Source organism: Pseudomonas sp. 9_2_1 (genome assembly GCF_059295275.1).
In genome coordinates this window covers 6079832-6135923 of record NZ_CM181239.1, presented here as the reverse complement: position 1 = coordinate 6135923, position 56092 = coordinate 6079832, and the positions used below count along the sequence as shown (strand labels likewise).

General features: G+C 61.2%; 54 protein-coding genes (2 of these 54 cut by a window edge). 27 read left to right on the top strand and 27 right to left on the bottom strand.

Annotated features, from left to right (window positions below):
- From AC5O5I_RS27840 to AC5O5I_RS27830, 3 genes are all read right to left on the bottom strand, one after another.
- Positions 1-737: the 5' portion of an MBL fold metallo-hydrolase gene (locus AC5O5I_RS27840; protein WP_494511876.1), read on the bottom strand. It extends 172 nt beyond the left edge of the window; the window shows 737 of its 909 coding nt (coding positions 1-737); it begins with the start codon at positions 735-737; its stop codon lies off the left edge, out of view.
- A gap of 403 nt (positions 738-1140) precedes the next feature.
- Positions 1141-1461, bottom strand: coding sequence for an AzlD family protein (locus tag AC5O5I_RS27835; RefSeq protein WP_494511875.1), 321 nt, complete (start codon positions 1459-1461; stop codon positions 1141-1143).
- A complete protein-coding gene (locus AC5O5I_RS27830; RefSeq protein ID WP_172227326.1) occupies positions 1458-2171 on the bottom strand; it encodes an AzlC family ABC transporter permease in 714 nt (237 codons plus the stop codon). Before AC5O5I_RS27830 ends, AC5O5I_RS27835 begins: the two co-directional genes overlap by 4 nt.
- A gap of 126 nt (positions 2172-2297) precedes the next feature.
- On the opposite strand from AC5O5I_RS27830, the gene AC5O5I_RS27825 reads away from it, so the two are divergent.
- Entirely contained in the window at positions 2298-3170 is an 873-nt protein-coding gene (locus AC5O5I_RS27825; RefSeq protein WP_494511874.1) for a LysR family transcriptional regulator, read from the top strand.
- 204 nt (positions 3171-3374) lie between these two features.
- On the opposite strand, the gene AC5O5I_RS27820 is transcribed toward AC5O5I_RS27825, so the two are convergent.
- Complete coding sequence (locus AC5O5I_RS27820) at positions 3375-3833, bottom strand: anti-virulence regulator CigR family protein (RefSeq protein ID WP_494511873.1); 459 nt, start codon at positions 3831-3833, stop codon at positions 3375-3377.
- Positions 3834-4191: 358 nt separating this feature from the next.
- Positions 4192-5592, bottom strand: coding sequence for a dihydrolipoyl dehydrogenase (lpdA, locus tag AC5O5I_RS27815; RefSeq protein WP_494511872.1), 1401 nt, complete (start codon positions 5590-5592; stop codon positions 4192-4194).
- Positions 5593-5798: 206 nt separating this feature from the next.
- Here lpdA and cfaB point away from each other — a divergent pair, with 206 nt between their 5' ends.
- Positions 5799-6983, top strand: coding sequence for a C17 cyclopropane fatty acid synthase CfaB (gene cfaB / locus AC5O5I_RS27810; protein WP_494511871.1), 1185 nt, complete (start codon positions 5799-5801; stop codon positions 6981-6983).
- Between the two features lie 78 nt (positions 6984-7061).
- Here cfaB and cls read toward each other — a convergent pair whose 3' ends face one another.
- Positions 7062-8501, bottom strand: coding sequence for a cardiolipin synthase (cls, locus tag AC5O5I_RS27805; RefSeq protein WP_172224812.1), 1440 nt, complete (start codon positions 8499-8501; stop codon positions 7062-7064).
- 133 nt (positions 8502-8634) lie between these two features.
- On the opposite strand from cls, the gene AC5O5I_RS27800 reads away from it, so the two are divergent.
- A complete protein-coding gene (locus AC5O5I_RS27800; protein ID WP_172224815.1) occupies positions 8635-9162 on the top strand; it encodes a DUF3617 domain-containing protein in 528 nt (175 codons plus the stop codon).
- Here the strand turns inward: AC5O5I_RS27800 and folE2 are convergent.
- Both folE2 and AC5O5I_RS27790 read right to left on the bottom strand, forming a co-directional pair.
- Entirely contained in the window at positions 9146-10051 is a 906-nt protein-coding gene (folE2, locus tag AC5O5I_RS27795) for a GTP cyclohydrolase FolE2 (protein ID WP_494511870.1), read from the bottom strand. The genes AC5O5I_RS27800 and folE2 overlap by 17 nt on opposite strands.
- A gap of 25 nt (positions 10052-10076) precedes the next feature.
- The gene (locus AC5O5I_RS27790; RefSeq protein WP_172224821.1) at positions 10077-10457 is read right to left on the bottom strand and encodes a glutamine synthetase; all 381 of its coding nucleotides are present in this window, start codon (positions 10455-10457) and stop codon (positions 10077-10079) included.
- A 115-nt stretch (positions 10458-10572) separates the two neighbouring features.
- Here AC5O5I_RS27790 and zigA point away from each other — a divergent pair, with 115 nt between their 5' ends.
- Genes zigA through AC5O5I_RS27775 form a run of 3 tightly spaced genes read left to right on the top strand, consistent with a single transcriptional unit; the run spans position 10573 to position 13414 of the window.
- Complete coding sequence (gene zigA / locus AC5O5I_RS27785; protein WP_172287761.1) at positions 10573-11781, top strand: zinc metallochaperone GTPase ZigA; 1209 nt, start codon at positions 10573-10575, stop codon at positions 11779-11781.
- Positions 11778-12404, top strand: a complete 627-nt coding sequence (locus tag AC5O5I_RS27780; protein WP_494511869.1) for a DUF1826 domain-containing protein — start codon at positions 11778-11780, stop codon at positions 12402-12404. The genes zigA and AC5O5I_RS27780 overlap by 4 nt, the downstream gene beginning before the upstream one ends.
- Before the next feature lie 38 nt (positions 12405-12442).
- The gene (locus AC5O5I_RS27775) at positions 12443-13414 is read left to right on the top strand and encodes a CobW family GTP-binding protein (protein ID WP_494511868.1); all 972 of its coding nucleotides are present in this window, start codon (positions 12443-12445) and stop codon (positions 13412-13414) included.
- Here the strand turns inward: AC5O5I_RS27775 and AC5O5I_RS27770 are convergent, their stop codons facing one another.
- On the bottom strand, positions 13415-13807 hold the full coding sequence (locus AC5O5I_RS27770; protein ID WP_172224830.1) for a DUF3301 domain-containing protein: 393 nt from the start codon (positions 13805-13807) through the stop codon (positions 13415-13417).
- Positions 13808-13926: 119 nt separating this feature from the next.
- Between AC5O5I_RS27770 and pdxY the strand changes: the two genes are divergently transcribed.
- The gene (gene pdxY / locus AC5O5I_RS27765; protein WP_494511867.1) at positions 13927-14799 is read left to right on the top strand and encodes a pyridoxal kinase PdxY; all 873 of its coding nucleotides are present in this window, start codon (positions 13927-13929) and stop codon (positions 14797-14799) included.
- Here the strand turns inward: pdxY and AC5O5I_RS27760 are convergent.
- Positions 14796-15281 (bottom strand): acyl-CoA thioesterase, encoded by a 486-nt coding sequence (locus tag AC5O5I_RS27760; protein WP_218583495.1) that lies wholly within the window; start codon positions 15279-15281, stop codon positions 14796-14798. The genes pdxY and AC5O5I_RS27760 overlap by 4 nt on opposite strands.
- A gap of 340 nt (positions 15282-15621) precedes the next feature.
- Here AC5O5I_RS27760 and AC5O5I_RS27755 point away from each other — a divergent pair, with 340 nt between their 5' ends.
- The gene (locus AC5O5I_RS27755; protein WP_172224839.1) at positions 15622-17382 is read left to right on the top strand and encodes a cation:proton antiporter; all 1761 of its coding nucleotides are present in this window, start codon (positions 15622-15624) and stop codon (positions 17380-17382) included.
- An 86-nt stretch (positions 17383-17468) separates the two neighbouring features.
- On the opposite strand, the gene AC5O5I_RS27750 is transcribed toward AC5O5I_RS27755, so the two are convergent.
- The 5 genes from AC5O5I_RS27750 to zwf form a co-directional block, all read right to left on the bottom strand.
- Positions 17469-17876, bottom strand: a complete 408-nt coding sequence (locus AC5O5I_RS27750) for an SMI1/KNR4 family protein (RefSeq protein ID WP_172224841.1) — start codon at positions 17874-17876, stop codon at positions 17469-17471.
- 114 nt (positions 17877-17990) lie between these two features.
- Positions 17991-18845, bottom strand: a complete 855-nt coding sequence (locus AC5O5I_RS27745) for a Tim44 domain-containing protein (protein WP_172224851.1) — start codon at positions 18843-18845, stop codon at positions 17991-17993.
- Positions 18846-18955: 110 nt separating this feature from the next.
- Positions 18956-21142, bottom strand: coding sequence for a DNA helicase II (gene uvrD, locus AC5O5I_RS27740; RefSeq protein WP_494511866.1), 2187 nt, complete (start codon positions 21140-21142; stop codon positions 18956-18958).
- A 197-nt stretch (positions 21143-21339) separates the two neighbouring features.
- Positions 21340-21657 (bottom strand): hypothetical protein, encoded by a 318-nt coding sequence (locus AC5O5I_RS27735; RefSeq protein ID WP_494511865.1) that lies wholly within the window; start codon positions 21655-21657, stop codon positions 21340-21342.
- A gap of 87 nt (positions 21658-21744) precedes the next feature.
- Positions 21745-23187 carry a glucose-6-phosphate dehydrogenase gene (gene zwf, locus AC5O5I_RS27730; RefSeq protein WP_172224857.1) on the bottom strand — a complete coding sequence of 481 codons (1443 nt, stop codon included), beginning with the start codon at positions 23185-23187 and terminating at the stop codon, positions 21745-21747.
- Positions 23188-23290: 103 nt separating this feature from the next.
- Here zwf and hexR point away from each other — a divergent pair, with 103 nt between their 5' ends.
- Positions 23291-24157, top strand: coding sequence for a transcriptional regulator HexR (hexR, locus tag AC5O5I_RS27725; RefSeq protein WP_494511864.1), 867 nt, complete (start codon positions 23291-23293; stop codon positions 24155-24157).
- 108 nt (positions 24158-24265) lie between these two features.
- Positions 24266-24484, top strand: a complete 219-nt coding sequence (locus AC5O5I_RS27720; RefSeq protein WP_172225978.1) for a PA3496 family putative envelope integrity protein — start codon at positions 24266-24268, stop codon at positions 24482-24484.
- Here AC5O5I_RS27720 and AC5O5I_RS27715 read toward each other — a convergent pair.
- On the bottom strand, positions 24426-25388 hold the full coding sequence (locus AC5O5I_RS27715) for a LysR family transcriptional regulator (protein WP_172225981.1): 963 nt from the start codon (positions 25386-25388) through the stop codon (positions 24426-24428). The genes AC5O5I_RS27720 and AC5O5I_RS27715 overlap by 59 nt on opposite strands.
- A 189-nt stretch (positions 25389-25577) precedes the next feature.
- On the opposite strand from AC5O5I_RS27715, the gene AC5O5I_RS27710 reads away from it, so the two are divergent.
- The 3 genes from AC5O5I_RS27710 (at position 25578) to AC5O5I_RS27700 (ending at position 29296) form a co-directional block, all read left to right on the top strand.
- The gene (locus AC5O5I_RS27710; RefSeq protein WP_172225984.1) at positions 25578-26993 is read left to right on the top strand and encodes an acetyl-CoA carboxylase biotin carboxylase subunit; all 1416 of its coding nucleotides are present in this window, start codon (positions 25578-25580) and stop codon (positions 26991-26993) included.
- An 11-nt stretch (positions 26994-27004) separates the two neighbouring features.
- A complete protein-coding gene (gene oadA, locus AC5O5I_RS27705) occupies positions 27005-28813 on the top strand; it encodes a sodium-extruding oxaloacetate decarboxylase subunit alpha (RefSeq protein WP_172225986.1) in 1809 nt (602 codons plus the stop codon).
- A 204-nt stretch (positions 28814-29017) separates the two neighbouring features.
- On the top strand, positions 29018-29296 hold the full coding sequence (locus AC5O5I_RS27700; protein WP_172226018.1) for a helix-turn-helix transcriptional regulator: 279 nt from the start codon (positions 29018-29020) through the stop codon (positions 29294-29296).
- A gap of 49 nt (positions 29297-29345) precedes the next feature.
- On the opposite strand, the gene AC5O5I_RS27695 is transcribed toward AC5O5I_RS27700, so the two are convergent.
- Genes AC5O5I_RS27695 through AC5O5I_RS27685 form a run of 3 tightly spaced genes read right to left on the bottom strand, consistent with a single transcriptional unit; the run spans position 29346 to position 31113 of the window.
- A complete protein-coding gene (locus tag AC5O5I_RS27695) occupies positions 29346-30017 on the bottom strand; it encodes a GNAT family N-acetyltransferase (protein ID WP_494511863.1) in 672 nt (223 codons plus the stop codon).
- A gap of 7 nt (positions 30018-30024) precedes the next feature.
- On the bottom strand, positions 30025-30471 hold the full coding sequence (locus AC5O5I_RS27690; protein WP_172225992.1) for a GNAT family N-acetyltransferase: 447 nt from the start codon (positions 30469-30471) through the stop codon (positions 30025-30027).
- A gap of 12 nt (positions 30472-30483) precedes the next feature.
- The gene (locus tag AC5O5I_RS27685) at positions 30484-31113 is read right to left on the bottom strand and encodes an FMN-binding negative transcriptional regulator (RefSeq protein ID WP_172225995.1); all 630 of its coding nucleotides are present in this window, start codon (positions 31111-31113) and stop codon (positions 30484-30486) included.
- 91 nt (positions 31114-31204) lie between these two features.
- Here AC5O5I_RS27685 and pdxR point away from each other — a divergent pair, with 91 nt between their 5' ends.
- Positions 31205-32743 (top strand): MocR-like pyridoxine biosynthesis transcription factor PdxR, encoded by a 1539-nt coding sequence (gene pdxR, locus AC5O5I_RS27680; protein WP_494511862.1) that lies wholly within the window; start codon positions 31205-31207, stop codon positions 32741-32743.
- Between the two features lie 79 nt (positions 32744-32822).
- On the opposite strand, the gene AC5O5I_RS27675 is transcribed toward pdxR, so the two are convergent.
- The 4 genes from AC5O5I_RS27675 to aspA form a co-directional block, all read right to left on the bottom strand.
- Positions 32823-33926, bottom strand: a complete 1104-nt coding sequence (locus tag AC5O5I_RS27675) for a polyamine ABC transporter substrate-binding protein (protein WP_172287352.1) — start codon at positions 33924-33926, stop codon at positions 32823-32825.
- Positions 33926-34969, bottom strand: coding sequence for a histone deacetylase family protein (locus AC5O5I_RS27670; protein ID WP_172226003.1), 1044 nt, complete (start codon positions 34967-34969; stop codon positions 33926-33928). The genes AC5O5I_RS27675 and AC5O5I_RS27670 overlap by 1 nt, the downstream gene beginning before the upstream one ends.
- 231 nt (positions 34970-35200) lie before the next feature.
- Positions 35201-36193, bottom strand: a complete 993-nt coding sequence (locus AC5O5I_RS27665; protein ID WP_172226006.1) for an AraC family transcriptional regulator — start codon at positions 36191-36193, stop codon at positions 35201-35203.
- A gap of 178 nt (positions 36194-36371) precedes the next feature.
- Complete coding sequence (aspA, locus tag AC5O5I_RS27660) at positions 36372-37796, bottom strand: aspartate ammonia-lyase (RefSeq protein WP_172226009.1); 1425 nt, start codon at positions 37794-37796, stop codon at positions 36372-36374.
- A 182-nt stretch (positions 37797-37978) separates the two neighbouring features.
- Here aspA and AC5O5I_RS27655 point away from each other — a divergent pair, with 182 nt between their 5' ends.
- The 5 genes from AC5O5I_RS27655 (at position 37979) to AC5O5I_RS27635 (ending at position 41647) form a co-directional block, all read left to right on the top strand.
- Positions 37979-38896 carry a LysR substrate-binding domain-containing protein gene (locus AC5O5I_RS27655; protein ID WP_172226012.1) on the top strand — a complete coding sequence of 306 codons (918 nt, stop codon included), beginning with the start codon at positions 37979-37981 and terminating at the stop codon, positions 38894-38896.
- Positions 38897-39138: 242 nt separating this feature from the next.
- The gene (gene purE / locus AC5O5I_RS27650) at positions 39139-39630 is read left to right on the top strand and encodes a 5-(carboxyamino)imidazole ribonucleotide mutase (RefSeq protein WP_016489856.1); all 492 of its coding nucleotides are present in this window, start codon (positions 39139-39141) and stop codon (positions 39628-39630) included.
- A 10-nt stretch (positions 39631-39640) separates the two neighbouring features.
- A complete protein-coding gene (locus tag AC5O5I_RS27645; RefSeq protein WP_172233169.1) occupies positions 39641-40723 on the top strand; it encodes a 5-(carboxyamino)imidazole ribonucleotide synthase in 1083 nt (360 codons plus the stop codon).
- A gap of 96 nt (positions 40724-40819) precedes the next feature.
- On the top strand, positions 40820-41065 hold the full coding sequence (locus AC5O5I_RS27640) for a GlsB/YeaQ/YmgE family stress response membrane protein (RefSeq protein WP_172233172.1): 246 nt from the start codon (positions 40820-40822) through the stop codon (positions 41063-41065).
- A 48-nt stretch (positions 41066-41113) separates the two neighbouring features.
- Positions 41114-41647 carry a DUF3299 domain-containing protein gene (locus AC5O5I_RS27635; protein WP_172287642.1) on the top strand — a complete coding sequence of 178 codons (534 nt, stop codon included), beginning with the start codon at positions 41114-41116 and terminating at the stop codon, positions 41645-41647.
- A gap of 93 nt (positions 41648-41740) precedes the next feature.
- Here the strand turns inward: AC5O5I_RS27635 and AC5O5I_RS27630 are convergent, their stop codons facing one another.
- Together AC5O5I_RS27630 and AC5O5I_RS27625 are read right to left on the bottom strand one after the other, a co-directional pair.
- Complete coding sequence (locus AC5O5I_RS27630; RefSeq protein WP_494511861.1) at positions 41741-42637, bottom strand: D-hexose-6-phosphate mutarotase; 897 nt, start codon at positions 42635-42637, stop codon at positions 41741-41743.
- Between the two features lie 71 nt (positions 42638-42708).
- Entirely contained in the window at positions 42709-43107 is a 399-nt protein-coding gene (locus tag AC5O5I_RS27625) for an acyl-CoA thioesterase (RefSeq protein ID WP_003253317.1), read from the bottom strand.
- Positions 43108-43468: 361 nt separating this feature from the next.
- On the opposite strand from AC5O5I_RS27625, the gene AC5O5I_RS27620 reads away from it, so the two are divergent.
- The 8 genes from AC5O5I_RS27620 to AC5O5I_RS27585 all read left to right on the top strand — a co-directional run bounded on the left by AC5O5I_RS27620 (position 43469) and on the right by AC5O5I_RS27585 (position 53944).
- Positions 43469-44758: an MFS transporter gene (locus tag AC5O5I_RS27620; RefSeq protein ID WP_172229198.1), complete on the top strand. Its 1290-nt coding sequence runs from the start codon at positions 43469-43471 to the stop codon at positions 44756-44758.
- A gap of 141 nt (positions 44759-44899) precedes the next feature.
- Positions 44900-45898, top strand: coding sequence for a phosphate ABC transporter substrate-binding protein PstS (locus tag AC5O5I_RS27615; RefSeq protein WP_172229196.1), 999 nt, complete (start codon positions 44900-44902; stop codon positions 45896-45898).
- 140 nt (positions 45899-46038) lie between these two features.
- Complete coding sequence (locus AC5O5I_RS27610; protein WP_494511860.1) at positions 46039-48327, top strand: ABC transporter permease subunit; 2289 nt, start codon at positions 46039-46041, stop codon at positions 48325-48327.
- Positions 48328-48398: 71 nt separating this feature from the next.
- A complete protein-coding gene (gene pstA, locus AC5O5I_RS27605) occupies positions 48399-50015 on the top strand; it encodes a phosphate ABC transporter permease PstA (protein WP_494512793.1) in 1617 nt (538 codons plus the stop codon).
- A gap of 72 nt (positions 50016-50087) precedes the next feature.
- The gene (gene pstB / locus AC5O5I_RS27600; protein ID WP_172233661.1) at positions 50088-50921 is read left to right on the top strand and encodes a phosphate ABC transporter ATP-binding protein PstB; all 834 of its coding nucleotides are present in this window, start codon (positions 50088-50090) and stop codon (positions 50919-50921) included.
- A gap of 57 nt (positions 50922-50978) precedes the next feature.
- Positions 50979-51749 carry a phosphate signaling complex protein PhoU gene (gene phoU / locus AC5O5I_RS27595; protein WP_172285897.1) on the top strand — a complete coding sequence of 257 codons (771 nt, stop codon included), beginning with the start codon at positions 50979-50981 and terminating at the stop codon, positions 51747-51749.
- Positions 51750-51913: 164 nt separating this feature from the next.
- The gene (locus tag AC5O5I_RS27590; protein WP_172228664.1) at positions 51914-52807 is read left to right on the top strand and encodes a response regulator; all 894 of its coding nucleotides are present in this window, start codon (positions 51914-51916) and stop codon (positions 52805-52807) included.
- A gap of 240 nt (positions 52808-53047) precedes the next feature.
- The gene (locus AC5O5I_RS27585; protein ID WP_494511859.1) at positions 53048-53944 is read left to right on the top strand and encodes a M23 family metallopeptidase; all 897 of its coding nucleotides are present in this window, start codon (positions 53048-53050) and stop codon (positions 53942-53944) included.
- 12 nt (positions 53945-53956) lie between these two features.
- Here the strand turns inward: AC5O5I_RS27585 and AC5O5I_RS27580 are convergent, their stop codons facing one another.
- Both AC5O5I_RS27580 and phoR read right to left on the bottom strand, forming a co-directional pair.
- Positions 53957-55297, bottom strand: coding sequence for a hemolysin family protein (locus AC5O5I_RS27580; RefSeq protein WP_172228667.1), 1341 nt, complete (start codon positions 55295-55297; stop codon positions 53957-53959).
- 172 nt (positions 55298-55469) lie between these two features.
- Positions 55470-56092 carry the final stretch of a phosphate regulon sensor histidine kinase PhoR gene (gene phoR / locus AC5O5I_RS27575; protein WP_494511858.1) on the bottom strand. The gene runs 685 nt beyond the window's last position, so the window shows 623 of its 1308 coding nt (coding positions 686-1308); its start codon lies beyond the right edge, outside the window; the stop codon is at positions 55470-55472.

Sequence of the window (56092 nt, the reverse complement as noted above, 5' to 3'; positions counted from 1 at the left end):
GCATAGGTCATGGCTGGCACCTTGGATGGATCCTCATCAGCATGGGCGCCATAGATAGCTGTCTGTGGATTGATGACCTTCAACGTGGCATTCAGTGACGAGACATAATCCTTGAGGTTCCCGGCCAATAGCCAAGAAGGATAGAGGTGATCACCGGCCAGCAGGATGTTATGCGCTTCATCGTAGAGAGCCACTTCGTCCTGAGTATGCCCCGGTACGCTGAGTAAGCGGACCTGCAAGCCACCTAAGTCGATAATCTCCTGTGGTTTCACTAATCTTGTCACTTTAAAAGGAGGAACTACCATGTGGTCGAAATTACCGAGATAAACCGGTTCCGGTACTTGGTAGAGGTCATCTTTCACCTTGAACTTGCGGGTGAAAGGGGTATCGACCAGATACACGCTCTGAAAATTGTGCAGACCGCCCAGGTGATCGAAATGGAGGTGCGATGGCAAGACTGAGAGTGGTTTATCTGTGATTTTCTTAGCCACCTCCGTAATGTTCTCCTTCTGGTTCGCCCCGGCGTCGAACATCAGGGCCTTTCTCTCACCTACGATGAGGTAGGAGTAGTTTTTCTGGTAGTAGCTCGGTTCTCCGATGGCATATAGGAAATCAGTCAACCTATGAACGACGAAGGGTGGACCATCTGTCTTGCTTGCCTCGTCAGCATGAGCAACGGACGGGGTGGAAAGCACGGCGATGGACATCAGGGATAGGGCTTTTATGAGCTTGCGCATGGGGCGCGGACCTCTTCTTATAATTACTGAAAAGGCAGAGCATCGTCTGCAGTGAAATCTAACCGTTAGCGGTGTCGGAATTCAATCCAGCCTTTTTGAGCAGACAAAATTCAGTTGAGCTAAAGCGTCAGACACATGCAAAAAAGCTGGCGCGCATCAGTGGATTGGCCCTTGCCAAGACAGGCCGAAGTGGTTTGTCTCACGCGCACAGTCAGTGAGCTCCAGAAAGCGGGTGTTGCCGCGTTAATCCTGCAAGACACTCACCCGCCAGCCAGACTCGAAGAGCAATCGCCGGTGCTAATTAGAGGGGAGAGGCGGCGGCCAAGATCTATGCTGTTCAATTTTCACGTTGAGTTGGATTCATGGAGAGGCAGATTGAACCGGCGTGAAGATTCAATACAGACTAAATGAAAACGTGGAACTGCCTGAACAGCGCCGCCATCAATAACCCTGCGGTGATTGCGGGAAGTGGCTTGCGCAGCGCGAGCATCACGATCGCGGTCGTCAACAAGGCAACACGTGCCCCGTTATCCCCCGTGACCGCCAGCGGTGTCAGCACCGCTACCAACACTGAGCCCGACATGGCATTTATGAATTGCTGCACCCTGTAGTTGATTGGGACGAACGACATCACGAACACCCCACCCCAGCGGGTCACAAGAGTGACCACAGCCATGATCAGAATGATGTACAGCGTGCCGAATCCCGAGATATCAATGCTCATGCTTTTTTCTCCGTCCAAACGGCGCCGAGCAGGCCACCAGCCAAGGCTCCGGTGACGACGTGGCTGTTTTCAGGCAGATATGTATACGCGATTAACGATGCAGCGGCTGCCACACTCCAGATGATCAGCATGCGTGGGTTCTTCTGGCCGCCGAGCACCATTGCCAGCAGGAAACAGCCCATGACCATGTCCAGGCCCAGGCTGACCGGGTCCTGGATGACCGTGCCAAATTTCAGCCCCAGCCAACTACCAAGCGTCCAGGCCGACCAAAGCGCAAGGCCGCCACCGAACAGCAGACCCATGCCGGCCTTGCCGTTACTGAACGCCTGCATCGACATCGCCCAGTTGGCGTCCGAAACCACCATCATCACCCCATAGCGCTTGGCGCGTGGCAGCTCGCGCAACCACGGATACAGCGTCGCGCCCATCAACAGGTGCCGGGCATTGATCGCGAACACCGTTACGATCAATGGCACCACCGGAACATGCTGCCCCCACAGGTCGAGTACGGCAAATTGCGCAGCGCCGGCGAAAACCAAACTGCTCATCAGCAGTGTTGATGCTTCGCTCAGGCCTGTTTGCGCGGCGGCTAGGCCGAAGGCGATGGCAAACACCATCACGAACATGGAGATGGGCAGCAGTTGTTTGAAGCCGTTCCATATCTTGTTTCTATTCAGCTCCACCGAGCTTGCATCGACACTCAACACCATTACACCTCATCACCACCGCAGGTTTGTACCACTGTTCAGGCGCCATTCTGAGGACTCCCTCCCGCTCAAGAAAAGCGAATAAGTGTTATAAAGGCCATTCGATTGTCGAATGGCTTGAGATTGGCTATGCACTCCAAGGATCTGCAAATTGACTGGCTGCGGACTTTTGTCGCAGTGGTCGATACTGGTTCGATGACTGCGGCGGCGCGGCAGGTATCGCGCTCGCAATCAGCCGTCAGCATGCAGCTGAAGAAACTTGAGGACAGCATCGGTCGCCCGCTGCTCAACCGCGAGCCTCGGCAACTGTCCTTGACGCCAGCGGGCTTCGACCTGTTGGGCCACGCGCGCAAGTTATTGGCATCCCACTCAACGCTGGTGCTGGCGATGCATGGCGGGGCACTTTCCGGTCGAGTGACGTTCGGCGTTCCAGATGACTACGCCGTGCCCTATCTGGTGCCGGTGCTCAGGCACTTTGCTACGCGTTTCAGCGAGGTCGAAGTCACGTTGGTGTGCGAGGAGTCTACCGCGCTGCTGGCAAAGGTTGATCGAGGTGAGATCGACCTGGCGCTGGTCACGCGTGATGCACCTTCGCGGGGAGAACTGTTGTTCAAGGAGGCACTGGTTTGGGGGGCGGCCGAGCAGCACGAAATCTGGAAGTGCAGTCCCCTGCCTATTGCTGTGCATGAACTGGGCGGACGCCTGCGTAGCGAGATCCTGGCAGCGCTTGACGCTCAGCAGCGTGAGTACCGTGTCGTCTATAACAGCCCGAATGTCTGTGGTCAGATCGCTGCCGCGCAAAGCGGCATGGCGATTGCGGTACTAACCCGGTGCAGCCTTCCACCGAGCTTGAAGATGGTGGATACCCGGCAAGGGTTGCCTGAGCTGCCGGTGATTCAAGTTGTGTTGATGCGTAGCCGGGATTCAAAGGGCTCTCGAGCTGTGGATGCGATGTACGATGAGGTCATGCGGGCTTTGCGCGATCCACTTTGTATCGAATAGAGACTCAAAAGCGCAGCGCCCCGCCGGTACTTAGGCCGACCAGCTGCTGCCAGCATTAGGGCACAGGACGTGACAGCAGCGAGACTCGTGGCTTGCCTAAGGGGCTTATATCGCATGGTTTAAACTGGCCCACCGGCTCACAGTTCAAGTCTGGGAACGGGGCGAAGCCATGTTCCCACAATGGGAAATCAATCTGATTTACAGCTAATCAAACGCACCATTCAGCACTTCATAAATAATCCCGGTCGCCAGCGCCATCAGGATCAAATCCGTCCCAACTTGCTGCCACTCGTACCCGTCATAGTGTGGCAACCTGCCCACCAGTCGACCATCGAGCTTCTTGGCGATACCAGGCGGAAGCGGCTTGCCGCGAGCGAGGTTCTTCTGAATCCCTGGCGGCAACGCAGGCCCCGGGCTCCAGTAATCCCGGTAACCATCGACAATCCCCAGGACGCTCGCATGATTGATACTCGGGCCACCGTGCCAATCACCCTCACCTGACTTTTTGCCTTTGCCGCCATGATCCTGGTTATGCGACTGGTTCCCTTTGGCATTTCCCTGGCCCTTGCCATTGCCATTACCGGGATCAGCCATTGCAGGCAGAGAGCCACAGATCAGGGCGAGACAGGTAACGCCGACGGTGATTGAGCGGAAAATGAACATGGGAGCGTTCCTTCGTGTGGGGGTACATTGTCCAATCTAGACGATTGCTCAATGTCCAGTGCAAACGCCGAAGGCCTCAGCGCTGGTTGGGCATGCAAGCGCGTCGTTTCTGGGGGCGACAGTCAATTCTCAAGAGCATGGCGCAAATGGTTTTTTGGGGAGGTTGCGACAGTTTTGCGGTTTATCCAAAGGAGGCTCAAGGCCAGGGAGTCCGGAGGCGAGTTGCGACGGTTTTAATTCTTTAAATCCATTGCCCCCGTGCCCACACAAGGCCGTGCCTGCAAGCGAAAGTGATTTGCGTGCAGGCGCGGCCTTGTGTCGTGTCAAGGGCTGGAACCCAGCGCATGACAGATCCGATTCAGATCTGCATCGCCATCCCGTCTACATTCATCGCTGCCTGGCGCAACGCCTCGGAGCGAGTAGGGTGGGGGTGGCAGGTAAGGGCGATGTCTTCCGCTGAAGCCGAGAACTCCATGGCTACGCAGAACTCACCAATCATCTCGCTGACACTTGGGCCCACCAGGTGAACACCCAGCACTTCATCGGTTTCGGCATCGGCCAGGACCTTGGCGAAGCCTTCGGTCTCGTGGTTGATCTTGGCCCGGCTGTTGGCAGTGAACGGGAACTTGCCCACCTTGTAGGCACGCCCTTCGGCCTTGAGCTGTTCTTCGGTCTTGCCCACGGTTGCCAGCTCGGGGCGGGTGTAGATCACGCCGGGGATGAGGTTGTAGTTGACCTCGTGAGGCTTGCCGGCAATGCGTTCGATGCAGGCCACTGCTTCGTCTTCCGCCTTGTGCGCGAGCATCGGGCCGGAAGTGACGTCGCCGATCACCCAGACACCCGGCACTGCAGTGCGGTGGTGCTGGTTGTCGAGCATGCCGCGCTTGTCGGTTGCCAGGCCCACGCTTTCAAGGTTGAGGCCCTGGGTGTAGGGGCGACGGCCGATCGCCACCAGCACGTAGTCGGCCTGCAGTGTTTCTGCGCTGCCGCCCGCGGCCGGTTCCAGGGTCAGGCTTACGCCCTCGGCGCTGGTGCTGGCCTGGGTTACCTTGCTGCCCAGCCTGAACACCATGCCTTGCTTGGCCAATGCCTTCTGCAGGGTTTTTGCGGTTTCTGCGTCGGTGCCCGGGCAAATGCGGTCGAGGTACTCGATGACCGTGACCTGGCTACCCAGACGACGCCACACGGAACCCAGCTCAAGGCCGATCACACCCGCACCGATGACGATCAGGTGCTTGGGCACCTGTGGCAGGGACAACGCACCGGTCGAGTCGATGATGCGCTGGTTGTCGATGGTCACCCCGGGCAGCGGGGTGGGCTCGGAGCCGGTGGCAATAACGATGTCTTTGGCCTGCAGCACGTTTTCGCTACCGTCGTCTGCCTTCACCACGACCTTGCCGACGCCGTCCAGGCGGCCCCAGCCCTTGATCCAGTCGACCTTGTTCTTGCGAAAAAGGTACTCGATGCCCTTGGTCAGGCCAGTCACGCTCTCGTCCTTCTGCTTCATCATCTGGGCGAGGTTGAGGTTGGGCTTTACTTCGATACCGAGGTGCGCGAACTCGTCACCGCTGGCGGCCTCGTACAGCTCGGAAGCATGCAACAGTGCCTTGGACGGCATGCAGCCCACGTTCAAGCAGGTGCCGCCCAGCGTCGAGCGGCCTTCCACGCAGGCTACGCTCAGGCCCAGCTGGCCAGCGCGGATGGCTGCGTTGTAGCCGCCAGGGCCACCGCCGATGATCACCACGTCATAGGATTTCATGGGTTCAACTCCAGGATGTAGAAGCGCGAGAGGGGCATAAGGTTAAGCTGAGATGCTGAAATTGTATACAATCTGCTGCGCGTATAAGATCAGTTGGTTCTAGACCATGGTCTGGTTTAGAGGAAACATCCCACGAATGAACTACTCTGATCCGGCGACGTTCGAAATATCAGGCGTCGTGGCCAATTGCGGATAGGAGGGTCGTTATGCTTGGGCAACTTCCACCGGCACTGCAGCGCTTGCATCTGCCGCTTCGCCTGAAACTGTGGGACGGTAACCACTTTGATCTAGGGCCCAGCCCGCAGGTGACGATTCTGGTCAGAGAGCCTCAGCTGATCAGCCAGTTGACGCACCCCAGCCTCGACCAGCTGGGCGCGGCATTCGTCGAAGGCAAACTGGACCTTGAAGGCGATATCGGTGAGGCCATCCGCGTGTGCGATGAGCTGAGCGAAGCGTTGCTGACAGATGAAGCCGAAGCGCTGCCGCAGCGGGTGTCTCACGACAAGAGCACAGACGCCGAAGCCATCTCCTATCACTATGACGTTTCCAATGCGTTCTACCAGTTGTGGCTGGACCAGGACATGGCGTATTCGTGTGCCTACTTCCGCGAGCCCGACAATACCCTCGATCAGGCGCAACAGGACAAGTTTGACCACCTGTGTCGGAAACTGCGCCTGGACGCAGGTGATTACCTGCTCGACGTGGGTTGTGGCTGGGGCGGGCTGTCGCGTTTTGCCGCCAGGGAGTATGGCGCCAAAGTGTTTGGTATCACCTTGAGCAAGGAGCAACTGAAGCTCGGTCGCCAGCGCGTCAAGGCCGAGGGCCTGAGCGATAAGGTTGACCTGCAGATTCTCGACTACCGCGACCTGCCGCAGGACGGGCGCTTCGACAAGGTGGTCAGTGTCGGCATGTTCGAACATGTCGGGCATGCCAACCTGGCGCTGTACTGCCAGAAACTGTTCGGGGCGGTGAGGGCAGGGGGGCTGGTGATGAACCACGGTATCACCGCCAAGCATGTCGACGGCCGACCTGTCGGCCGTGGTGCAGGAGAGTTCATCGACCGCTACGTGTTTCCCCACGGCGAGTTGCCTCACCTTTCGATGATCAGCGCCAGTATCTGTGAAGCGGGGCTGGAGGTCGTGGACGTGGAAAGCCTGCGTCTGCACTACGCAAAGACCCTGCACCACTGGAGCGAGAACCTGGAGAACCAGCTGCACAGGGCGGCGAAACTGGTGCCCGATCATACCTTGCGTATCTGGCGCCTGTACCTGGCTGGGTGTGCCTATGCGTTCCAGAAGGGCTGGATCAATCTCCACCAGATCCTGGCCGTGAAGCCATACGCAGATGGACACCATGACCTGCCTTGGACCCGCGAGGACCTCTATCGCTGAATCATGAAGCGAGCTGGCTCCCCTGCAGGAGTGGGTGAACCCGCTCTTGCAGCGCCGACCCCGGGGTGGATTTGCCCGTCACAGAATCGGCGAAATCAACCGGGCAATGCGCATCCCCAATTGCTGCAGCCGATGAGTGTCGAGACTGTCCTCCGCAGTAATTTCCCTGGCCTGTTCGAAGTCATTGACTAGCATGTGCTCGACCTGGTCAGCGAACCCGCGGTCGACTGTCAGCAGGGTGATCTCGAAGTTCAGGCGAAACGAACGGTTGTCCAGGTTGGCACTGCCGATTGCGCTGACATCATCATCCACCAGCACCACTTTCTGGTGCAGGAACCCCGGCTGGTAGCGGAACATGCGCACACCTGCACGCACTGCTTCGAAGGCGAACAGGCTGGAGGCGGCGTAGACGATGCGGTGATCTGGCCGCGACGGAATCAGCACGCGTACATCTACTCCACGCAGAACCGCCAGGCGCAGGGCGGCGAATACAGCCTCGTCCGGGATGAAGTAGGGGCTGGTTATCCATACCCTTCGAGTCGCGGAATGGATTGCTTCGAGGAAAAATAGCGCGCAGGTTTCCTGTGGGTCGGCTGGGCCGCTGGCCAGCACCTGGCACAGCACGCCATTGTCCGGGTAGGCATCGGGCAGTATCAGCGGTGGAAGCTGGCGCGCGGCCCAGTACCAGTCTTCGGCGAACGACTCCTGCAGGCAAGCCAGGACCGGCCCGCTGATCTGTACATGGGTATCACGCCAAGGCGAAAGCTGTGGGTGTTCGCCCAGGTATTCGTCACCCACATTGTGCCCGCCGAGGAAACCCAGCACGCCGTCCACCACCACGATCTTGCGATGGTTGCGGAAGTTCACCTGGAAGCGATTGAACCAGCCGCGACGGGTGGCGAAGGCATGGATCTGCACGCCACCTTCTCGCAATACCTGGCTGTAGCTTGCCGGCAAGGCATGGCTGCCCACCCGGTCGTAGAGCACGAACACCTGCACCCCTTCGGCCGCTTTGCGTAACAGCAGTTGCTGAAGTGCCTTGCCGAGGGTGTCGTCGTGGATGATGAAGAACTGCACCATCACCACCTCGCGGGCTTTCTCGATCGCCGCAAAGATCGCGTCGAAGGTGGCCTTGCCGTCGATCAGCAGCTTCACCTGATTGTTCGCCAGGCACGGCATGCGCCCCAGCTTGGGCATGGCGCGCAGGGCCGCGTAGCTCTCAGACTCACGGGCAGTAAGGGCTTCTTCCACCCAAGGTCGCCAGTTGAGGTTGGCCATAGCTACATGCATTTCCTGGTTGGCCTGGCGCCGCGCCTTGATGTAGGCATAGAAGGACCGGGCACCGAAGACCAGGTAGGGGATCAGGGTAAGGTAGGGAATGAAGAACAAAGGCATGGCCCAGGCAATCGCGCCTTGGGCAGTGCGCACGGTGAACAGCGCGTGCAGCGCGGCGACCATACCCAGCAGATGGATCAGGCCGAGTAGGTAACCGAGGAAGTAAGGGCTGTGGTAATCCATATGCATCCTGCTTGGCCGAGTACACTTGAGGTAACAGAACACGTTCCCCCGCCACCTTGCAACCCGCAGGTGGATTTAGCGTCTAAGCCTCAGCCCGGCGCACTTCGCCGGTTTTTTCCAGGAGCGTTCGTCCATGAAGATTCGTCTGCCACTGTTGGCGTTGGCCCTGGGCATGAGCAGCACGCTTGTGCATGCACAGATGCTGCAGCCAGGTTTGTGGGAGCTGACCACCAGCAACATGCAGGTCGATGGCAAACCGTTACCCGACATGGGGTTCATGCTGGGCCAGTTAAAAAATTTGCCGCCGGAGCAGCGTGCGATGATGGAGGGGGTGTTGGCAAAACAGGGGGTTACCGTCGGGGGTAACGGGGTGCGTTCGTGCCTTACCCCAGAGCAGGTGGCAACCAACGATATTCCGCTGCAGGACCCCAAGTCAGGTTGCACGCAAAAAATCACTGACCGTACCGGTAATGTCTGGAAGTTCGAGTTCAGCTGCCCCAAGGCTCAGGGCAGCGGCCAGGCCACCTTCCTCAGCGATCGGGAATTCACTACCCAGGTCAATGGCACGTTCAACGCGTCGGGTGTGCAGCAGCAAGGTAGCATGAACACCCGTGCGGTATGGCTGGGCAGCGACTGCGGTACGGTCAAGCCTCGCAGCTGACATCCCACTGCCACTGACTTGTGGCGACAGCGTCGTGGGCATGCAGGCTTTCTGCATGTTCCACACGCAACCTGAAAGCGGTGCTCCATTCCAGTTGCTTTACCGCATTGTGCAGGCGGCGTGCGGCATCTTCACAAAACATCAGGTTCTGGCCGTTGGCCAAGGCGAACGCTTGCTCGTCAGCGCGTTTCACCGCAGTTTGGACCGCGGTTCCCAGGCTCGCCTCCACGCAATCAATCAATTCGGTGATTGGCAGCACTGTCTGATTACTCCGCAATCGCACCTGAATTTTCGCAGTACTTCGCTGGCTATGGGGGGTAGCCAGGATGCCTTGGGCGCTGCCTAGCCACTCCAGTACCGAAGCTTTGTTGATCTGCTGCTGGCTGAAACTGGCTTGGAACTGTTGCTGAATCAGCTGTCGCGCAAGCGCCGCCGAGCACGGGCAGGTCGATGAATAAGGTACAGAAACCAATAGTTCCACGTGGAACATTTCATTTTGGATCCTCGCATCGACGGTTACGTCGTAACTTTTCCAGCCTGCAAGCGGGCTGACCAATGCAGGCCTTTTCAACAGATGCTCGAAGCTGAGGCGTAGATACGCGGCAGAAGACAGGCCCTCATGGCTGCTCATGAAGTCAGCCAGAAGTTGGCGGATTGCGAGGGGCGTCAGTGGCTGATTCGCCAATGACTCAAGAGCCAGGTACAGCCGCGACATGTGGATCCCACGTGAGCTGCCGTCTATCAGGTTTACGCCAGCATCGGCTTTGGCCGCCGTGCTGCGCCCATCGAATTGCACTGGCAGCGCTATGCCGCACATACCCACCCAGTGCAATGGCAGGGCGTGTTCTTGATGTTGTGCAGCGATGTCGGGGAGCTTGAGCTGGGTCATCGGGCTTTCCAAACGAAGTGAGGCATTAGCGGCAGCCGCCAATCAAACTGCAATGCAGGTTGTAGCGTTGCCCAGTGGAACTGGATACACGGTTGAGGGTGGTCCAGCCCACGCGACGGCTGTAACCCATCCAGGCCTCGCCATCGGTGGCAACGCCGGTGAAAAAGGTGAACGTGCCGAAGCGGTTGTTGGTTTGGGCCCAAAGGCGCCGGCTGTTTACGTCGTAGCCACGCAGGTAGAACGTGGTGCCTTCGGTGCGCACGCTGTAGTAGTTGCCCTTGCCATCCTGGCAGGCCAGCAGCGTGGCGCTGCGTGTACACAGCGCCAACGCGCTGCCCTGTGGCATGGCTAAAAGCGAAGTGGGCATGCTGAACAGCAGCAGCACCACGGCGCGCGACACATTCATTTGTCATCCCCTGTGAGCACTCGTCCGTCGCGAATGGCTTGGCGAAATTGTATTGTTACTTTATAACATTGTGCAATGCATCATTTCGAATGCGCCCGCCTGAAGAGGTTCCGCCATGCCCAACCGTCTCCCCGTCACTGTTCTGTCCGGCTTTCTTGGGGCCGGCAAGAGCACTCTGCTCAACCACGTACTGCGTAATCGCGACAACCTTAGGGTGGCTGTGATCGTTAACGACATGAGCGAAATCAACATCGACGCAAGCGAGGTGCAACGCAATGTCAGCCTCAATCGTGCAGAAGAGAAACTGGTGGAGATGAGCAATGGCTGTATCTGCTGCACGTTGCGTGAGGACTTGCTCGAAGAAGTAGCGAAGCTGGCCGAAGAAGGGCGTTTCGATTATCTGCTGATCGAGTCCACAGGTATCTCGGAGCCACTGCCCGTGGCTGAGACCTTCACCTTTCGTGACGATCAGGGTCGGAGCCTGTCCGACATGGCGCGGCTGGACACCATGGTCACCGTGGTCGATGGGCTCAATTTCATGCGCGACTACCAGGCGGCGGAAAGCCTGGCCAGCCATGGCGAAACATTGGGCGAAGAAGATGAGCGGTCGATCAGTGACCTGTTGATCGAGCAGGTGGAGTTCGCCGATGTGCTGCTGTTGAGCAAAATTGATCTGATCAGCCAGCATGACCGCGATGAGCTGGTCGCAATTTTGCGCAGCCTGAATTCCCGGGCACAGATCATACCCATGGTACTGGGCCAGGTGCCGCTGGCGCGGATCCTGGATACCGGTCTGTTCGATTTCGACCAGGCTGCGCAAGCGCCCGGCTGGCTGCAAGAATTGCGCGGTGAGCATGTGCCGGAAAGTGAAGAGTACGGCATCGCAGCAACAGCTTGGCAGGCCCGCCGACCGCTTCATCCACAACGCTTTTTTGATTTTATCCACAAGCCTTGGAGCAATGGCCGGCTACTGCGTTCCAAGGGGTTTTTCTGGCTGGCCAGCAAGTATCAGGAAGCCGGCAGCTGGTCACAGGCAGGAGGCATGATGCGCCACGGTCTGGCCGGCCGTTGGTGGCGATTCGTGCCGCGCGAACAGTGGCCTCAGGATGTGGATAACACTGCGTCGATCTTGAAACACTGGGTCGCCGAGACCGGTGACTGCCGCCAGGAGCTTGTGTTCATTGGGCAAAATATCGACTTCCAGAAATTATCCACAGCCCTTGATGCCTGCCTGTTGACGGATGAAGAAATGCGTTTGGGCCATATGGCTTGGCTGCGTCTGCCCGATCCATTCGGCCCATGGCACGAAGAGGCGGCAGCATGAAACCGCACAAGCAGCCTGTGGATATCTTTCAGGTGTTCGGTGATACCCCACAGGTGCTCACCGAAGTGCTCCAGGATGGCATCAACCTGGCGGTGTGGCGCCGGCGCCTGCCGCCGCAATTGGAGGACTTTGCCGCATTGTTGGTCAGCCTTGGTCATCCATTGGATGACCAACGCGTAATCGATGTAGACGAGCAGCGCGTGCCGGTAATGCCCGATTTGTTGCGTGAAGCGGCGGACCTGCACGGCTATGAAGCTTTTGTTGCCGATGTGACCTGGCTGGTCGCGGCATACACCTGCCTGGTGGGCGCGCAGCGGGTCGGCTTGCGCCTTCGGCTGCTGGCCGGCCCGATGTGCCCCCGTTTCCATGTGGATAACGTGCCGTTGCGGTTGCTCACCACTTACCTGGGCCCGGGCAGCGAATGGTTGCCTGAGCATGCGACCCCGCGTGGGAAGTTACACACAGAAGATGTGCCTGTGGATAACATCCAGCAGCTGGATGCTGGCGACGTGGCCGTGGTCAAGGGCGAGAAATGGCAGGGCAACGAGGGCTCGGGGCTGGTGCACCGTTCACCCCCGGGCCAGCAGGGGCGGCTGCTGCTCAGCCTTGACTGGCTTGCCTGACGGCGCATAGTGAAGCATCACTCCCTTGAAGCCACCCCATGCTGCAGAACATTCCCACCCATGTAATCGCCGGCCCCCTTGGGGCTGGCAAAACCACCCTTATCCGTCAACTGCTGGCCCAGCGTCCGGCCAATGAGCGTTGGGCGGTATTGATCAATGAGTTCGGCCAGATAGGCCTGGATGCAGCTCTGCTCAGCCGTGACGAGGACGGCATCACCCTGAGCGAGGTCGCGGGGGGCTGCCTGTGCTGCGTCAACGGTATGCCGTTCCAGGTGGGCCTTGGCCGGCTCTTGCGCAAATCCCGCCCTGATCGGCTGTTTATCGAGCCCTCAGGCCTGGGTCATCCAGTGCAATTACTCGCTCAGCTGAATAAAGCTCCATGGCTCGGAGTGCTGACAATTCAGCCGTTGTTAGTGGTTTTGGATGCCCGGTCCATAGTTCGAAGTGAACCGATTCCGCAACCGCAGCTGGAGGCTATTGCTGCGGCTGAAAGTATAGTTTTCAACAAGTCTGAGCTTGTGGATGAAACATCTAAGCTGTTGATAACTAATAATTTTTATACCAAGATCGTTCATTGGGTAGTGCAGGGGCGTCTCCCATTTGCGGCCCTTCCAGGGGTCTCTGCAAAGATTGTCGACACCCCTTCTGTGACTAATGGGATTGTCGACAATCTTGGAATAGTGCCCGCGGTGCTATGGACTGATCCCAGTCAGCCGATCTGTCTTGCCCAGCAGGGAGAGGGTGGATGGAGTATTGGTTGGCGCTGGCATCCGGCTCAGCAGTTTTATCCACAGCGGCTGCAGGCGTTCCTGGGCAATTGGCCGTGGATGCGCGCCAAAGGAGTTATCCACAGCGTGGACGGTTGGCAGTCGTTCAATGGCTTGGCGGGGGATATGCCAGCATGGCAACCCAGTGACTGGCGCAAGGACACTCGTATCGAGCTGATTTTTGCTCAGCCGCAATCGCAACCCGCATTACAAAAGGGGTTGAGCGATTGCCTCGTCAGCTGATCAATTGCGCCAGCGGTTGTGTTCCTGGCGCCACTGCTGCATCTCGATGACATTGTCGGTGCGCGGTGGAGTCTTGATTTCGAACGGGTAGGGTGCCAGTTCGATATGCACGCTATGGGCGCCAAACTGGGTCACGGTACCGGGGTGGCGTTGCTCGCCGGTGACGGTGAACTCGAAGGCGTAGATACGCGCCAGGCGCTTGCGGCCATTGGCATCACGCACTAAGCCGATGCGCTTGAGGGCGACGGCATCGTCGAGCAGTTCGAGGTCAAGCTTGGCGCAATGCTGTTTGACCCGCTCCAGGGCTTTTTCGCGCAACCCGTGGTTGTGCCATAACCAGGCGCCTGCCGACGCGACCAGCATCAGGACGAAGAGGTTCTCCAGGGTCAACATTTGCGTATGCTCCAAACAGGTAGATCCAGCTTAACTGCGTCCCTGGCCTGTCGTACAGGTGGCAATCGAGTTCATACTGCGTTGCGCACAATTCTTGAAACAGTTTTGGAAATCTCCGCATGAAACGTACCCCGCACCTGCTCGCCATTCAGTCCCATGTGGTGTTCGGCCACGCCGGCAACAGTGCCGCGGTGTTCCCCATGCAGCGTATCGGGGTCAATGTCTGGCCGCTCAATACCGTGCAGTTCTCCAACCACACTCAGTATGGCCAGTGGGCGGGCGAAGTGCTTGCCCCGGCGCAAATTCCTGCGTTGGTGCAAGGCATTTGCAACATCGGCGAGCTGGGCCACTGCGATGCGGTACTGTCCGGCTACCTGGGCAGTGCCGAGCAAGGACGGGCGATTCTGGCCGGCCTCGAACGGATAAAGGCGGTGAACCCGAAGGCGTTGTACATGTGCGACCCGGTCATGGGGCACCCTGAGAAGGGCTGCATCGTGCCGCCGGAGGTCAGCGAGTTCCTGCTTGATGAGGCCGTCGCGAGGGCGGACATCCTGTGCCCCAATCAGCTGGAGCTGGACAGCTTCTGTGGGCGCCGTGCGCAATCTCTGGAAGATTGCGTGAGCATGGCTCGCGGCCTGCTGCAGCGCGGGCCGCAGGTTGTGCTGGTGAAGCACCTGGCTTACCCAGGGCGTGCCGCAGACCACTTCGAGATGCTGCTGGTAACGGCCGAACACAGCTGGCATCTGCGCCGTCCGCTGCTGGCCTTCCCGCGGCAGCCGGTTGGGGTGGGGGACCTGACCTCAGGCCTGTTCCTGGCCCGTGTGCTGCTTGGCGATAGCTGGGTGCAGGCGTTTGAATTCACCGCCGCGGCCGTGCACGAGGTGCTGCTGGAAACCCAGGCCTGCGCCAGCTACGAATTGCAGCTGGTGCGGGCCCAGGACCGCATCGCGCACCCACGGGTGCGCTTCGAGGCGCAACCGCTGGCGCTTTAGATACCGTCGGTTTTCAAGTCCTGGTAGCGTTTTTCCAGCTCCTGGCGAATCTGCCGACGCTGCTGGCCTTGCAGGAACCGGCGCTTCTCCTCGCTGCTGTGCGGCTGGCGCGGGGGTACCGGCACCGGGCGACGGTTGTCATCAACCGCGACCATGGTGAAGAAGCAGCTATTGGAATGGCGCACCGAGCGCTCGCGGATGTTTTCGGTCACCACTTTGATGCCGACTTCCATCGATGTGTTGCCGGTGTAGTTGACCGACGCCAGGAAGGTCACCAGTTCGCCCACATGCACGGGTTCGCGGAAGATCACCTGGTCGACCGACAGCGTAACCACATAGCTGCCGGCATAGCGGCTGGCGCACGCATAAGCCACTTCGTCGAGGTACTTGAGCAGGGTGCCGCCATGTACGTTGCCAGAAAAGTTGGCCATGTCCGGGGTCATCAGGACGGTCATGCTCAGCTGGGCGTTTCCAGGTTCCATAGTGTGCTCACGGTCGGGTTGCGCTGAATCGGGCTTGTGGGGGTTGTACTCTGCAGACATTTCTTTCCCCTCTTTGAATTTGCCTTCCTGATACGGGACGTTGGCAGGCGCCGTGTCGTCACGCTGATGATGCCATCGGAGGCGCTTTAACGGCCGATCTGTTTCTGCATATTGCACCAGCTTTTTGCGGCGGGGTGCGATGTTAACCTGAGTACGCCCATGCAACATGGGCTTTCCCGCATTCAATACCGTGTGTACTTGCTGCTCGCTCGGGGTTGCCTTGGCAGAGGAGCGGTCTGCCCAGGCATCCAGACAAAGACGAGAAAAGGAGTATCACGCCATGCATGCCATCAGCTTTATCCAGGACCTGGCAGTCATCATGCTGGTCGCGGGCGTGGTGACCATCCTCTTTCACCGTCTCAAGCAGCCCGTGGTGCTGGGTTACATCGTCGCCGGCTTCATCATCGGCCCGCATACCCCTCCGTTTGGCCTGATTCACGACGAGGACACCATCAAGATCCTTGCTGAACTGGGGGTTATCTTCCTGATGTTCTGCCTCGGGCTGGAGTTCAGCCTGCGCAAGCTGTTCAAGGTGGGTGCAACGGCGTTTATCGCGGCTTTCCTGGAAATCGTGCTGATGATCTGGATCGGCTTCGAGATCGGCCGCTGGTTCGGCTGGAACACCATGGACTCGCTGTTCCTCGGCGCCATCCTGGCCATTTCCTCGACCACCATCATCGTCAAGGCGCTCAATGACCTGAAGATGAAGAACGAGCGCTTTGCCCAACTGATCTTTGGCGTGCTGATCGTCGAGGACATTCTTGGTATCGGCATCATCGCCCTGTTGTCGGGCATTGCCGTCAGCGGCACGGTCAGCTCCGGCGAGGTGTTCTCCACCGTCGGCAAGCTGTCGCTGTTCATGATCGTTGCGCTGGTCATCGGCATCCTGCTGATACCGCGGCTGCTGGCCTACGTGGCCAAGTTCGAAAGCAACGAGATGCTGCTGATTACCGTGCTGGGCCTGTGCTTTGGCTTCTGCCTGCTGGTGGTCAAGCTGGAATACAGCATGGTCCTGGGGGCGTTCCTGATCGGCGCCATCATGGCCGAATCGCGCCAGTTGCTGAAAATCGAGCGCCTTATCGAACCTGTGCGCGACCTGTTCAGCGCGATATTTTTCGTGGCGATCGGTCTGATGATCGACCCCCAGGTGCTGGTCGATTACGCCTGGCCGATCGTGGTCATCACCCTGGCCGTGGTACTGGGCAAGATGCTGTCCTGTGGCATGGGGGCGTTCATCGCCGGCAATGACGGGCGCACGTCGTTGCGCGTGGGCATGGGGCTTTCGCAAATCGGCGAGTTCTCCTTCATCATCGCCGCGCTGGGCATGACCTTGCAGGTGACCAGCGACTTCCTCTACCCGGTGGCCGTCGCCGTATCGGCCATCACCACGTTGTTGACGCCCTACCTGATCCGGGCAGCCGACCCGTTGTCGCAGAAGCTCGGTAGGGTGGTACCCGGCCGCCTGGCACGGGTGCTGTCGTTGTATGGCGAGTGGCTGCGCAACATCCAGCCGCAGGGCGAGAGCGCGATGCTGGCGGCGATGATCCGGCGCATCCTGTTGCAAGTGGGGGTGAACCTGGCGCTGGTCATCGCCATTTTCTTCAGCGGTGGTTACTTTGCAGGGCGTATCGGCAACTGGCTCAGTGAATGGGTCAGCGATGCCAGCCAGCAGAAAGCCGTGATATGGGGCGCTGCACTGTTGCTGTCGTTGCCATTTCTGATTGCCGCCTACCGCAAGCTCAAGGCGCTTTCGATGTTGCTGGCAGAGATGGGCGTAAAGCCGGAAATGGCCGGGCGACATACCCAGCGCGTGCGTCGGGTAATTGCCGAGGTGATCCCGCTGCTGTCGCTGCTGGTAATCTTCCTGCTGCTGTCTGCGTTGTCGGCGAGCATTCTGCCGACCAATGAGCTGCTGCTGGTGATTGCCGTGGTTGCTGCGGTGGTGGTGGCGTTGCTATGGCGCTGGTTTATCCGCGTGCATACGCGCATGCAGATTGCCTTGCTGGAGACGTTGGAGAACAGCCGCGAGAATACCCACTGAGGGTGAAAGCTCCAGTGCGGCCCTGTTGGTGGGTAAACCCCCCACACACAGGGCCGGCACCGGCTGCATCAATTCACAGGTGCTAATCAGCTTTCCAGCCAGACATCACGCGCCCAGTGCCACACCGATTCCCAGCTCTCCTCGCCGGCGATTTCCTCTTCGGCATCCCACAACACCACGGTGCCGTCTTCTTCGACGCAGTAGTAGTTGTCGCCGTCCTGGCACAGGGGAATAAGATCACGCGGCACCCCGGCATCCCAGGCGTTGGAGGCCACCTCTGGCAGGTAGGTGTGCGACTGCGGATCAGTGACGGTGACCGGCTCCAGGGAGCCGTAGACCACATCGCTGACGGTCAGCAGAAATTCTTTGAACACGAACGGAATGTTGATGAACAGCTGTTCTTCAATCTCTACCAACTGGTCCTCGTCGGGAAGCTCCAGGGGCACCGGCACCGGCTCATTGGCTTCACGGAGTTGTTCGATCACTTCTTCCACGGTTCACTTCCTCTGACCTAGATGACAACGCTGCGCGTTATACCCTAGTAGCCCACTTTGGCAAAAGCAAAAACCCCGGGCAAGGCCCGGGGTTTTTTGTGCAGCACGCAGCGGTTAGCCGTTCTGACGGATACCGGCAACCAGCCAAGGCTGGTTCTCGCCTTGGGCGCGAACCATGTGCCAGCTTTCGCTGAACACTTCGCCCTGGTCGAAGCGCGAGTTTTTCGACAGGCCACGGAAGGTGAGGGTGGCGTCGGTGCGGTCGGCGCGGTCGTCGAGACCGTCCAGTTGCACTTCGAGGTTGTCGATGTAGGTGGCCTGGAAGCCATCACCCAGCTCAGCGCGCTCGCGCTTGAGGAACTCGAGCATTTGCGGGGTGACGAACTCGGCGATCTTGTCCATTTCGTTGGCATCCCAGTGCTGCTGCAGCGACTGGAAGTGGTTGCGAGCGGCGGCCAGGAAGCTCTGCTCGTTGAACCAGGCCGGGGCGTTGATCACCGGCGCAGCTGCGGCAGCAGGTGCGGCCGAACCACCGAAGATCGACGGCTGGGCAGGCTGGCCGTGAGCCTCACGCTGCATCGGCGCATGGCCTGGCGCGGCCATTTGCGGCTGCTGCTGGCGACGGCGCGCGGCGATGAAGCGGAACACCAGGAAGGCGATGAGCGCCACGATCAGGAAGTCCATGATCTGGAAGCCTTCGAAACCGTCGCCCATGAACATGGACGCCAGCAGGCCACCGGCGGCGAGACCGGCCAATGGGCCCAGCCAGCGCGAAGCACCGCTGGCAGCAGCCGGTGCACGGCCAGGTGCGGTCGGTGCGGCGGCAGGCGTGGTTGGCGTAGCCTGGCGGGTCTGGTGGATAGGCGCGGAGCCCGAGCTCTTGCCACCGCCGAAGCGCTTGGCGTTGGCGTCCAGGCTCAGCGTCAGGCCGACGCAGAGCGCCAGTGCGATGCTAAGAAAACGTTGCATAAATGGGATATCCCCTGTTGTGGATTGCACGCGCGTCATGTTGCACAGGTTCCCGTGCACATGACCAGCGACATAATGTTTCGAGCTTTTGCCTAAGCTTTGCCCAAGTGTTACAAGGCCTCGAGCTTGGCATACCCCAACATCAGCCATTTGCTGCCTTCGGCAAAATTCACCTGGACCCGCGCCTGGGCGCCGGACCCCTCGAAGTTGAGGATCACACCTTCGCCAAACACCGCATGCTGCACACGCTGGCCAAGGCTGAATGCGGTCTGCGGGATGCTCGCATTGGCAAACAGGTTACTGTTGGTGGCCGTCTTCACCCCGCCGAACGGACGGCTGACGCTATTGGACAGGCGCACTTCCTGCACCAGCCCCGGCGGAATTTCGCGTACGAAACGCGACACCTTGTTGTAGGTTTCGCTGCCATACAGGCGACGAGTTTCAGCGTAGGTCATGACCAGCTGGCGCATGGCGCGGGTGATGCCCACGTAGGCCAGGCGGCGTTCCTCTTCCAGGCGGCCGGGTTCTTCCAGGCTCATCTTGTGCGGGAACAGGCCTTCTTCCATGCCCACCAGGAACACATACGGGAACTCCAGGCCCTTGGCGCTGTGCAAGGTCATCAGCTGGATGCTGTCTTCATGTTCGTCGGCCTGGGTATCGCCGGCTTCGAGCGAGGCATGGCCGAGGAAGGACGACAGTGGCGAAAGCTCGGCGTCTTCGTCGGTGGATTCGAAGTTGCGCGCCGCGCTCACCAGTTCCTCAAGGTTTTCTACCCGTGCCTGGCCCTTTTCACCCTTTTCTTCCTGGTGATAAGTGATCAGCCCCGACTGCTCGATGGTGGTCTGGGTCATGGTATGCAGCGGCATGTCCACGACCTTGGCTGCCAACCCTTCGATCAACTCGATGAACGCCCCCAGGGCACTGGCTGCGCGGCCTTTCAGGGCTTTGCCGGCGATCAGCTGGCACATCGCCTGCCACATCGACAGCTGGCTGTGGCGGGCGTGCTCGCGAATGGCTTCGACGGTTTTTTCGCCAATACCGCGCGGCGGTACGTTTATCACCCGCTCCAGGGCGGCATCGTTGCCTCGGCCTTCGATCAGCCGCAGGTACGCCATGGCGTTCTTGATCTCGGCGCGTTCGAAGAAGCGCTGGCCACCATAGATGCGGTACGGGATCCGTTCGCGCAGCAGGGCTTCTTCCAGTACCCGCGACTGGGCGTTGGAACGGTACAGGATGGCGATTTCGTTACGCGCATTGCCTTGCTTGACCAGGCTTTCGATGGTTTCCACCACGTAGCGCGCTTCGTCGTGCTCGTTGTAGGCCGCGTACAGGGTCAGCGGTTCGCCTTCGCCCATGTCGGTCCACAGCTCCTTGCCCAGGCGCCCGCTGTTGTTCGCGATCAGGGCGTTGGCCGCCTTGAGGATGCCACCGGTGGAGCGGTAGTTCTGCTCCAGGCGAATCATTTCGGCGTCCGGGAAATCGGCGGTGTACTGGTGGATGTTCTCGATCTTGGCGCCGCGCCAGCCGTAGATCGACTGGTCGTCGTCGCCCACCGCCATCAGGCTGTCGCCACCGCGCGCCAGCAGGCGCAGCCAGGCGTATTGCACCGCGTTGGTGTCCTGGAACTCGTCCACCAGCACGTGGCGGAAGCGCCGCTGGTAATGCTCCAGCAGGCCCGGGTGGTCGCGCCACAGGTCCAGGGCGCGCAGCAGCAGCTCGGAAAAGTCGATGACCCCGGCGCGCTCGCAGGCCTGCTCGTAGGCGGTATACACGTCGCGCATGGTGGACAGGAACAGGTCGCCCCCGGCCTGGATATGTTGCGGGCGCAGGCCCTCGTCCTTCTGCCCGTTGATAAACCACTGGGCCTGGCGTGCCGGCCATTTCTGCTCGTCCAGGCCCAACTCGCGCATTACCCGTTTGATCAGGCGCTGCTGGTCGTCGCTGTCGAGGATCTGGAAGTTCTGTACCAGTCGCGCTTCTTGCCAATGGGCCCGCAGCAGGCGATGGGCAAGGCCGTGGAAGGTCCCGACCCACATGCCCGCCGGGTTGATCCCCAGCAGCTGCTCGATCCGCTGGCGCATTTCTGCCGCAGCCTTGTTGGTGAACGTCACCGACAGGATCGAGTGCGGCGATGCCTGCTCCACCTGGATAAGCCAGGCGATGCGGTGCACCAGCACGCGGGTTTTACCGGAACCGGCGCCGGCAAGCACCAGTTGACGCCCGAGCGTGGCCGCTACGGCCTGGCGTTGGGCATCGTTGAGGGAATTCAGCAGGAAGGAGAGGTCGTCTGTGCGCATCGGGCCATTCTAGGGTGCCGCGCAGGAACGGGCAAACGCCTACTGTATGAATATTCACCTGGTTCGCACCATTCATCGCCAGGGTGCCACGAGCGTGGGACGGGGCCGAACTTCTGGTCAGATGTCCTGAGCTGTAATGGTTTTGACAATATTGCAGTCAGGACATTGTCGGCCAAGCTGTTTTAGCGGAAAGCTGATCAGTCTGTGATCATGATCTCGGTGATGCTGGCAATCAGCTTGTCGTCATGGAAGATGTCCACTTTCGGAATAGCGCCGTGATCCCCCGGCATCCGGAAGCTCACCGGCTTTTCGGTAACTACCTGAGGGTAGATACCTCCCTCGGTCTCCTGCGTCAGCTCAAGTGCCAGCGCGTGAGACTTGTCCTGCAACTTGCGTATGCTCAGTCGCGGACTGATGCCGGGGTGGCCGACCATGACATTGCCATAGACACGGAAATTTGCATTTCCCGGCATCCTGTCCTGCTGTGCTACCCAACCATTCGTTTCGATAGACATGTTGCTCATTCTCCAGGTTAGCGCGACGGAATATCGCGTGAGCACATGATTGCGCGCGTAACCCAGGGCCATGCAGTCAGAAAGGGTTCAGCTGTACCAGTGTCTGCCTTGATGGGCGAGCAGCGCGCTGGCCTGTTCAGGTCCGTTGTTTCCCGCGCCATAGTTACGTGGAGGTTGGAAATGTTCTTCCCAGCCCTTGATAATGGGATCGACCCAGGCCCAGGCGGCCTCCACTTCATCGCGACGCATGAACAGTGTCGAATCCCCATCCAGCACATCCAGCAGCAGGCGTTCGTAGGCTTCCCAGCGACGGGTCTGGCTGAAGACCTGGGCCAGGTTCAGGTCCAGGTCCACCGGCTCCAGGCGCATGCCCTTGCCTGGGCTTTTGGTCATCATGCGCAGGCTGATGCGTTCGTCCGGTTGCAGCTGGATCAGCAGCTGGTTGACCTGTGCCCCGCTGAACAGTTCATGGGGCACAGGCTTGAACTGGATGACGATTTGCGACGTGCGTCGCGCCATACGCTTGCCGGTGCGCAAGTAGAAAGGCACACCCGCCCAGCGCCAGTTGTCGATGTGCGCTTCGACGGCGACGAAGGTTTCGGTGTCGCTGTCGTTGTCGACATCCTTTTCGAAGTAATACGCCGGCACTTCCTGGCCACCGATGCGCCCGGCGCCGTACTGGCCGCGCACGGTCTTGTCCTGCACGTCCTGGCCAGTGATCGGCTTGAGCGCCCGCAATATCTTTACTTTTTCATCGCGTACCGCTTCGGCCTCGAACTGTGAGGGTGGCTCCATGGCCACCAGGCACAGCAGCTGCAGCAGGTGGTTCTGCAGCATGTCGCGGATCGCCCCGGCGCGGTCGTAGTAGCCGCCGCGGTTCTCTACACCGAGCGTTTCGCAGACGCTGATCTGCACATGATCGACCTGGTTGTTGCGCCACACCGGCTCCAGCAAGGCGTTGGCAAAGCGCAGCGCCATCAGGTTCTGTACGGTCTCCTTGCCCAGGTAATGATCGATGCGGAACACCTGATTTTCTTCGAATACTGCGCCAATCGCTTCGTTGATGGCAGTGGCAGATTCAAGCGAGTGGCCGATCGGCTTTTCCAGCACGATGCGCGCCTCGGCATCGGCCAGGCCGGCGTTACGCAGGTGGTTGGCAATAGGGACGAACAAGTTCGGGGCGGTGGCAAGGTAGAAGATGCGCGTAAGCCCGCCGGGCTCGCCCAGGTAGCGTGCCAGGCGCCCGAAGTCGGCACTTTGCGAAGCATCCATGGGGAAATAGTCGAGCCGTGCGGAAAACCGTTGCCAGACGTCTTCTTCAAAGTTACTGCGGGCGATTTGCGCCCGGCAGTGGCGCTCGGCCAGCTTCAGGTAGTCGTTGCGTGGCAGGTTGCGCCGAGCCAGCGCGATGATGCGTACGGCAGGGTCAAGACGGGCCTCGCGAAACAGGTGGTAGAGCGCCGGGAGCAGTTTGTGCAGGGCCAGATCGCCGGTGCCGCCGAAGACCAGAATGTCGCAAGGAATAGTCAAACCGCCACTCTCCACGTTCGTTTAACTGGGCGGGTTGGCGTCCATGTAGTATAACTACAAGAAAGCTACAACCCGGCCAGCCGATCATAACCGAGTCCAGCCCGTGAATCTGTTGCAACATATCGCCCAATCGCGCCACCTGCTGCGCAAATCGGAACTGAAAGTGGCCGACCACGTGCTGCTGGACCCGGCTGCCGTCATGCACAGCTCGATGGCCGACCTGGCGCACAACGTGGGTATCAGCGAGCCGACCATCGTGCGTTTCTGCCGGGCTATCGGTTGCTCGGGCTTCCAGGACCTCAAGCTGAAGCTGGCGCAAAGCCTGGCCGCCGGGGCCAGTTTCGGCCAGTTCGCCATCCATGAAGACGACTCGGTCGCCGACTACAGCCTGAAGATTTTCGACACCACCCTGCACACCCTGATGGAGGTGCGCGAGCACCTCGACCCGCAGGCGCTGCAGTTGGCGGTGAGTGCCATGGCCCAGGCACAGCGGGTGGAATTCTATGGTTTTGGCGCATCGGGTGCGGTGGCGGCCGACGCCCAGCACAAGTTCTTCCGCTTGCTGCTCAGCGCGGCAGCGTACTCCGACCCGCACATGCAGGCGATGTCGGCGGTTACCCTGAAACCTGGCGATGTAGCGGTGTGCATTTCCCAGTCGGGGCGGTCCAAGGACCTGTTGATCACTGCCAACCTGGTACGTGAGAGTGGCGCCAACCTGATCACCCTGTGCCCCAGCCAGACGCCTCTAGCCGAGCTGTCGACCGTCAACCTGGCAATCGACGTGCACGAGGACACCGAAATCTATACCCCGCTGACCTCGCGTATCGCCCACCTTGTGGTAATCGACGTGCTGGCCATGGGCGTGGCCATGGCGCGCGGGCCGAGCCTGGTCAACCACCTGAAGAGCGTGAAGCGCAGCTTGCGCAGCCTGCGTTTGTCGCCCAAGTCGATCAAGGCTACCGACGACTGATCAATGGCCCGGCAAGGCAGATTTCACTGTTTTGTCACCATTTCACAGCCAAAACGTCAACCTCCATTGCCAGTCTGAAGCCTCCGCACCCTATCTGGGAGACAGGCAATGGCTCGTGACTTCGACGGTACGTACCAACCCAACGCCAAGGCTCGCAAGCAGCAGGAAAAGGATCAGCGCCGCATGGAATACCGCCGGGCGATCGAGAGCTATTGCGACCAACGTCAACTGCTGCGCGACCTGGTGGACTACCCTGAGCTGCAAGAGCTCACTGTGTGGCAGGCGTCGGCAGCAACTTCCCCGAAAAACGCTCAACAAGCGCACTGATCAATGCACGTTCGCCGCGGATGAATGCCAGGAAAGCCAAGGCCACCGGTGACTGCCGTTTGGCCTTGGCCTGTACCACGCACCAGCTGCGGTACAGCGGCAGTTCTTCCACCGGCAGCTCCTTCAGCGCCCCGGTGGCCAGTTCCAGGTTGACCGCATGGCGGGTCAGCAGGGCGATACCAAGGCCTGCGATCACGCACTCGCGCTGGGCATCGGCCGAGGCCACTTCCAGAGTCTGGGTGAAGTGCACGCGCTTGTCCTTGAAGTACTCTTCGCAGGCTTTGCGTGTGCCCGAGCCTTGCTCGCGGACCAGCAGGGTATGAGGCTCCAGGTCCTGCAGGCGCAGCTGCTCCAGCTTGCAGAGCGGGTGCTCGGGCGGGGCCACGGCAATGATCGGGTTATTCAGAAACGGCAAAAATTCCAGACCCATGTCCTGCGGCACCATGGACATGATGATCAGGTCGTCGCGGTTGTCGGACAGGCGGCGGATGGCCTGGGCGCGGTTGACCACCGTCAAGGTCAGGTTGACCTCCGGGTGACGTTGCTTGAAGGCGGCGAACAGGTGTGGCACGAAGTACTTGGCACTGGACTCGATCGCCAGCTTCAGCTGCCCTTGCAGTGAGCCCTGCATGTCCGACAGTTGCATGTCCAGGCTCTCCAGGCGCCCGAAGATGTCGCGGCTGGCGCGCTGCAGGGCCTCGGCCGCTTCCGTCAGATAAAGCTTTTTACCGATGTACTCGAACAGCGGCTGGCCGATCAGCTCTTCAAGCTGGCGGATCTGCAGGCTGACGGCGGGTTGTGTCAGCGCCATTTCCTCCGCCGCGCGGCTGTATGAGCGCAAATCGCACACCTCGTTGAAGATCTGCAATTGACGCAATGTCATACGCATCAAGGACTTACGCATTTTTTTCAGCTCATTGGCAACACCCTGTTACCGAACTATAAGCTTTTGCTAATACAGCCCCTAACAAATATTGATTTTTGTTTATCGACCTACAGCGCTAGGGTGAATACGCGACTGGCCAGCAATGCTTGGTCACGCGCCGACCGGTAGAACCGGCTCGACTGTTCCTACGGCTTTGGGAAGACTCCAGTGATAAAAAAAATCCTGATCGCCAACCGAGGTGAAATTGCAGTTCGGATCGTGCGTGCCTGCGCCGAGATGGGCATTCGCTCGGTAGCGATCTATTCCGACGCCGACCGGCACGCCCTGCACGTCAAGCGCGCCGACGAAGCTCATAGCATTGGTGAAGAACCGCTGGCCGGTTACCTGAACCCGCGCAAGCTGGTGAACCTGGCTGTGGAAACCGGCTGTGATGCCCTGCACCCTGGCTATGGTTTCCTGTCGGAAAACGCTGAACTGGCAGAGATTTGCGCCGAGCGCGGGATCAAGTTCATCGGCCCGGCCGCCGACGTCATTCGTCGCATGGGCGACAAGACCGAAGCACGCCGCACCATGATCGCCGCCGGTGTGCCGGTTACACCAGGTACCGAAGGCAACGTTGCCGACATCCACGAAGCCCTCAGCGAAGGCGAGCGCATCGGTTATCCGGTGATGCTGAAAGCTACCTCCGGGGGTGGCGGCCGCGGTATTCGTCGTTGCAACAGCCGCGAAGAACTGGAACAGAACTTCCCGCGGGTGATATCCGAAGCCACCAAGGCCTTTGGCTCGGCCGAAGTGTTCCTGGAAAAGTGCATCGTCAACCCCAAACACATCGAGGCGCAGATCCTCGGTGACAGCTTCGGCAATGTGGTGCACCTGTTCGAGCGCGACTGCTCGATCCAGCGCCGTAACCAGAAGCTCGTCGAAATCGCTCCGAGCCCACAGCTTACCCCCGAGCAGCGCGCCTACATCGGCGACCTGGCGGTGCGTGCGGCCAAGGCGGTCAACTACGAGAACGCCGGTACCGTGGAGTTCCTGCTCGCCGATGGCGAGGTGTACTTCATGGAAATGAACACCCGGGTGCAGGTGGAGCACACCATCACCGAGGAAATCACCGGTATCGACATCGTCCGCGAGCAGATCCGCATTGCCTCGGGCCTGCCGCTGTCGGTGAAGCAGGAAGACATCCAGCACCGCGGCTATGCGCTGCAGTTCCGCATCAACGCCGAAGACCCGAAAAACAACTTCCTGCCCAGCTTCGGCAAGATCACCCGTTACTACGCCCCCGGCGGCCCGGGCGTGCGCACCGATACGGCGATCTACACCGGCTACACCATTCCGCCGTTCTACGACTCCATGTGCCTGAAGCTGGTGGTGTGGGCGCTGACCTGGGAAGAAGCCATGGACCGCGGCCTGCGGGCCCTGGACGACATGCGCGTGCAAGGGGTGAAGACCACCGCCGCGTACTACCAGGAAATCCTGCGCAATCCGGAATTCCGTAGCGGCCAGTTCAACACCAGCTTCGTTGAAAGCCACCCTGAACTGACCAACTACTCGATCAAGCGCAAACCCGAAGAGCTGGCCCTGGCCATCGCCGCCGCCATCGCCGCCCACGCAGGCCTGTGAGGAACCCCATAATGTCCAAGAAAATTCACGTAACCGACACGATCCTGCGCGACGCCCACCAGTCCCTGCTGGCTACCCGCATGCGTACCGAAGACATGCTCCCGATCTGCGAAAAGCTCGACAAGGTCGGCTACTGGTCGCTGGAAGTCTGGGGCGGCGCCACCTTCGATGCCTGCGTGCGCTTCCTCAAGGAAGACCCATGGGAGCGCCTGCGCAAACTGCGCGCGGCGCTGCCCAACACCCGCCTGCAAATGCTGCTGCGCGGCCAGAACCTGCTGGGCTACCGCCACTACAGCGACGACGTGGTCAAAGCCTTCGTTGCCAAGGCTGCGGTCAACGGCATCGATGTGTTCCGTATCTTCGACGCCATGAACGACGTGCGTAACCTGCGGGTAGCCATCGAGGCCGTCAAGGCTGCAGGCAAGCACGCCCAGGGCACCATCGCCTACACCACCAGCCCCGTTCACACAATCGACGCCTTCGTGAACCAGGCCAAGCAGATGGAAGCCATGGGTTGCGATTCGGTCGCGATCAAGGACATGGCCGGCCTGCTGACACCATTTGCCACTGGTGAACTGGTCAAGGCGCTGAAAGCCGAGCAATCGTTGCCGGTGTTCATCCACTCCCACGACACCGCCGGCCTGGCTGCCATGTGCCAGCTGAAAGCGGTGGAAAACGGTGCCGACCACATCGACACCGCTATCTCCAGCTTCGCCTGGGGCACCAGCCACCCGGGTACCGAGTCGATGGTTGCCGCGCTCAAGGGCAGCGAGTTCGACACCGGCCTGGACCTGGAGCTGCTGCAGGAAATCGGCTTGTACTTCTATGCCGTGCGCAAGAAGTACCACCAGTTCGAAAGCGAATTCACCACTGTCGACACCCGTGTGCAGGTCAACCAGGTGCCGGGCGGGATGATTTCCAACCTGGCCAACCAGCTCAAGGAGCAGGGCGCCCTCAACCGCATGAACGAAGTGCTGGCTGAGATCCCGCGCGTTCGCGAAGACCTCGGCTTCCCGCCGCTGGTTACCCCCACTTCGCAGATCGTCGGTACCCAGGCGTTCTTCAACGTGCTGGCGGGCGAGCGCTACAAGACCATCACCAACGAGGTGAAGCTGTACCTGCAAGGCGGTTACGGCAAGGCTCCTGGCGTGGTCAGTGAACAGCTGCGTCGTCAGGCGATCGGCAGCGAAGAAGTGATCGATGTGCGCCCGGCCGACCTGCTGAAGCCGGAAATGACCAAGTTGCGCGGCGATATCGGCGCCTTGGCCCGTTGTGAAGAGGATGTGCTGACCTACGCCATGTTCCCTGACATTGGCCGCAAGTTCCTCGAAGAACGCGAAGCCGGCACCCTCACCCCGGAAGCCCTGCTGCCGATTCCGGAAGCTGGCGCGGTGGCTGCCCCGGGCGGTGAAGGCGTGCCGACCGAATTCGTCATCGACGTGCACGGCGAAACCTATCGCGTCGACATCACCGGTGTGGGCGTGAAGGCCGAAGGCAAGCGTCACTTCTACCTGTCGATCGACGGCATGCCGGAGGAAGTGGTGTTCGAGCCACTCAACGAATTCGTCGGCGGCGGCGGCAGCAAGCGCAAGCAGGCCAGCGCCCCGGGCCATGTGACCACCAACATGCCAGGCAACATCGTCGATGTCCTGGTCAAGGAAGGCGACTCGGTCAAGGCCGGCCAGGCCGTGCTGATTACCGAAGCCATGAAGATGGAGACCGAAGTGCAGGCAGCCATTGCCGGCAAGGTCGTGGCCATCCACGTGGCCAAGGGCGACCGTGTGACGCCGGGTGAGATCCTGATCGAGATCGAGGGCTGACAGAAGCCTTCATCTACAAGCGGTTTACCTCTGGGGAGCGAATGCTCCCCTTTTTTTCGTGCTGATGCATTTTATTGCAGATTTGATACTGATGGTTGGTTTACATCTGCATTAAAATGCAGAAATTTTCACGGATGCAGTGATGAATCACCCGGCGATTGCGCTGGGCAAGCTTGAGCGCCGAATGGCGGAGTGGGGGTTGGCATGACGGTTTCCATCGACGCCCGCGGGCTGCTGATCGATGGCGTGCGCGAAGGTATCGCCGAGGGGAGCCTTGAGTTGGGGGCAGCCGTGCGACGGCTACGCGTGGAGGTGGCGAAAATGCAGCAGACTCAGTTCGCGCGGATGTGCAAGGTTTCAGTGCGTACGCTGATTCAGATCGAGCAGGGGGATGGTAACCCCACGCTCAAGTCATTGAACGCTGTATTCAAGCCATTCGGTTTACAGATGGGCGTGGTCAGGCGCGCCACCAAGGTCAGGTAATATCTTCATACCGATCACAGGCCTGCTGGCCCGTGATCCGTGGTCAATATCAGCCTATCCGGCATGCCTCAAGGGTGTGTACCTGACCTTCAGGCCGCTGGTTGGCATCGCTCAACCACCGCTCGAACCCTGCCGCCACCTGCGGCCACTCATCATCGGTAATCGAATACCACGCCGTATCGCGGTTATGGTCCTTGACCACCAGGTGCTTGCGGAACACGCCCTCGAACTCGAAGCCAAACCGCTCCGCCGCCCGCTTGGAGCGGGCGTTGGCGTTGTTGCACTTCCATTCCAGCCGGCGGTTACCCAGTTCGAAACCCAGCTTGCCCAGCAGGTACACCGCCTCGGTGCCCTTGGGCGTACGTTGCATGGCGGCGCCGAAGGCGATGTGGCCGATTTCGATGCGGCCATGGTCGGGCACAATCGACATCAGGCTGAGAATGCCCTGGGCCTGGCCGGTGGCGCGGTCGATGACGGTATAGAACAGCGGGTCGAGGCCGGCGGCATTGCCTTCCAGCCAGCGGTCGAAGGCGCCACGCTCGGCGAATGGGCCATAGGGCAGGTAGTCCCACAGCACAGGGTCGGATGCCGGCCCCTGCAGCGCCTCCCAGAGGTCGTCGCCATGGCGCACAGGGTCGAGCTTTTCCAGGCGAATGAAGCGGCCCTCGATGGGCTCGGCTCGAGGTACGGCAGCGGGTTTCCAGTGCAATGCGTCAGTCATGTTCGGCTTACAACCCTTTGCGGAATTGGATGAAGCCCGATCGCTCGGCAACCTGCTGATACAGGCTGATGGCGGTGGCGTTGGTCTCGTGGGTCAGCCAGTGCACCTTGATGCAACTGTCGGCCTTGGCAGTGGCGTAGACGTGCTCGATCAGCTGGCGGCCGATACCCAGGCCGCGCTGCGTCTCGTCCACGTACAGGTCCTGCAGGTAGCAGGAATTCTCGATGCTCCAGTTGGAACGATGGTAGATGAAGTTGACCATCCCCACCGCCTTGCCATCCACCCAGGCCAGGGTCGAATGGGTTGGTTCGTTCGGGTCGAGCAGGCGTTGCCAGGTGCTCAGGCTGACCTCATCGGCCAGCTCGGTTGCATAGAAATGCAGGTAGGCCTGCCACAAGCCGAGCCAGGCAGCATGGTCTTGGGCGGTAACGGGGCGCAGGGTAACGCTGGGCATGGGGCTATTCCTTCAGAGCTGACGCATGTGCGCCGCGAGTTGGTTGTCCAGTGGATCGGGGCTGGCGCCGAGGCCTTCGCGTACACCGGCGATGTCTTGCCCGGCGCGGTTCTGGCTGAGCTTGCGTGCACCTTGCAGGCGGGTGATGGGCAGGCGGATGCCGACGATGGCGCGAAGCATGCCGTCAATATAATCAGCAGGGGCGTCGGTGACGCTCCACGGGGCGCTGCGGCCTTGTTCGTGGCGATCGGTCAGGCGGCTGACGATAGCCAGCAGCGGCGCGGCATCATGGATCACTTCTGCCGGGCCATAGGCGTGCACGGCCAGGTAGTTCCAGGTTGGCACCACTTTGGGGTTCTCGGCCTTGCTCGGATAGTAGCCGGGGCTGACGTAGGCATCGGCACCGGGGAACACCAGCAGGGCTTCGCCACCCTGCGCCAGGTCCTGCCACTGGCGGTTGGCCCGCGCCAGGTGGGCATAGACGGTGCCGTATTCGCCTTCGGCGGTGTCGACCAGCACCGGCAGGTGGGTGGCCAGCAGGCCCTGTTCGCCTTGGCTGACCAGAACCGCCAGGCGGGTGTCCAGCATGTGCTGGTGCAGGCGACCGAGGTCGTGTTCCTGGTGCGGCTTGCTGTTGTACATGTGTCGAGTCCCTTGTCGAATGGCTCTATCCTAGGCAGGCTATTGGTTCTGGGTAAGAGCCATTACTGCCTGTTTTGATAGGTCCAATGCCATGAGCGAGCGCCCCCTCATACTGCCTTTCGACCCTGCCGGGATTGACTTGGATCGCCGCCGCGGGCTAAGCCAGCAGTTGTACCAGGCGCTGCGTGCGCGGGTACTGGACGGGCGGCTGAGCAGCGGCACGCGGCTGCCGGCCAGCCGGGACCTGGCCGCGATGCTGGCGCTGTCACGCAACAGCGTGGTGCGTGCCTATGACCAGCTGTATGCCGAGGGGTACATTGAAAGCCGGGTAGGTGACGGCACTTACGTCAGTCGCCTGCCGAAACTATCCACACAACTATCCACAGGGTTATCCCTGGGTTTATCCACAGGGTTATCCACATTTAACCCGAAAAATACTGAGTATTTATCCAGCAATAGACGCATCAGCGAGCCGTTGCAGCGTCTGAAAAATCATCATTTACCTCCGCCGAAAAGCGCTGCCCCGCGTGCTTTTCGCGTCGGCATCCCCGCGTTCGACCTGTTCCCGTTCGATGTCTGGGCCAAGCTGCAGGCGGGTTTCTGGCGTAATCCGTCACCAGCGCAGCTGGGCTACGGTGACCCGGCAGGTGAGCCTGCGTTGCGCGAGCTGATCGCGGCTTACCTGCGCCGTTCGCGCGGGCTGAGCTGCACGGCTGAGCAAATTGTGATCACCAGTGGCGCGCAGCAGGCCATCAGCCTTTGTGCACAGCTGCTGCTGCAGCCTGGCGACGGGGTGGCTGTGGAAAACCCAGGCTACCGCGCGGCCGGACACGCCTTTGCGCTGGTCGGTGGCAAGTTGCATGGCGTGGCGGTGGACGAAGACGGCATGGACTGTCGCCAGCTCGCGCAGCTTGAAGATTGCCGGCTGGCCTATGTCACGCCGGCCCACCAGTATCCGACCGGGGTCACCATGAGTCTGGCGCGCCGTCTTCAGTTGCTGGCATGGGCCGAGCAAAGCGATGGCTGGATTATCGAAGACGACTACGATGGCGAGTACCGTTACAGCGGCGCTCCCTTGGCCCCGCTGGCGGCTCTCGACCGACATGGGCGTGTTTTATATGTTGGCACCTTCGGCAAGATCGCCTTCCCGGCGTTGCGACTGGGCTATCTGGTGTTGCCGCCGCGCCTGGTGCAGGCATTCAGCCAGGGCAAAGCGCTGGCGGTGCGGCATTCGGAGGTCAGCAGCCAGTGCGTAATGGCCGAGTTCATGGCCAGGGGGCACTTCCAGCGGCATATCCGCCGTATGCGCAAGGCGGCGTTGAGCCGGCGCAATGTGCTCAAGGCGGGTTGGCCTGAGGATATTCCGGGGTTGGGCGGCATGCCGGAAGTGGCGGCCGGGCTACATGTAAAGGTTGATGTGGATAACTTTGCGCGGGAGCAGGAGTTGGTGGCCCAGGCGGAAGCGATAGGGGTGGAGGTGACGCCGCTGAGCAATTTCTGGTTGGCGAACAGCGATGTGCCTGTGGATAAGCGCGCGGGGCTGGTGCTCGGGTTTGCCGCGGTACCGGAGGGGGAAATTGCCGAGGCCATGATGAAATTGCGCAAGGCTTGGCGGCCTCTTCGCGGGTGAACCCGCTCCCACAGGTACTGCGCCGGCCTCAGACGCGACGCAGATCCTGTGGGAGCGTGTTCACCGGCGAAGATCCAACTCAGGTCCCGGATTTGATCCGCGTCCAAGCCCGAGTCCTGGCCCGCTCTGCATCCCGCGCCAAAGGCTTGAGGGTATAAAGCTTGGCCATCGCCTCTGCCGTCGGATACAGGTTGGGGTTGTTGCGAATCGCCGGGTTCACCTTGTCGGTCGCATCCTTGTTGGGGTTCGGATACCCGACAAAGTCGCTGATCGGCGCAATCACCTCGGGCCGCAGCAGGTAATTGATGAATTCATGGGCATCTTCCGGGTTGGCCGCGTTCTTCGGAATCGCCAGCATGTCGAACCAGATCGGTGCACCTTCCTTTGGCAGGCGCATATCGACTACCACGCCATTCTTGGCTTCGCGGGCACGGTTGGCGGCCTGGGAGAAGCTGCCGCTGTAGCCCACCGCTACACAAATATCGCCATTGGCGATGTCTGCCATGTACTTGGAAGAGTGGAAGTAGGTGATATGCGGGCGAATCTTCAGCATCAACGCCTCGGCTTGCTTGTAGTCTGCCGGTTTGTCGCTGTTGGGCGGCAAGCCCAGGTACTGCAACGCCAGTGGCAGAATCTCCGAGGGTGAGTCGAGCAGTGCCACACCGCATTGCTTGAGCTTGGCGATGTTCTCTTCCTTGAAGATCAGGTCCCAGCTGTCCACCGGGGCGTTGTCGCCGAGCGCAGCCTTGACCTTGGCCGGGTTGAAGCCGATCAGCACGGTGCCATACATGTAGGGCACCGCAAATTTGTTGCCGGGGTCGTTGGCCTCGATCAGCTTCATCAGTGCCGGGTCCAGGTGTTGCCAGTTGGGCAGCTTGCTGCGGTCCAGCGGCTGGAACACCCCGGCTTCGATCTGCTTGGCCAGGAACACGTTGGACGGCACCACCACGTCATAACCGGAGTTGCCGGTCAGCAGCTTGGCTTCCAGCGCTTCGTTGGTGTCGAAGATGTCGTACACCAGCTTGACGCCGCTGTCCTTCTTGAAGTCGGTCAAGGTCTGCGGGGTGATGTAATCGAACCAGTTATATACACGCAGGGTGCGCTGCTCGGCCTGAGCGTGCAGGGCACCGGTGAACAGGGTGGCAGCGATGAACGGGGTGAGCAGACGCTTGAGTCGGACCATTACCGGGCTCCTGGCTGGGCGCGCTGGAAACCGTCCAGCACATTGACCGCGTTGATACCGATTTCTTCCACAGCGTAGCCGCCTTCCATCACGAACAGGGTCGGCTTGCCGAGCTCGGCGATGCGCTTGCCCATTTCCAGGTAGTCCGGGCTGTCCAGCTTGAATTGCGAGATCGGGTCGTCCTTGAAGGTGTCCACGCCCAGCGAGATCACCAGCACGTCGGCGTCATAGCTGGCGATGCGTTGGCAGGCTTGCTCCAGCGCAGCGCTCCAGGCCGCCCAGTCGCTGCCAGCGGGCAAGGGGTAGTTGATGTTGAAACCTTCGCCGGCGCCTTCGCCTGTCTCGTCGGCGTAGCCCAGGAAAAACGGGAACTCGGCCTGCGGGTCGCCATGGATCGAGGCGAAAAACACGTCGTTGCGCTGGTAGAAGATGTCCTGGGTGCCGTTGCCGTGGTGATAGTCGACGTCGAGGATGGCGACCTTGTTCCGGCCCTGGTCGAGGAAGGCCTGGGCGGCGATGGCGGCGTTGTTCAGGTAGCAGTAGCCGCCCATGACTTCGCCAGCGGCGTGGTGCCCTGGCGGGCGGCACAGGGCGAAGGCCGAATGCGCGCCTTGCTCGATGGCCGCCTGGGCAGTGAGGGCTACCTGAGCAGCGCTGTAGGCGGCCCGCCAGGTACCGGCGGTGATCGGCGCGCCGGCATCGAAGCTGTAATAGCCCAGTTCACCGTGCAGGCCGGTAGGTTTTACCTGGCGCAGGGTGCGTGCTGGCCAGGTGAACGGCAACAGGTCGCCCTCGTGGCCGAGTGCGGCCCAGCGTGCCCAGGCGCCTTCGAAGAAGTCCAGATAATCTGCGCTGTGGACCCGCAACAAGGGCGAGCGGCCAAAGTCGGTGGGGCCCTGGATATCACCAAGGTTGCGCTGTTTCACCTGCTCCAGCACATGGTCGGCGCGCGAAGGCATTTCGAAGCAGGGCATCAGCTTGCCGTCGATCAGCTCGCAGCGGCCGTGGTGCAGGCGATGGTCATCGGAATAGATCGTCAGCATTGTTGTTCTCCGGTGGGTACTGGCGTGGGCCCATTGTCATGTGCCGGTCAGTTATGGAGAACGACGCAAACGGCCAAAAGGGGATCGATGTGGCCAAGCGCTGTGGCCGGATTGTTGTTGACCTGTACTGGCCTCTTCGCGGGTGAACCCGCTCCCACACGGTTTGGTGCCGCACCCAAGGCTGGTGCAATACCTGTGGGAGCGGGTTCACCCGCGAAGGGGCGGGACAGGTCAACCGCGGAAGTGGCTGGGTGCCACACCACTCCAGCGCTGGAAGGCATGCCGGAAACTGGCCGTCTCGCTGAACCCCAAAGTCTCGGCAATCCGGTAGATCGGCATCTGCTCATCGGCCAGCAACTGCTTGGCCCGCTCGAACCTCAGTTCATCCAGCAGCTGTTGATAACTGCTGCCCAATGCCTGCAAATGCCGCCGCAGCGTGCGGGAAGAACAATTCATCTGCCGCGCCAACCCTTCCAGCCCAGGTGCGGCGTCCAGTTGCTGCGCCAGCAATTGACGAATACGCCCCAGCCAGGCCTGGCGGCCGGTGAACTCAAGGTTCAGCCGCCGGCAACGTTCGCTCATGGCCTTGTGGGTAATCGGGTCGGCCAGTGGCAGCGGCATGTCCAGCCAGCGCCGCTCGAAGGCGAAGGCATTGTCCTCTGCGTCGAAACCGATCGCGCACTGGAATGCACCGTCATAAAGCGCGTGGTAGCCGGGCCGCGCGTGTTCGAAACGCGCACCCAGCAGCGGCAGCGGGCAGCCAAGCAGGTCGTCGCAGATGATTTTCAGCGACACCAGGCAGAATTCGGCGTTGAAAGCGCCAAGCGCTGCGCTGTCGTGGTAATCGCTGGCGCTGAACCAGACGCGCTGGCCATCGTCGAGCAAGCGCAGCTTGAAAACTGTTCCCAGCAGTGCCGGATACTGCAGCGCCAGGCGCAGGGCGTCACCCAAAGTGGCACTGGAGAGCAGGGCGTAACCGAGCATGCCATAGCACGACACATGCATGCGCCGACCCAGCTCCAGGCCGATGTCCTCGCGCCGGGCCACGGCGTTGGCGCACACCTGCAGCTCTTGCTGGGTGGTGATGCGCGCATCGGCGTGGCCAAGGTCTGCCGGGCCTATGCCGCTGCCGGCCAGCAGCGCCGAAGCTTCGCAACCGTCTGCCTGGAAGACGTTGAGGATCAGCGAAACTGCGTTGAGTGTGGTCAGGTGGCTGTGCAGCATGCTGGGTAATCCCGTTGGACTGGGATGCATTATGGAGCAAGTTGTGTGCCGATACCCGGGGCTGGCAAGCGGCCACAAATTCATCAGGCAAAAAAAGGCCCGAGGCATAGGCTCGGGCCTTGAAAGGTTGAGAGGTGTCTAGTCCCTTAACCTGGTGAGACTGTTTGCAGCAGCCTGGTTACGCCTTCAGCGGAACCAGACGTGGAGCGATCATGTTTTCCGGACGCAGGATGTCGTTGAGCATCGCTTCGTCCAGCAGCTGTTCCTCGCGCACCAGTTCCAGCACGCCGCGGCCGGTTTCCAGGGCGACACGGGCGATACGGGTGGCGTTTTCGTAGCCGATGTACGGGTTCAGGGCGGTGACCAGGCCGATCGAGTGCTCGACCAGTTCACGGCAGCGCTGTTCGTTGGCAGTGATGCCGACGATGCAGTGCTCGCGCAGCATGTCCATGGCGCGTTGCAGCAGGCGGATCGAGTCGAAGATCTTGTAGGCGATCAGCGGCTCCATCACGTTCAGCTGCAGCTGGCCACCCTCGGCGGCGACGGTCAGGGCCAGGTCGTTGCCCATGATGGCGAAGGCCACCTGGTTGACGGCTTCCGGAATAACCGGGTTGACCTTGCCTGGCATGATCGAGCTGCCTGGCTGACGCGCTGGCAGGTTGATCTCGTTGATGCCGGTGCGCGGGCCGCTGGACAGCAGGCGCAGGTCGTTGCAGATCTTCGACAGCTTGACCGCGGTACGCTTGAGCATGCCGGAGAACAGCACGAAAGCGCCCATGTCGGAGGTGGCTTCGATCAGGTCGGCAGCCGGTACCAGCGGCTGGCCGCTGATGAGTGCCAAGCGCTGTACGGCGAGCATCTGGTAACCCGGGTCGGCGTTGATACCGGTACCGATGGCAGTACCACCCAGGTTGATTTCGGTCAGCAGCTCAGGCGCCAGCGAACGCAGACGGTTGAGGTCTTCGGTCATGGTGGTGGCGAAGGCGCGGAATTCCTGGCCCAGGGTCATCGGCACGGCGTCCTGCAGCTGGGTACGGCCCATCTTCAGTACGTGGTCGAATTCCTTTCCCTTGGCAGCGAAGGCCTGGATCAGGCTGTCGAGGCTGGCCAGCAGGGCGTCATGGCCCAGCAGCAGGCCCAGGCGGATGGCCGTCGGGTAGGCGTCGTTGGTCGACTGTGCCATGTTCACATCGTTGTTCGGGTGCAAGTACTGGTACTCACCCTTCTGGTGGCCCATGGCCTCCAGCGCGATGTTGGCGATGACTTCGTTGGCGTTCATGTTGGTGGAAGTACCGGCACCACCCTGGATCATGTCGACCACGAACTGCTCGTGATAGTCGCCTTTGATCAGTCGCCCGCAAGCAGCGCTGATGGCAGCATGCTTGGCATCGCTCAAGTGCCCCAGCTCTCGGTTGGCATCAGCAGCAGCCTGCTTGACCATCGCCAGGCCGACTACCAGTTTCGGGTAGTGCGACAGCGGAACGCCGGAGAGGTGGAAGTTGTTGGCAGCGCGCAGGGTCTGGATGCCGTAGTAGGCATCGGCAGGAACTTCAAGGGTACCCAACAGATCTTTTTCGACGCGGAACGATGCAGCGGAAGACATGATGTATATCATCTCGATTTTGACCCGGCACATGCCGGAATGGCGCTAATCCTAGGCCTTAAGGTGATTTTGCGGCCAATGCTGTTGCACGCTAACCTATGCGTAAACGGCATACTGTTTCATGTGACGCCAATTGACATTCGAGCGTGTTCCATTTTGGTGCATGCCAGGAGATGTGCTTCGTGAACCTTGAAAGCAAATGGCTGGAAGACTTCAGCGCGCTGGCTGCCACCCGCAGTTTTTCCCAGGCGGCAGAGCGGCGTTTCGTGACCCAGCCGGCCTTCAGCCGGCGCATTCGCAGCCTTGAAGCAGCCTTGGGCCTGCAACTGGTCAATCGTTCCCGCACACCGATCGAACTGACTGAGGCCGGCCAGCTGTTTCTCGTCACTGCGCGTACCGTTGTCGACCAGTTGAGCGAAATTCTCCGTCATTTGCACCATCTGGAAGGCGGGCAGGGCGAGGTAGTGCAAGTAGCAGCCGCTCACTCCCTGGCATCGGGCTTTTTCCCGCGCTGGGTCGCCCAGTTGCGCAACGATGGGTTGAACATTGCCACGCGCCTGGTTGCGACTAACGTCGGGGATGCCGTGCATGCATTGCGCGAAGGTGGCTGCGACCTGATGCTGGCTTTCTATGATCCGGACGCCGCCCTGCAGATGGACGCCGAGATCTTCCCTTCGTTACACATGGGCACCACTGAAATGTTGCCGGTGTGCACGCCGGATGCCGACGGCAAGCCCATGTTCGATCTTGAAGGCGATGCCAGCGTGCCGCTGCTGGCCTACAGCGCCGGCGCGTTCCTCGGGCGTTCGGTGAGCTTGCTGCTGCGCCAGCGCAACCTGCGCTATACCACCGTCTACGAGACGGCGATGGCCGACAGCCTCAAGAGTATGGCGCTGGAAGGAATGGGCATCGCCTGGGTGCCGCGCCTGTCGATGCGGGGCGAACTGCAGCGCGGGGAATTGGTGATCTGCGGGGGGAGCCAGTGGCACGTGCCATTGGAAATCCGCCTGTACCGCTGTGCACTCGTGCGCAAGGCGAATGTGCGCCTGTTGTGGCGCAAGCTGGAGTCGGCCGGCAACCCGGGCGAGGTATCAGTTTGAGGGGGCGAATTTTCTGAAGCAGCCGGGTTGGTGAGCAGCAGGAAAAGTTGTCCCGCGAGACAGCTTGCCCTTTGATCCGGCATGTGCTTGTGGGGGTGGGCGGCCCGCCTTTAAATACGCTACAATCCCGCGCCTTCGGCCGACCTGGTCGATTCAGAATCCGTATGACAAGCCACGCCGGCCCACCTGCGTGGCTTGTTGCTTTTAGCGCGCCCGAAGGCGCTTGCAGGAGAGGCTCGACGATGAGTGCACTGGTTGGCGTGATCATGGGCTCCAAGTCCGATTGGTCCACCCTTAGCCACACCGCCGATATGCTGGAAAAACTCGGCATTCCCTACGAAGTGAAGGTGGTTTCCGCCCACCGCACCCCGGACTTGCTGTTCCAGTATGCCGAGGAGGCCGAAGGCCGTGGTATCGAGGTGATCATCGCCGGTGCCGGTGGCGCAGCCCACTTGCCAGGCATGTGCGCCGCCAAGACTCACCTGCCGGTGCTGGGTGTGCCGGTGCAATCGTCGATGCTGTCGGGTGTCGATTCGCTGCTGTCGATCGTGCAGATGCCAGCCGGCGTGCCGGTAGCCACCCTGGCCATCGGCCGTGCCGGTGCCATCAACGCTGCGCTGCTGTCGGCCAGCATCCTGGGCGCCAAGTACCCGCAGTACCACGCGGCGCTCAAGCAGTTCCGCACAGAACAGACCGACACCGTTCTGGATAACCCAGACCCGCGCCAGGCTTGAGGCTCAACCCATGAAGATCGGTGTAATCGGTGGCGGCCAGCTGGGCCGCATGCTGGCCCTGGCGGGTACCCCGCTGGGCATGAACTTCGCTTTCCTCGACCCCGCGCCGGACGCCTGCGCTGCAGCACTGGGCGAGCACCTGCGGGCCGACTACGGCGACCAGGACCACCTGCGTCAGCTGGCCGACGAAGTCGACCTGGTCACTTTCGAGTTCGAAAGCGTCCCGGCCGAGACCGTGGCCTTCCTCTCGCAGTTCGTGCCGGTGTACCCCAGCGCCGAGGCGCTGCGCATCGCCCGCGACCGCCTGTTCGAAAAAAGCATGTTCCGCGACCTGGGTATCCCTACCCCGGCCTTCGCCGACATTCTCTCGCAGGCAGACCTGGACGCCGCAGTGGCCAGTATCGGCCTGCCTGCCGTACTGAAGACCCGCACTCTGGGTTACGACGGCAAGGGCCAGAAAGTGCTGCGCACGCCTGAAGACGTGGTGGGCACTTTCGCCGAGCTGGGCAGCGTGCCATGCCTGCTGGAAGGCTTCGTGCCATTCACTGGCGAAGTGTCGCTGGTGGCGGTGCGTGGCCGTGACGGCGAAACGCGCTTCTACCCGCTGGTGCACAACACCCACGACAGCGGCATCCTGCGGCTGTCGGTGGCCAGCCAGGCACACCCGCTGCAAGCGCTGGCCGAAGACTACGTCGGCCGCGTACTGCAGAAGCTGGATTACGTTGGCGTGATGGCCTTCGAGTTCTTCGAAGTCGACGGTGGCCTGAAGGCCAACGAAATTGCTCCACGCGTGCACAACTCCGGGCACTGGACCATCGAAGGCGCCGAGTGCAGCCAGTTCGAGAACCACCTGCGCGCCGTCGCCGGCCTGCCACTGGGCTCGACTGCCAAGGTTGGCGAGAGCGCGATGCTCAACTTCATCGGTGAAGTGCCGGCTGTGGACAAAGTGGTCGCCATCGATGACTGCCACCTGCACCACTACGGCAAGGCCTTCAAGGCCGGCCGCAAGGTTGGTCATGCCACCCTGCGCTGCCATGACATGGCCACCCTCGAGCGCAAGATTGCCGAAGTAGAGGCTCTGATCAGCAACTGATCGAACTTCTGGCAACGGCTGGCCCTCTGAGATGGCAACAAGCCAAAGCGCTGTCTAGGCTTTGGCTTGTTTCATCTTCACTGCAGAGGGATTGCCATGGGCATCATCGGAACCATCTTCATCGGCCTCATCGTCGGCCTGCTGGCCCGTTTCGTCAAACCGGGCGACGACAGCATGGGCTGGATCATGACCATCCTGCTGGGTATTGCCGGCTCGCTGCTGGCCACTTATGGCGGCCAGGCGCTGGGCATTTACCAGGCCGGGCAGGCGGCGGGCTTCTTCGGGGCGCTGGTCGGTGCCGTCGTGCTGCTGGTGATCTACGGATTCATCAAGAAACGCTGAATACTGGTTAGAATGCCCGGCAATTCATTCGAGTTGCCGAGCATTTCCATGCGTGCCTTTTTCCTCGTCCCCCTGCTGTTGGCCAGTACCCTGGCCCATGCCGAACTGCCCGAAACCGACTGGCTGGAGCTGATGCCCAAGTCGGACCAGAGAGCGCTTGAGCAAATGCCCGAAATCGACCATGACTCGCCAGAGGCCATGGGCACCTTTACCGACAAGGGCGGACTGAAACAGAGCAAGGGCCTGCCGGCGGTGATGTATTCGACCAAGACCGTGGCGGCCATGAACGGCAAGGACATTCGCCTGGGCGGCTACCCGGTGCCGCTGGAGAGTGATGCCAAGGGCAACAGCACGCTGTTTTTCCTGGTGCCGTACCCGGGCGCGTGCATTCACGTACCGCCACCGCCACCGAACCAGCTGGTGCTGGTGCGTTACCCGAAAGGGCTGAGGATTGACGATATCTATACCCCGCTGTGGGTCAGCGGCAAGCTGAAGGTGGAGCAGGTCAGCAATGACCTGGCCGATGCGGCGTATGCGCTGGATGCGGGGAAAGTGAGGGTGGTGGAGGACGCCGACCTCTGATTGCCAGTACCGGCCTTATCGCCGGCAAGCCAGCTCCCACAGCTTGTGGGAGCTGGCTTGCCGGCGATGAGGCCCGAGCTGGCAACACACCTCTCAGATCATTTCACAGCCAATCTTTACCCCCAGTGAGTGGCTGGCCCCGGGCTTCAAGTCCACCAGGTCGTCCCACACATTCGCGGTCTCGATGCACAGCATCCGCTGCCAGCCATCATCAGCCATGTCCGGCAGTTCCCTGGCCCGCTCGGTCCACGGGTTCCAGATCACCGCCGAGCGCGACCCGCTACTGGTCAGGGTAATCCGCCGGTTCCAGTGCGGATCGACAATGCTCAGTGTTTGCGGGGTAGCGAGGTAGATCCGGTCTGTCTCCCCGGAAAACGTCAATGCCGCCTGCTGCTGGCGCTGTTGCCAGTCGGCAAGGGTCTCGATATAGCTCAGCCCCTCGACCCCTTCGACCCGCGCCTGGCGTACGTCGCTGACCGCGAAGTAGCTATGCAGGGCCTGGCTGATGGTCACGGGAGTATTGCCCATGTTGCGGCTGGTAAGGCTCAGTTTCAGGTCATCACCCAGGACCACGGCCAGCTTCAGCTCGACATCGTGAGGCCAGCCTGGCAAGTCACCCTGCGCGTCGGGCAGTTCAAATTCGATGCGCAGGCCGTCAGCCGCTTCCTCGACGCCCAGCAACAGCCAGTCACGGGTGCGTGCAAGCCCATGAGCAGGTGCCTGCTCGCCTCGGTACATGGCCTGTACGGCCTCGGGGTTGCGCTGCAGGTTGCCGAACCACGGCCAGCACACTGGCACGCCAGCGCGTACCGACTTGCCCTTGTCGAAGATGGCCTGGTCGCTCAGCCACAGCAGTGGTGGTTCGCCCAACCGCTGGTAGCTGAGGATCTGCGCGCCCTGCTGGGCGATCAGGAGTTCGGCGCGGTCGCTGCTGATACGCCAGCAGTTGAGTCCGCCATGTTGCTCGGTATCGACCTTGAAAGTAGCCATTGCGTTCTTCTCATTGATTGCCTGTGGGCCTTGGACCCGGGCACATGCAATGAGTTTACCGCCGGCGTGGCTCAGCGACGAGGCACGGAGCGGGTACGGCCACTGCCGTCGATGGCAACGAACACGAATACCGCTTCGGTCACCTTGCGCCATTCGCTGGACAGCGGGTCGTCACTCCACACTTCGACCATCATCTGGATCGAGCTGCGGCCGATTTCCAGGGTCTGGGTATAGAACGACAGCTGCGCGCCCACGGCGACCGGTACCAGGAAGGCCATGCGGTCGATGGCCACGGTGGCCACGCGGCCTCCAGCCACACGACTGGCCATGGCAGTGCCGGCGAGGTCCATCTGGGCAACCAGCCAGCCGCCGAAGATATCGCCAAAGCCGTTGGTTTCACGTGGGAGTGCGGTGATCTGCAAGGCAAGGTCGCCTTGCGGGATTGGATCTTCTTGTTCGAGCTCAATCATGCGATGGGGCCTCTGACCCGTGACGCTTTTCGTTGGTGTGGCGCAAAGGCCGGGTAAACGATTCAGCTTGAAACATACTACGCCGATTTCGTTTCACTTGGCGGCCGTAGGGAGACTCTGCGAAACCGCCTGACATAAAGACCGGCGTTTTCGCACAACATCCCACACTAGCAACAACCTTTTCCTACGAATTGCCAGTATATAGAGCATAACGGCCAGCGACGACCGCGCATTCATGAATATCTGTCTGGTTTTTGTATCGCTTTCGGCGCGGCTCGGCAATTTGCTATCTTCGCTGCACTACCAATCCAGAAGCCGCGTGCCAAGCGGCCTGCGTGCCCTACCAAGAGAACAACGAGCGATGACTTCCGTGCCGAGCAGTATCGAGCAGCCCTCGCGGCCGCTGACCCGCAGTGACTACAAGACCCTCTCGCTGTCCGCCCTGGGTGGGGCGCTGGAGTTCTACGACTTCATCATCTTCGTGTTCTTCGCCACCGTGGTCGGCAAGTTGTTCTTCCCGGCGGACATGCCGGAATGGCTGCGCCTGATGCAAACCTTCGGCATCTTTGCCGCCGGCTACCTGGCGCGGCCGCTGGGCGGCATCATCATGGCGCACTTCGGTGACCTGCTCGGGCGCAAGAAGATGTTTACCCTGAGCATCTTCATGATGGCCCTGCCGACGTTGATCATGGGCCTGCTCCCCACCTATGCGCAGATCGGCATGTGGGCGCCGATCCTGTTGCTGCTGATGCGGGTTATCCAGGGTGCTGCGATTGGTGGCGAGGTGCCGGGCGCCTGGGTGTTCGTGTCCGAACACGTACCGGCGCGCAATACCGGCTACGCGTGCGGCACCCTCACGGCCGGCCTGACTGCAGGCATCCTGCTCGGTTCGCTGGTGGCGACCCTGATCAACAGCGTCTACAGCGTGGAAGAGGTGGCCGATTACGCCTGGCGCATCCCGTTCCTGCTCGGTGGGGTGTTCGGCCTGTTCTCGGTGTACTTGCGCCGCTGGCTGCATGAGACCCCGGTGTTCGCCGAGATGCAGCAGCGCAAGGCGCTGGCCGAAGAGCTGCCTTTGCGCGCGGTGCTGCGTGACCACCGTGGACCGATCATCCTGTCGATGCTGCTGACCTGGATGCTGTCGGCCGGCATCGTGGTGGTCATCCTGATGACCCCGGCGTTGCTGCAGAGCTTCTACCACATCAGTCCCACCGACTCGCTCAAGGCCAACAGCCTGGCCATCGTGCTGCTCAGCGTCGGCTGCATCGGCGCCGGCAGCCTGGCCGACCGCTTTGGCGCGGGGCGAGTGTTCGTGATCGGCAGCCTGCTGCTGCTGGTCAGCTCATGGAGCTTCTACCACAGCCTGCCGACCCGGCCCGACCTGTTGTTCCCGCTGTATGCGGTGACCGGCCTGTGCGTGGGCGTGATCGGCGCGGTGCCCTACGTGATGGTCAAGGCGTTCCCGGCGGCGGTGCGCTTCAGCGGGCTTTCGTTCTCGTACAACGTGGCCTACGCCATCTTTGGCGGGCTGACGCCGATGGTGGTGACGGCGCTGCTGAAGGTGAGCCCGATGGCGCCGGCCTACTATGTAGCAGGCTTGTGTGCGGTTGGCCTGGCTGTAGGCCTGTACCTGCTCGCCAATAAGCGCTGATCTGCTTCGAATAGGCCAGAACTGAATTCGGTGATGGCCTTTCATCCATTTGTCACAATTAGGTCATATCGTGTTCATGCGGCCTGCCGATACTTGGGCCCGTTCCATCCAACACCCCAATATTCCTGCTAGGAGCAAGGCATGAAACTGAAGCGTTTGATGGCGGCCCTTACCTTCGCCGCCGCGGGCGTAGCTACCGCCAACGCGGTAGCCGCCGTCGATCCGTCGATCCCGACCTACACCAAGACCACCGGTGTTTCGGGCAACCTCTCCAGCGTAGGCTCCGACACCCTGGCGAACCTGATGACGCTGTGGGCCGAGGCGTACAAGAAGGAATATCCGAACGTAAACATCCAGATCCAGGCGGCTGGCTCCTCCACCGCGCCACCCGCGCTGACTGAAGGCACCGCCAACATCGGCCCGATGAGCCGCAAGATGAAGGATGTCGAGCTGCAGGCCTTCGAGCAGAAGTACGGCTACAAGCCGACCGCCATCCCGGTCGCCGTCGACGCCCTGGCCGTGTTCGTGCACAAGGACAACCCGATCAAGGGCCTGACCATGGCCCAGGTCGACGCCATCTTCTCCTCCACCCGCCTGTGCGGTGGCAAGGCCGAGATGAAGACCTGGGGCGACGTCGGTGTGACCGGCGATCTGGCCAACAAGCCTATCCAGTTGTTCGGCCGCAACTCGGTATCGGGCACCTACGGCTACTTCAAGGAAGAAGCCCTGTGCAAAGGCGACTTCAAGCCTAACGTCAACGAACAGCCTGGCTCGGCTTCGGTGGTGCAGTCGATCAGCTCGTCGCTGAACGGCATCGGCTACTCGGGTATCGGCTACAAGACCGCCAGCGTCAAGACCGTAGCCCTGGCCAAGAAAGAAGGCGGCGAGTTCGTTGAAGACAACGAAGCCAACGCCCTGAACGGCAGCTACCCGCTGTCGCGCTTCCTGTACGTGTACGTCAACAAGGCCCCGAACAAGCCTCTGGCCCCGCTGGAAGCCGAGTTCGTCAAGCTGGTGCTGTCGCAAGCTGGCCAGCAGGTCGTGGTCAAGGATGGCTACATTCCACTGCCGGCCAAAGTGGTCGACAAGACCCTGGCTGACCTGGGCCTGTCCCACGCCGGTAACGTCGCAAAGAAGTAAGTAACTGAGGAGGAGGCCGGCGCAGCTGCCCGGCCTCGTCCACGAATTTCCAGTCCGACGCCCAGGTATCCTGAGCGGCGGGCTTTCGTGCGTCACCACTTTGTAATGTTTTTGTCACACGGGACCGCTAGGGTGTGCGCATGAATGATCTGGCCAACTCCACCATGACTCAAAACTCCCAGCCCGTGCGCATTGATTTCAATACGCCCGAGTTGCAACGCAAGCGCCGCATGCGCGCACTGAAGGATCGCCTGACCCGCTGGTACGTACTGGTGGGCGGGCTTGCCGTGTTGGCGGCAATCACCCTGATCTTCTTCTACCTGGCCTACGTTGTGCTGCCACTGTTCCAGGGCGCCGAGCTGACCAGCAAGAAGGCCCTGGAGCCGACCTGGCTGCAGCAGGATGCCGGCAAGCCGCTGATGATCGCGCTTGAAGAGCAGAACCTGGTGGGCATGCGCGTTTCGGACAAGGGCCAGGCATTGTTTTTCGACACCAAGACCGGTAGCGAGCTCAAGCGTGTCGATTTGGCGGTACCGGCAGATACCCAGGTTACATCGATCAGTACCGATGTGCCGGGCAGCCCGCTGGTGGTGCTGGGCTTGTCCAATGGTCAGGCGCTGGTGTTCCACCACACCTACAAGATCACCTACCCGGACAACAAGAAAACCATCACTCCCGGCATCGATTACCCCTACGGCGAGCAGCCGTTCGTGCTCGACGAGCAGGGCCGTGGGCTGGAGCACGTCACCGTCAACGTCAACAATGACACCCTGCTGCTGGCCGGCTCCACCGGCGCGCACTTGCAGGTGATGGAGCTGACCCGCACGGAAAACATGATGACCGGAGAGGTCACCACCGAGCAGAACCGCATCGTCTTGCCGCAGATGACCGAAGCGGTGAAGAACATCTTCATCGACCCGCGCCAGCAGTGGCTGTACGTAATCAACGGCCGCGCTACCGCGGACGTGTTCAGCCTGCGCGACAAGAGCCTCAATGGCCGCTACAAGTTGTCTGAAAGCGCTGACACCGAAATCACCGCCACGGCTCAGCTGGTGGGCGGCATCTCACTGATCATCGGCGACTCCAAAGGTGGCCTGGCCCAATGGTTCATGGCCCGTGATCCGGACGGCGAGTCGCGTTTCAAGCAGATCCGCACCTTCCAGATGGACAAGGCACCGATTGTGCAGATTGATGCCGAAGAGCGCCGCAAGGGCTTCATCGCCATGGACGCCGAGGGCAATCTGGGCGTGTTCCACAGCACCGCACACCGCACCCTGCTGGTCGAGCCGGTGGCCGATGGCCCGGGCATCCTGGCCCTGTCGCCGCGGGCCAACCGCATCATCATCGAGCAAGGCGGCAAGCTGCTGCCCTTGAGCCTGCGCAACCCGCACCCTGAAGTATCCTTCAGCGCGCTGTGGGGCAAGGTCTGGTACGAGAACTACGACGAGCCCAAGTACGTCTGGCAATCGACCGCCTCGAACACCGACTTCGAACCCAAGCTCAGCCTGTCGCCGCTGACCTTCGGCACCCTGAAGGCCGCGTTCTACGCAATGATCCTGGCTGCGCCGCTGGCCATTGCCGCGGCCATCTACACCGCCTATTTCATGGCCCCCGGCATGCGCCGCAAGGTCAAGCCGGTGATCGAGCTGATGGAAGCGATGCCAACGGTGATCCTCGGCTTCTTCGCCGGCCTGTTCCTGGCCCCGTACCTTGAGGGCCACCTGCCAGGTGTGTTCAGCCTGTTCCTGCTGATGCCGCTCGGCATCCTGCTGGCCGGCTTCACCTGGAGCCGCCTGCCCGAGTCGATCCGCCTGCGGGTGCCGGATGGCTGGGAAGCGGCGATCCTGATCCCGGTCATCCTGTTCACCGGCTGGTTCGCGCTGACCATGAGCCCGCACATGGAAAGCTGGTTCTTCGGCGGCGACATGCGCTTGTGGATTACCAACGACCTGGGGATCACCTATGACCAACGCAACGCCCTGGTCGTGGGTATCGCCATGGGTTTCGCGGTCATCCCCAACATCTACTCGATTGCCGAAGACGCCGTGTTCAGCGTGCCGCGCAGCCTTACTCTCGGTTCGCTGGCGCTGGGGGCAACGCCTTGGCAGACCCTGACCCGCGTGGTCATCCTCACTGCCAGCCCGGGCATCTTCTCGGCGCTGATGATCGGCATGGGCCGTGCGGTGGGCGAGACCATGATCGTGCTGATGGCCACCGGCAATACCCCGGTGATGGAGATGAACCTGTTCGAGGGCATGCGCACCCTGGCCGCCAACGTGGCCGTGGAAATGCCCGAATCGGAAGTCGGCGGCAGCCACTATCGCGTGCTGTTCCTGGCCGCCCTGGTGCTGCTGATGTTCACCTTCGTCATGAACACCTTGGCCGAGCTGATTCGCCAGCGTCTGCGCAAGAAATACTCGTCGCTTTGATAGAAAGGTAGCGATCCGTGAAAAAGGATTCCCTCAAAGGCTGGTTCAAGAGCGGCGCCCCAGGCGTCTGGATGAGCGGCGGCGCGGTGGCCATGGCGGTGATCATGACCGTCGGCCTGCTGGCGGTGATCGCCGTCCGCGGCCTGGGCCACTTCTGGCCGGCCGATCTTGTCCAGGCCACCTACAAGGTGCCCGGCCAGGCTGACCACGTCGTCGTCGGCGAAGTGGTGCAAAAGGAAGACGTACCCCGTGCGCGCCTGAAAGGGGCCGGCCTGCCGGTACCTGACCAGGGCCCGGAGTTCATGACCCGCGAGCTGATCAAGGTGGGTAACCGCGACCTCAACGGCAGCGACTTCGCCTGGGTGGTTGGCGACTGGCTGGTCGACGAAAAGTACCCGACCGATCTGATCGCCCTGGAGCGCCGCGAGTGGGGCAACTTCTATGGCTATCTGGTCAGCGTCAAGGAACAGGGCCGTGTGGTCGCAGAGGGCCCGGCCGCCTGGAGCGAACTGCAGGCCCGCCTCAAGCGTGCCAGCCAGCTCAACGGTGAGCTGCAGCAGCTGGAGAAGAAGGACATCGGCGCCATCAACCATGGCCTCGAGCGCCTGCGCCTGCAAGCCCGCAAGCTGGAGCTGGCCGGCAAGCTGGACGCCGCCGCCCAGGCCGACATGGACGCCGACCGGGCCGAGCTGAACAGCCGCTACAAGGCCATCGAAGACCGCCTCAGCGGCCTGCACCAGGCCTTTGCCCGGGACAGCCTGGTGGCCCGTGATGGCAACGGCCGTGAAGTGGAAATCAACCTCAGCAAGGTGGTGCACGCGATCCAGCCCAACGGCATGTCCGCGTTCACCAAGCTGGGCACCTACTTTGCCAAAGTCTGGGAGTTCCTCAGCGACGACCCGCGTGAAGCCAATACCGAGGGCGGTATCTTCCCGGCCATCTTCGGTACCGTGATGATGACCCTGATCATGGCGGTGATCGTGACCCCGTTCGGTGTCCTGGCTGCCGTCTACCTGCGCGAATACGCAAGGCAAGGCCCGGTGACCCGGCTGATCCGCATCGCGGTGAACAATCTGGCTGGCGTTCCGGCGATCGTCTACGGTGTGTTCGGCCTGGGCTTCTTCGTCTACGTGCTGGGTGGCTCGATCGACCGGCTGTTCTTCCCCGAAGCGCTGCCGGCGCCGACCCTGGGTACACCAGGCCTGTTGTGGGCATCGTTGACCCTGGCGCTGCTGGCAGTGCCGGTGGTGATCGTGGCCACCGAAGAAGGCCTGGCACGCATTCCGCGCACCGTGCGCGAAGGCTCGCTGGCCTTGGGCGCGACCAAGGCCGAGACCCTGTGGAAAATCGTCCTGCCCATGGCCAGCCCGGCCATGATGACCGGCATGATCCTCGCCGTGGCCCGTGCCGCCGGTGAAGTGGCGCCGCTGATGCTGGTGGGTGTGGTGAAGCTGGCGCCGTCGCTGCCAGTGGATGGCAACTACCCGTACCTGCACCTGGACCAGAAGATCATGCACCTGGGCTTCCACATTTATGACGTCGGCTTCCAGAGCCCGAACGTCGAAGCCGCGCGCCCGCTGGTATACGCCACTGCGCTGTTGCTGGTGATGGTGATCGCCTCCCTCAACCTCTCGGCCGTGTGGATACGTAACCACCTGCGCGAGAAGTACAAGGCGCTCGACAGCTGACCCAGCCTGCAAGCGTGCCGCCCGTGAGCCGGGCGGCCCTTTGAAACGAATTGATAGCGTATGGAGTTGACCATGCAGCAAGATTCCCACACTCACGGCATCGACATGTCCGCCCTGGGTCGCGACAAGCAGGGCCTGCGCCTGGCCGAAGAGACCGTGGCCATTGAAGTCCCCGGCCTGAGCCTGTACTACGGCGACAAGCAAGCCCTGTTCGACGTCAGCATGAATATCCCGAAACAGCGCGTGACCGCCTTCATCGGCCCGTCCGGCTGCGGCAAGTCGACCCTGCTGCGCACCTTCAACCGCATGAACGACCTGGTTGACGGTTGCCGAGTGGAAGGCGCCATCAACCTGTACGGCAACAACATCTACCGCAAGGGCGAAGACGTGGCCGAGCTGCGCCGTCGGGTGGGCATGGTGTTCCAGAAACCCAACCCGTTTCCCAAGACCATCTACGAAAACGTGGTCTATGGCCTGCGTATCCAGGGCATCAACAAAAAGCGCGTGCTTGACGAAGCGGTCGAGTGGGCGCTGAAGGGTGCGGCGCTGTGGGACGAGGTCAAGGACCGCCTGCACGAATCGGCGCTGGGCTTGTCCGGGGGTCAGCAGCAGCGTCTGGTGATTGCTCGCACCATCGCCGTCGAGCCGGAAGTGCTGCTGCTCGATGAACCGTGCTCGGCACTGGACCCGATCTCGACCCTGAAGGTCGAAGAACTGATCTACGAGTTGAAATCCAAGTACACCATCGTCATCGTGACCCACAACATGCAACAGGCGGCCCGTGTTTCGGACTACACCGCCTTCATGTACATGGGCAAACTGGTCGAATTCGGGGATACCGATACCCTGTTCACCAATCCGGCGAAGAAGCAGACCGAAGACTACATCACCGGTCGCTACGGTTAAGCGCGGCTCGCAATGAGCACCCGCTCCTACAAGGCCGCGCTACCAAAGGACAAAACGATGATCAACAAAGAAAGCCTGACCCACCATATCTCCCAGCAGTTCAACGCCGAGCTCGAAGAGGTGCGCAGCCATCTGCTGGCCATGGGCGGCCTGGTGGAAAAGCAGGTCAACGACGCGGTAACCGCGTTGATCGAGGCCGACTCGGGCCTGGCCCAGCAAGTGCGCGAAGTGGACGAGCAGATCAACCAGATGGAGCGCAATATCGACGAGGAGTGCGTGCGCATCCTCGCCCGTCGCCAGCCGGCGGCCTCCGACCTGCGCCTGATCATCAGCATTTCCAAGTCGGTGATCGACCTGGAGCGCATCGGTGACGAGGCGACCAAGATCGCCCGCCGTGCCATCCAGCTGTGTGAAGAGGGCGAGTCGCCGCGCGGTTACGTCGAAGTGCGCCATATCGGTGACCAGGTGCGCAACATGGTGCGCGACGCGCTGGACGCCTTTGCCCGCTTCGACGCCGAGTTGGCGTTGTCGGTGGCCCAGTACGACAAGACCATCGACCGCGAGTACAAGACCGCCCTGCGCGAGCTGGTGACCTACATGATGGAAGACCCGCGCTCGATCTCGCGGGTACTCAGCGTGATCTGGGCGCTGCGTTCGCTGGAGCGTATCGGTGACCATGCGCGCAACATCTCCGAGCTGGTGATCTACCTGGTGCGCGGCACCGACGTGCGCCACATGGGCCTCAAGCGCATGACTGCAGAAGTGCAGGGTACCGCTTTCGCCGACGGCGAAAAGGCTAATGTTCCGGGCAAACCTGACGATAAATAAGGTTGCTCCCGTGCATCGACGCCCGGCCTACGCCGGGCGTTTTCGTTTGCGGTCGAGGAGCCGGCAGGCACCCGCGAACGATGTGAAGAAGTCCCGGCGTGACCAGGTTGTAGCAAATGGCCATTATTTGCCAGTAGGCTAGTCGGGATTCAAAAGGAGTATCGATGAGTAAAGTGAATGTGCTGGTCGTGGATGACGCCCCGTTTATCCGTGACCTGGTCCGCAAGTGCCTGCGCAATGCCTTTCCGGGCATGGCCATCGACGATGCGGTCAACGGTCGCAAGGCCATGGCCATGCTGGGCAAGGAAGCATTCGACCTGGTCCTGTGTGACTGGGAAATGCCGGAAATGTCCGGCCTGGAACTGCTCACCTGGTGCCGTCAGCAGCCTGCGCTGAAAAACCTGCAGTTCATCATGGTGACCAGCCGTGGCGACAAGGAAAACGTCATTCAGGCGATTCAGGCGGGCGTTTCCGATTTTGTCGGCAAGCCGTTCACCAACGAGCAACTGCTGACCAAGGTGAAAAAAGCCCTGAGCAAAATCGGCAAGCTCGACAGCCTGATGGCCATCGGCCCTGCACGGGGCAATTCAGCGTTTGCCAATGATTCGCTGAATGCGCTGACAGCCGGCAAGCCGGAGGCGGTCAAGGTCGCGGCGCCGGCTCCCGCCAGGCCAGTGGTCACGGCTCCAGCTGCAGCCGCGACGGCTAGCACCACGCCGAGCGGTCGCGGGCAGGGCCAGCTGCGCCTGGCCAGTGGCATGCAGCCGTGCGTGATCAAGGCGCTGAGCCTTAAAGAAGCGCTGCTGGTAGTGCGCCGCAGCGAAGCGCTGCCGCAGGTGCTTGAGGGCGCGGTGCTGGACCTGGAACAGGGCGAAAGCGCTGAAGTGGCACGGCTCAATGGCTACCTGCATGCCGTTGCCGCACTGGAGCCCAAGCCTGACAGTGACTGGCTGCAACTGACCTTCAAGTTTGTCGACCAGGACGCCCAGAAGCTCGACTACCTGTCGCGGCTGATTGCCCGTGGCACTGCGCAGAAACACTTCTCCCCCGGCGCTTGATAGCCAAGGGCAGGATGCGCCCAGGGGAGCGACTGCCTGGCGCAGAACTTGAAAAGCCTGTGCGATCCCTGTGGGAGCGGGCTTGCCCGCGAACACGGGCGAAGCCCGTGCCATCCACCCCGTCGCCTGCTTCGCGGGCACGCCCGCTCCCACACAGCGTGTCATCCGACCAGCTGTCATACCCGCCACAAAACCCGCTGCTAGGCTTCGACAGATCATAACTGTCAAAAAGCCACTATCATGCCCGCCCGCCTGCTGCTGTTCTGTGCCTTGCTCCTGGCCTCGGCGTCGAGCCTGGGCGTTACCCTGCATGCGATCACCGATGACCGCGGGACGGTCTCGTACTCCGATCGGCCAGGCCCCGGTTCCAGGGCTACGCAGCTGAACGAACCCATGTTCGAGATGATGGAAAGCGAGGTACGCCTGAACGCGATCGTGTTTCAGGGGGGCGTGAGTTTCTCGGCACGTAACGAACTGCTTGTGCCCGTGCAGGTCGAGTTGCGCCTGGACAACCTGGTCAATGCACAAGGCGGCGATGCCCCGCGCTTCGTGCGCCGCGTGCTGCCGCCGCGTACAACACAGCTGCTCAGCGTGCTGAGGGGGCGCCCCGGGACATTGCTGAATTACCGCTCGACCCTGCTGCAGGCAATGGGTGACCCCGGCAAGCGGCCGCAAGGCTACCGTTACGCGTTCCCGTGGCTGGGGGGGCCTTTCCGTGTCACCCAGGGCCCGAATGGTCGTGTCAGCCATTTCGGCCCCAAGGGGCGTTACGCCATGGATATCGCCATGCCCGAAGGTACTACCATCATTGCGGCGCGGGAGGGTGTGGTGGTGAGCATGGAGAATAGCCAGAGCGGACGCGGGCCGAACCCGGCCGGCAACTTCGTCAGGATCCTGCACGCCGACGGCACCATGGGCGTCTACCTGCACCTGATGCGCGGATCGGTGGCCGTGGCGGCGGGGCAGCGGGTGCGGCTAGGCCAGGTGCTGGCCAAGTCGGGCAATACCGGTAACAGCACCGGCCCGCACCTGCATTTCGTGGTGCAGCGCAACGTCGGGTTGGCGCTGGAGTCGATTCCATACCGGTTCGACAGGCCGATCAGCGGGTTGCCGGATTTTACTGCGGGCAACCCCTGATCGGTATAGCCGTCAATCCAGCTTGAGCACCTTGGCCAGCACGATCTTCGGCCCTTTCATCTTCTTGATGATGATGCGCAGCCCTTCGACCTCCAGCACTTCCTCTTCTTCAGGCACACGCTTGAGCGTCTCGTAGATCAACCCGGCCAGGGTTTCTGCCTCGATATGGTCAAGGTCAATGCCCAACAGGCGCTCGACCTTGAACAGCGGCGTGTCGCCGCGCACCAGCAGCTTGCCCGGCTGGTAAGCGAGGATGCCGCGTTCAGTCTTGCGGTGCTCGTCCTGGATATCGCCCACCAGCACTTCAAGCACGTCTTCCATGGTCAGGTAGCCGATGACCTTGCCATCGGCTTCCTCCACCAGTACGAAGTGCGCGCCGCCCTTGCGGAACTGCTCCAGCAACTGCGACAGGGGCATGTGCCGCGACACGCGCTCCAGTGGCCGGGCGAGGTCTTCCAGGTCGATGTTCTCGGGCAAGTGCTCCAGTTCGGCCAGCTCCAGCAGCAGGTCCTTGATGTGCAGCAGGCCGGTGAACTCCTCGCGTTGGGCGTCGTACACCGGGTAACGGCTGAACTTGTGGCGGCGCACCAGGGCCAGGATCTGCTTCAACGGCGCCTGCGCGTCGATGCTGACCATGTCCTCGCGCGAGTTGGCCCAGTCGACCACTTCCAGCTCGCCCATCTCCACCGCCGAAGCCAGCACGCGCATGCCTTGGTCGCTTGGGTCCTGGCCACGGCTGGAGTGCAAAATCAGCTTCAGCTCCTCACGGCTGTAGTGGTGCTCGTGGTGCGGGCCGGGCTCGCCCTGGCCGGCAATGCGCAGGATGGTGTTGGCACTGGCATTGAGCAGGTAGATAGCCGGGTACATCGCCCAGTAGAACAGGTACAGCGGTACCGCCGTCCACAGCGACAGCAGCTCCGGCTTGCGGATCGCCCACGACTTGGGTGCCAGTTCGCCGACTACGATATGCAGGTACGAGATGACGAAGAAGGCGACGAAGAACGAAACACCCTTGATTACTTCGGGCGAGTCGACACCGAAGTACGCCAGCAGCGGTTCGAGCAGGTGGGCGAAGGCGGGCTCGCCGACCCAGCCCAGGCCCAGCGAGGCCAGGGTGATGCCCAGCTGACAGGCCGACAGGTAGGCGTCCAGCTGGTTGTGTACCTTGCGCAGGATGCTGCCGCGCCAGCCGTGCTGTTCGGCGATGGCCTCGACGCGTGTGGAGCGCAACTTGACCATGGCGAACTCGGCGGCAACGAAGAAGCCGTTGAGCAGCACCAGCAGGAAGGCGAAGATGATCATGCCGAAATCGGCGAATAACGAGGTGAGGCTGATACCAGGGGAAGGGTCCATGATGGAGTTTTTACGGGGTCCGTCTTTGAGATAGGAAGAAAAAAAGTGCCAGCTCTAGCTGGCACAGGGGATCCAATGTAGCGGCTGGGGCAATAAAAGCAAATAGCCGAGGATTTATTGCGGTCCCTGTGGGAGGGGCGTGCCCGCGAAGGGCCGCACAGCGGCGCCGCTATCAACCCTTGTCGTTAGCCAATTGTGTCGGCGTAAAGTGACAGGTAAAGGTACTGCCATGCCCCGGCACGCTGCTGATCTCCAGCTTGCCGCGGTGGCGCATCAGCACATGCTTGACGATCGCCAGCCCCAGCCCGGTGCCGCCGGTATTCGACGCACGGCTTGAATCCACCCGGTAGAAGCGTTCGGTCAGGCGTGGCAAGTGCTTGGCATCGATACCCACCCCCGAGTCCTGCACCGACAAGTGCGCACCCTGCGCATCTGCCCACCAGCGGATGCGGATGTTGCCTTCGTCCTGGGTGTACTTGACGGCATTGAACACCAGGTTGGAAAAGGCACTGCGCAGTTCCGATTCGCTGCCCTTCAGGCGTATGCCCGGGGCGGCCTCCAGGGTGATGCGCTGGTTGCGCGGCCCCGACAGTGCCTGCGCGTCGTTCTTGATCGCCGCGAGCAAGGCATCGACGGCCACCGGCTGGTTGTCCGACGGGTAATCGGTGGCTTCCAGCTTGGCCAGCAGCAGCAGGTCGTTGAGCAGGGTCTGCATGCGCGAGCCCTGCTGGCTCATCTGCTGCAGGGCGCGGCACCAGCGCGGGTTGACGTCCTCGACGTTGTCCAGCAGGGTTT

Coding starts and splice junctions, on each gene's coding strand:
- AC5O5I_RS27835 (WP_494511875.1), bottom strand. CDS start 1,461: ATGAGCATTGATATCTCGGGATTCGGCACGCTGTACATCATTCTGATC.
- AC5O5I_RS27830 (WP_172227326.1), bottom strand. CDS start 2,171: ATGGTGTTGAGTGTCGATGCAAGCTCGGTGGAGCTGAATAGAAACAAG.
- AC5O5I_RS27825 (WP_494511874.1), top strand. CDS start 2,298: ATGCACTCCAAGGATCTGCAAATTGACTGGCTGCGGACTTTTGTCGCA.
- AC5O5I_RS27820 (WP_494511873.1), bottom strand. CDS start 3,833: ATGTTCATTTTCCGCTCAATCACCGTCGGCGTTACCTGTCTCGCCCTG.
- lpdA (WP_494511872.1), bottom strand. CDS start 5,592: ATGAAATCCTATGACGTGGTGATCATCGGCGGTGGCCCTGGCGGCTAC.
- cfaB (WP_494511871.1), top strand. CDS start 5,799: ATGCTTGGGCAACTTCCACCGGCACTGCAGCGCTTGCATCTGCCGCTT.
- cls (WP_172224812.1), bottom strand. CDS start 8,501: ATGGATTACCACAGCCCTTACTTCCTCGGTTACCTACTCGGCCTGATC.
- AC5O5I_RS27800 (WP_172224815.1), top strand. CDS start 8,635: ATGAAGATTCGTCTGCCACTGTTGGCGTTGGCCCTGGGCATGAGCAGC.
- folE2 (WP_494511870.1), bottom strand. CDS start 10,051: ATGACCCAGCTCAAGCTCCCCGACATCGCTGCACAACATCAAGAACAC.
- AC5O5I_RS27790 (WP_172224821.1), bottom strand. CDS start 10,457: ATGAATGTGTCGCGCGCCGTGGTGCTGCTGCTGTTCAGCATGCCCACT.
- zigA (WP_172287761.1), top strand. CDS start 10,573: ATGCCCAACCGTCTCCCCGTCACTGTTCTGTCCGGCTTTCTTGGGGCC.
- AC5O5I_RS27780 (WP_494511869.1), top strand. CDS start 11,778: ATGAAACCGCACAAGCAGCCTGTGGATATCTTTCAGGTGTTCGGTGAT.
- AC5O5I_RS27775 (WP_494511868.1), top strand. CDS start 12,443: ATGCTGCAGAACATTCCCACCCATGTAATCGCCGGCCCCCTTGGGGCT.
- AC5O5I_RS27770 (WP_172224830.1), bottom strand. CDS start 13,807: ATGTTGACCCTGGAGAACCTCTTCGTCCTGATGCTGGTCGCGTCGGCA.
- pdxY (WP_494511867.1), top strand. CDS start 13,927: ATGAAACGTACCCCGCACCTGCTCGCCATTCAGTCCCATGTGGTGTTC.
- AC5O5I_RS27760 (WP_218583495.1), bottom strand. CDS start 15,281: ATGGAACCTGGAAACGCCCAGCTGAGCATGACCGTCCTGATGACCCCG.
- AC5O5I_RS27755 (WP_172224839.1), top strand. CDS start 15,622: ATGCATGCCATCAGCTTTATCCAGGACCTGGCAGTCATCATGCTGGTC.
- AC5O5I_RS27745 (WP_172224851.1), bottom strand. CDS start 18,845: ATGCAACGTTTTCTTAGCATCGCACTGGCGCTCTGCGTCGGCCTGACG.
- uvrD (WP_494511866.1), bottom strand. CDS start 21,142: ATGCGCACAGACGACCTCTCCTTCCTGCTGAATTCCCTCAACGATGCC.
- AC5O5I_RS27735 (WP_494511865.1), bottom strand. CDS start 21,657: ATGTCTATCGAAACGAATGGTTGGGTAGCACAGCAGGACAGGATGCCG.
- AC5O5I_RS27720 (WP_172225978.1), top strand. CDS start 24,266: ATGGCTCGTGACTTCGACGGTACGTACCAACCCAACGCCAAGGCTCGC.
- AC5O5I_RS27715 (WP_172225981.1), bottom strand. CDS start 25,388: ATGCGTAAGTCCTTGATGCGTATGACATTGCGTCAATTGCAGATCTTC.
- oadA (WP_172225986.1), top strand. CDS start 27,005: ATGTCCAAGAAAATTCACGTAACCGACACGATCCTGCGCGACGCCCAC.
- AC5O5I_RS27700 (WP_172226018.1), top strand. CDS start 29,018: ATGACGGTTTCCATCGACGCCCGCGGGCTGCTGATCGATGGCGTGCGC.
- AC5O5I_RS27695 (WP_494511863.1), bottom strand. CDS start 30,017: ATGACTGACGCATTGCACTGGAAACCCGCTGCCGTACCTCGAGCCGAG.
- AC5O5I_RS27690 (WP_172225992.1), bottom strand. CDS start 30,471: ATGCCCAGCGTTACCCTGCGCCCCGTTACCGCCCAAGACCATGCTGCC.
- AC5O5I_RS27685 (WP_172225995.1), bottom strand. CDS start 31,113: ATGTACAACAGCAAGCCGCACCAGGAACACGACCTCGGTCGCCTGCAC.
- pdxR (WP_494511862.1), top strand. CDS start 31,205: ATGAGCGAGCGCCCCCTCATACTGCCTTTCGACCCTGCCGGGATTGAC.
- AC5O5I_RS27675 (WP_172287352.1), bottom strand. CDS start 33,926: ATGGTCCGACTCAAGCGTCTGCTCACCCCGTTCATCGCTGCCACCCTG.
- AC5O5I_RS27670 (WP_172226003.1), bottom strand. CDS start 34,969: ATGCTGACGATCTATTCCGATGACCATCGCCTGCACCACGGCCGCTGC.
- AC5O5I_RS27665 (WP_172226006.1), bottom strand. CDS start 36,193: ATGCTGCACAGCCACCTGACCACACTCAACGCAGTTTCGCTGATCCTC.
- aspA (WP_172226009.1), bottom strand. CDS start 37,796: ATGTCTTCCGCTGCATCGTTCCGCGTCGAAAAAGATCTGTTGGGTACC.
- purE (WP_016489856.1), top strand. CDS start 39,139: ATGAGTGCACTGGTTGGCGTGATCATGGGCTCCAAGTCCGATTGGTCC.
- AC5O5I_RS27645 (WP_172233169.1), top strand. CDS start 39,641: ATGAAGATCGGTGTAATCGGTGGCGGCCAGCTGGGCCGCATGCTGGCC.
- AC5O5I_RS27640 (WP_172233172.1), top strand. CDS start 40,820: ATGGGCATCATCGGAACCATCTTCATCGGCCTCATCGTCGGCCTGCTG.
- AC5O5I_RS27635 (WP_172287642.1), top strand. CDS start 41,114: ATGCGTGCCTTTTTCCTCGTCCCCCTGCTGTTGGCCAGTACCCTGGCC.
- AC5O5I_RS27630 (WP_494511861.1), bottom strand. CDS start 42,637: ATGGCTACTTTCAAGGTCGATACCGAGCAACATGGCGGACTCAACTGC.
- AC5O5I_RS27625 (WP_003253317.1), bottom strand. CDS start 43,107: ATGATTGAGCTCGAACAAGAAGATCCAATCCCGCAAGGCGACCTTGCC.
- AC5O5I_RS27620 (WP_172229198.1), top strand. CDS start 43,469: ATGACTTCCGTGCCGAGCAGTATCGAGCAGCCCTCGCGGCCGCTGACC.
- AC5O5I_RS27615 (WP_172229196.1), top strand. CDS start 44,900: ATGAAACTGAAGCGTTTGATGGCGGCCCTTACCTTCGCCGCCGCGGGC.
- AC5O5I_RS27610 (WP_494511860.1), top strand. CDS start 46,039: ATGAATGATCTGGCCAACTCCACCATGACTCAAAACTCCCAGCCCGTG.
- pstA (WP_494512793.1), top strand. CDS start 48,399: ATGAGCGGCGGCGCGGTGGCCATGGCGGTGATCATGACCGTCGGCCTG.
- pstB (WP_172233661.1), top strand. CDS start 50,088: ATGCAGCAAGATTCCCACACTCACGGCATCGACATGTCCGCCCTGGGT.
- phoU (WP_172285897.1), top strand. CDS start 50,979: ATGATCAACAAAGAAAGCCTGACCCACCATATCTCCCAGCAGTTCAAC.
- AC5O5I_RS27590 (WP_172228664.1), top strand. CDS start 51,914: ATGAGTAAAGTGAATGTGCTGGTCGTGGATGACGCCCCGTTTATCCGT.
- AC5O5I_RS27585 (WP_494511859.1), top strand. CDS start 53,048: ATGCCCGCCCGCCTGCTGCTGTTCTGTGCCTTGCTCCTGGCCTCGGCG.
- AC5O5I_RS27580 (WP_172228667.1), bottom strand. CDS start 55,297: ATGGACCCTTCCCCTGGTATCAGCCTCACCTCGTTATTCGCCGATTTC.